The following is a 57671-nucleotide window of genomic DNA, read 5'->3' as shown; positions in this document are numbered from 1 at the left end:
TGCAGCTTCGCTTTTAATTCGCTTTCGATGGCGTAGCCCCACCACGTGTTGGCCTCGACTCCCGTGTCATTTTGCAAAGGTAAAATCAATAAGGTTGGTTTTTGCTGAAATTGCTCATTGGAGGGTAGTGGCCAGATAGCGTGCATTTTGTCCACCGCAAATAACAAGACAGCAACCAGGCTCAGTGCCACGCCTATTTGGTTGGCACGTTTTTTTGCACATTTTGCGGCGTGCACCTCACAGATCCACTGGTAACCTTGTTGTGGTAGCGTTCGAATATAGATAGGACTTTGCGCATTATCGCCCAATGCTTGGCGTAATTCATTGATACTTTGTGTCAGTGCGGCTTCTCGATATTCACCGTGCTGCCACAGTGCGCTCAATAATGTTTCACGCTTAATAACTTGGTTGGGATGCGCTAGAAAGTAAGCCAGTAACTGTAAGACTTTAGGACGAAGAAGCTGCTGCGATTGCCCAGTGTATAAAACCAAGCGCTCAGCATCAAAACGAAATGGACCAAATAACAACACGGGTTAGAGTTTCCTTATCTCTACATCTTGCGTAATTGACTCTATTGATTAACTTCCACTATACCTGAGAAATGCCATTTGCTGTACAATTAAGCTCAGAATACACTCATTTAGCAAGAGCCATCATGATTGCACAAGATACAATAGCAGCTCAGGCAACCGCCCCAGGTCGTGGTGGTGTCGGCATCATCCGAATTTCAGGCACAGGTGCCAAACAGGTTGCTGAGAAAATATTAGGAAAATGTCCAAAAACGCGATATGCCGAGTACTTGCCATTTAATACCTTAGCTGGTGAGCAACTCGATCAAGGTATTGCGCTATTTTTCCAAGGCCCAAACTCTTTTACCGGCGAAGATGTGTTAGAACTACAAGGCCATGGCGGGCCAGTTGTCATTGACATGCTGCTTAAAGAGATCAGCCAAATTGACGGAGTAAGATTGGCCAAACCAGGCGAGTTTTCAGAGCGTGCATTTATGAATGATAAGCTCGATCTCACCCAAGCCGAAGCCATTGCAGATCTCATCAATGCAACCAGTGAGCAAGCAGCGAAAAGCGCCCTGCACTCTTTACAAGGTGATTTCTCTAAACACATCAATGTGCTGGTGGAACAAGTGATCCATTTACGTATGTATGTTGAAGCTGCCATTGATTTCCCAGACGAAGAAATTGACTTTCTATCTGATGGCAAAGTTTCAGGTGACTTACAAGCGATCATAGATCAGCTTGCAGAAGTCAGGCAACAAGCCAAGCAAGGCAGCATTATGCGCGAAGGTATGCGTGTCGTTATAGCCGGTCGTCCAAACGCAGGTAAATCCTCACTGCTGAATGCTTTAGCAGGTCGAGAAGCCGCGATTGTCACTGATATTGCAGGCACTACACGCGATGTTCTGCGAGAACATATTCATATCGATGGCATGCCACTGCATATTATAGATACAGCCGGCCTGCGTGAAAGCCCTGATAAAGTCGAGCAAATCGGTATTGAGCGCGCATGGGAAGAGATCAGCGGAGCCGATCATGTCTTATTTATGGTGGATGGCACGGAGACGCTAGAGACTGATCCGATCAAGATCTGGCCTGAGTTTATGGAAAAACTGCCAAAAGGCATAGATATCACCGTCATTCGCAACAAAATAGATCTATGCGGAGAGCAACAAGGGCTATGCCAGCAAGACAACTACCCTGTTTTAAGACTCAGTGCACAAGCCAATGCTGGCGTTGATATACTCAGGGAGCATTTAAAAGCGTGTATCGGATTTACTGGTGCAAACGAAGGCGGCTTTATGGCTCGCCGCCGCCATTTAGATGCATTAGAGCGTGCAGCTGAACATTTAGAAATCGGTCAGACACAACTTGAAATGCATATCGCCGGTGAAATTTTGGCTGAAGAGCTGCGTTTAACTCAGCAATACCTCAATGAAATAACCGGTGAATTTACTTCCGATGATTTACTGGGCAAAATATTTAGTTCATTTTGTATTGGTAAGTAATTCAACAACCCGATGCGCCAAGCATCGGGTTTTCAGCATACATAGTACGCATACCAACCCGCTAGAATCCCCGTTTATATGTTCAATCTTGGACGCATTAGAATCGAGTCATGTCAAAACCTGCTTACTGTGATGGCCACACAGTATTTCTCATGATATGTCCTTTAAACAATAAACGCACTCAATCGCATCATGATCACAGTACGTTCAATATACGCAGTCAGTGCAGCTGAAATAACTGATGGTCAACGACCATATTGTCACCAACCGCATCACGTCAAGTTAACCCGACTCACACTTTTATCGGGCTAAACTTGTGTGTTTAAACTGCATTAAAATGTCTAATGTGAGCTATTTTTCAGCATATGATTAGTCAACACGACCTCTAACACGCTTAATCAAACATTTAAGTATCGGACATAATGAAGATAATCATAAACTCAACACCGATCCACCTGGATGATAAAGCAGCCAATATATTCATTTAACATGATGGCCCCCCTCGAAAACCCGCACTTGAAGCGATCAAAACAAGTTTTTTTAGAATATTTTTTTATATAGATCTTACTTTATAGATCTAAAAACCACTGATCACATTTCATCAAAGGATCTTTATCCAAAGAGTAATTATCCACATAAAGCAAAAACTCTGAATATAAGCACAAAAACCCGAACACCGTTCGATCATAAACCCATCTTGATGCATATTTCCCCCCTGCTTATCCACAATTAGTATAGAGCATACCATCTGGGAATATTTTATTACTAACATTAAAAACAATAACTTACAAAGTTAATTCACAGAAGGTTGAAAAAGAAGCTAATTAATTTTATCCCAAGGATTAAGTAACACTTTACTTCTGCTCAATCCAGATTAATATGACTCGCATATAACGTTAGGTAACGAGCACAAATGAGTAATATTGAGATCATTATAGGTAGTCAAATGGGTTCCGCTGAATATGTTGCAGAACAATTGGCTGACGATCTAAATACAAGATCTTTGCCATGCAATGTACATGAACAACCTGATATATCCGATTGCCAAAGCAATATTTGGCTATTAGTTACTTCTACCTATGGTGCAGGTGACTACCCTGAAAATCTATTGCCTTTTATCTCGCAGCTTAATGAACAAAACGATCTAAGCCATATTCGCTTTGCTGTAATTGGGATCGGTGACTCAAGTTATGATACTTATAACCATGCCGCTATTAACAGTGAGCAGCTATTAATAGAGAAAGGTGCGCAAATTCTTTTGCCGACATTAAAAATTGATGTGTTAGATGAAGCGCTTCCTGAAGATACGGCATTAGAATGGCTACCTCAATTAAGTGAGGTTATAGAGAAGCATATATAAAGATCCAGTTCTACATAACTTATCCACAATTTTAGTTATTTAAAACATCATATGTGGATAACCTTTGATCTAACTGCTGATCTAGTATTACTTATCCATTGGATAAATTTAATCGGATTTGTGCCTGTGTATAAATAGCTCTTTTGATCAAAGCTTATACGCCCTTAGATCCGATCTAATTCACACTATATGATCCTACCTAAGTTCATGGATCATAATAGGAATATAACCTTATACACAGATCTGGCTCTGCTTAAATATAAGATCAATAAAGATCTTTAAAAAGATCCTTATATATTTTAAGTGATCCATTTTGAGTGTAGGTTAAAATTTAATCGTTTCACTTCTGCGTTTTTCTAGGTAGAATACGCACCCTTTCGAAATTTGCTGGTTGTTTTTAAGTAGGATCCCGTAAATGATTTATCATGAACATTTTGACGTAATCGTGGTTGGTGGCGGTCATGCTGGTACTGAAGCTGCATTAGCTGCAGCTCGTATGGGTATGAATACCTTATTGTTAACTCACAATATGGATACTTTAGGCCAAATGTCTTGTAATCCAGCGATCGGCGGGATCGGAAAAGGACATCTTGTTAAAGAGATTGATGCGTTAGGTGGTGCGATGGCTCAGGCCATTGACAAAGGCGGGATCCAATTTAGAACACTGAATTCATCTAAAGGTCCTGCAGTTAGAGCTACTAGAGCGCAGGCGGATCGCGCATTGTATAAAGCGGCGATCCAAGATACGTTACAAAATCAAGAAAATTTAAAGATTTTCCAACAAAGTTGTGATGATCTGATTGTTGAACAAGATCAAGTCAAAGGCGTAGTTACTCAAATGGGTTTACGCTTTAGTGCTGAGTCTGTGGTACTAACTGTTGGGACATTCTTAGGTGGCCAAATTCATATTGGACTTGAAAACTTCAAAGGCGGAAGAGCAGGGGATCCACCTTCAATCGCGTTAGCACATCGATTACGCGAATTACCATTTCGTGTAGACAGACTAAAAACAGGGACACCTCCCCGTATTGATGCTCGAACAGTTGATTTCTCAGTGATGCAAGAGCAACCAGGTGATACACCTACACCGGTGTTTTCATTTTTAGGCAAACAATCGGATCACCCACAACAGATCCCATGTTACATCACCTATACCAATGAAAAAACACATGATGTGATCCGTGAAAACTTACATAGATCACCGATGTATGCTGGTGTGATCGAAGGGATTGGACCAAGATACTGTCCGTCTATCGAAGATAAGATAGTGCGCTTTGCTGACAAAGAGAAACATCAGATCTTTGTTGAGCCAGAAGGGCTAACGTCATATGAGTTATACCCTAATGGTATTTCCACCAGCTTACCTTTTGATATTCAGTTAGATATTGTGAGATCAATTAAGGGATTTGAAAACGCACATATTTGCCGACCGGGTTATGCCATTGAATATGATTTCTTCGACCCAAGAGACTTAAAACAGTCTTTAGAGACCAAATTTATTAATGGTTTATTTTTCGCTGGTCAAATTAACGGCACTACTGGTTATGAAGAAGCAGGTGCACAAGGCTTGATTGCGGGTATGAATGCTGCACTGCAAGTGAAAGGTGAGGATCCTTGGACACCGCGTAGAGACGAAGCGTATACAGGTGTTTTAATTGATGATCTTGCTACTTTAGGTACGAAAGAACCGTACCGTATGTTTACTAGCCGTGCTGAATATCGTTTGTTATTACGTGAAGACAATGCTGATTTACGTTTGACTGAAAAAGGCCGCGAGCTAGGTTTGGTTAATGACGAACGTTGGGCTGCTTACAATGATAAATTGGAAGTCATGGAGCAAGAGTCACAGCGTTTGCGTGCAACTTGGATCCACAAGGATCATGAAGCATTAGATCAAGTAAACGCGTTGCTTAAATCGCCACTAACCAGAGAGGCGAGTCTTGAGGATCTGATCCGCCGCCCTGAAGTCAGTTATCGAGAATTAATGACAATTGATGGATTGGCCAGTGAGCATGAAAATTGGCAGGCTCTGGAGCAGGTTGAGATTCAAACAAAATACGCAGGTTATATTGCGCGTCAGCAAGACGAGATTAATAAGCAGTTGCGCCATGAGGAAACTTTACTGCCAGTCGAGTTTGACTATAGCCAAGTAAGTGGCTTATCAAATGAGGTCGTTGCGAAGCTCACGGACACTCGTCCACAAACGATTGGCCAAGCTTCACGTATTTCTGGTATCACCCCAGCCGCTATTTCGCTATTATTAGTATATCTGAAAAAGCAAGGGCTGTTGCGCAAGTCAGCGTAACAGCGATGGAAAACTGTGTTACTAGAACAACTCAATGCTTTGTTAGCGGAAACAGGTATTTCGCTGACTGAAAATCAAAAACAGCAGCTGGTCGATTATGTCCAGCTGCTCGACAAATGGAATAAAGCTTACAACCTCACATCGGTGCGAGACCCGAAAGAGATGATGGTAAAACATATTCTTGACTCTTTGGTGGTTGCACCACATCTTAGTGGTAAACATTACATTGATGTTGGCACAGGCCCTAGGCTACCTGGTATCGTCTTAGCGATAGCTTTGCCGGATACTGAATTTGTATTACTTGATAGCCTAGGAAAAAGAGTTCGTTTTTTAACCCAAGTAAAACATGCGCTTGGATTAAAAAATGTGACGCCAGTTCAGTCTCGTGTTGAAGAATATCAGCCAAGTGTTAAATTAGACGGTGTGTTGAGTCGTGCATTTGCATCGCTAGAGGACATGGTCCAATGGTGCACACATTTAATTGACTCATCAGGGCGATTCGTTGCACTAAAAGGAATGTATCCGCAAGAGGAATTGGACAGTCTGCCTGAAGGCATTTCTTTGGAGCAAAAGATCACCTTGCAGGTACCAAACCTTGAAGGTGAGCGCCATTTAATTATTCTTACTAAAGACTAAATTCGAGGATACTGTGGCTAAAGTCATTGCAATTGCAAACCAAAAGGGTGGTGTTGGTAAAACAACCACTGCGGTTAACCTTGCTGCCTCGATGGCGGCGACCAAAAGAAAAGTACTGCTGATAGATTTAGATCCACAAGGCAATGCGACGATGGGCAGTGGCGTTGACAAATATAGTGATGTGGCCACCATCTATGATCTACTCATTGAAGAGACCCCCATCAAAGAAGTGATCTGCACAGATACATCTGGTGAATATGATTTAATCGCTGCGAACGGTGATGTAACTGCTGCTGAAGTTAAATTGATGGAATTGTTTGCTCGTGAAGTGCGATTGCGCAATGCCATTGAGTCTGTGCAGGATGACTATGAGTTTATCTTTATTGATTGTCCGCCGTCATTAAACATGTTGACTGTAAACGCCATGGCGGCTGCAGACTCTGTCATGGTACCAATGCAATGCGAGTATTATGCACTTGAAGGCTTAACGGCACTAATGGATACGATTACACAGCTTTCTAAATTGGTTAACCCCGAACTGCAAATTGAAGGGATCTTGCGTACTATGTACGATCCTCGTAACCGATTGGCAAACGATGTTTCTGAGCAGCTCAAACAGCACTTTGGCGACAAGGTATACCGAACGGTGATACCACGTAATGTGCGTTTAGCCGAAGCGCCAAGTTTTGGCGCACCTGCAATGTATTATGATCGTGCATCCAGTGGTGCAAAAGCTTATCTTGCATTAGCTGGAGAAATGTTGCGTCGTCAAGAAAAACAAGCCGCTGCCGTAGCATAAGAGGACAATAACAACATGTCGGTGAAAAAAAGAGGATTAGGGCGTGGTTTAGATGCATTATTAAGTTCTGCTAAACCACCGTCGGGCAATACGCAGCCTGCAGAGCCCAAAGCACCAGCTGAAAAAGCCGTATCTGCACCTGTTAGTCAGACATCTGAAACATCTGAACAAGAACTACAGCGACTACCGATTGAATTTTTACAACGAGGAAAATATCAACCTCGTAAAGATATGTCTGAGCAAGCATTGGAAGAATTAGCCAATTCGATTCGTGCTCAAGGCGTACTTCAACCAATTGTGGTAAGACAGTTAGCAAGCGAACAATATGAAATTATCGCTGGTGAGCGTCGTTGGCGGGCATCACAACTTGCTGGTTTAGATGTCGTACCGTGTATCATTAAAGACGTGGAAGATGATGCTGCGGTTGCCATTGCGCTCATTGAAAATATTCAACGTGAAGATCTTAATGCCATGGAAGAAGCGGTTGCCCTAGATCGCTTACTCAATGAGTTTGATTTAACTCACCAGCAAGTAGCTGACGCTGTAGGCAAATCAAGAACAACTGTGACTAACTTGTTACGTTTAATCAATCTCAATGATGATGTGAAAATCTTGTTAGAACATGGTGATATCGAAATGGGCCATGCTCGATGCTTACTTTCATTGCAAGGCGAAGCTCAATCTGAAGCTGCCCGCACTGCGGTTGCTAAAGGGTTGACGGTGCGTGAAACTGAAAAGTTAGTACGTGCTATGCAAGAGCCAGTGGTTAAAAAAGAAACAAAAGAAAAAGACCCAGATGTCAAACTGTTAGAACAACAGCTGGCAGAAAACCTGGGTGCAAAAGTCGAGATCAACTACAATCAAAAAGGCAAAGGAAAATTGGTTATTTCTTATGCTGATCTTGATGAATTAGACGGTATTCTTGGGCGGATCCACCCAGATTTACAACAACCCTCCTAAAGGTCAAAATTGCGACGGAATACGTGCTTAAATTATGCTGCATTTCGTCGCGTCAAGTTGCAAATTGAGCAGAAATCAGTATAATTTCGCCAGTTTTTATACCCTGATAAATTTTAGCGTCATTAAGGTTAATATAAAGTGACTCATTCGTTAGCTGGCCCGTATAGACGCGCCGCATTAAAAGGTGTCTTGCTTCAGGGTATCGTAGCATTAGTAGCTGCAGTAATAGTTTTAGTAGGTTGGGGAGCACATGCAGGCATGTCAGCATTGGTTGGCGGCGTTGCAATTGTGTTTCCGAACCTTGTATTTGCCTTGTACTCATTTCGATTTGTCGGAGCGAGCAAAGCAAATCAAGTGTATGACTCGTTAAAACGAGGCAAAGGATTAAAATTTTTGCTAACCATTTGCATATTTGCACTGGCGTTTAAACATTTGAGTGTCATGGCGTTGCCATTTTTCTGCTGTTACATACTAGTGATGTTCTCGCAGTGGCTAGCACCGATTTTTTTTAATCATTAACTTTTGGGATAAAACATGGCTGCAGAAGAAGTTACTCTATCAAGCCATATTCAGCACCACTTGACCAATGCCAAGATGTGCTCGACCGATGCCGGTCTTGCCTTCAATAAAGCATGTGCGGATAGTGGATTCTGGACATGGCACGTAGATACCCTCGCATGGTCAATCGGTTTAGGTCTGATTTTTTTATGGATCTTCCGAAGCGCCGCTAAAAAATCCACTACTGGTGTACCTGGCAAATTTCAGTGCTTTATTGAGATGATTGTTGAGTTCGTTGGCGACAACGTACGCGATACTTATCACGGTAACAGCAAGTTAATTGCTCCACTGGCCCTAACAATCTTTGTTTGGGTGTTCTTAATGAACTTAATGGACTTGATTCCTGTTGATTTCCTACCTGCATTTGCTGGCTTTGTTGGCGAAACTGCATTTGGTATGGACTCACACGATGTATACATGAAAATTGTACCGACAACTGATTTAAATATGACGGCTGCATTAGCAATCGGTGTATTCCTTCTGATGATCGGTTATTCAATTAAGATCAAAGGTATCGGTGGTTTTATTGCTGAGCTAACGCTTCACCCGTTCAGCACTAAAAACAAGCTTGGTATGGTTTTCCTTATCCCTTGTAACTTGTTACTTGAAACTATCGCGTTGTTTGCTAAGCCTTTCTCGCTAGCACTTCGTTTGTTCGGTAACTTGTACGCGGGTGAGATGATCTTCATCTTGATCGGTGCAATCGGCTTGATGCAGTTACCACTGCACTTTATCTGGGCGGCTTTCCACATCTTAGTTATCGTTCTACAGGCATTCGTATTTATGATGCTTACGATCGTATACCTGAGCATGGCAAGTGCTAAAGATAGCCACTAAGAATATAATTTTTAAAAGATTTTTTAACTTTAACTTTAATTTACAAATGAAACTTTGGAGAAAAAAATGGAACTAGTATTAGGTCTTAAGCTTATCGCTGTTGCTTTACTTATCGGCTTCGGTGCAATCGGTACTGCTATCGGCTTCGGTAACATGGGTGGTAAATTCCTAGAAGCATGTGCTCGTCAGCCTGAGCTTGCGCCTTCACTACAAGTTAAAATGTTCATCCTAGCTGGTCTAATCGATGCGGTAGCGATGATCGGTGTTGGTATCGCTATGTACATGTTGTTCGCGCTTTAATTTTTAAGACAATAGCTGAATCGAACAACTGTCAAGTAAGGAGGAGCGGTCGTGAACTTAAACGCCACTCTAATAGGTGAATTAATTGCATTTACGGTGTTCGTACTTTTCTGTATGAAGTACGTATGGCCACCGCTAAATGGTGCAATTGAAGCTCGCCAGAAGAAAATTGAAGATGGTTTAGCTGCCTCTGATAAAGCTGAAAAAGATCTTGAGCAAGCGCGTGAACAAGCTGCTGAGCAGCTTAAAGAAGCGAAGACTCAAGCGGCTGAAATCATTGAGCAAGCTAAAAAGCGTGCTGCGCTTATCGTTGACGAAGAGACAACTCGTGGTCAACAAGAGCGTGAGAAGATTATTGCTCAAGGACACTCTGATATCGAAACAGAGCGTAACCGCGTAAAAGAAGAGCTACGTACTCAAGTAGCAACACTTGCCGTGGTTGGCGCTGAAAAGATTTTAGAGCGTGAAATCAATCAAGACGCACACAGCGATATCGTTGATAAGCTAGTTGCTGAGCTTTAATTAGGAGGGTATGAGCATGTCTGAATTGACTACTATCGCTCGCCCATACGCTAAAGCGGCTTTTGAACTTGCTGTTGAAAAAGGCACAGTTGAAGCTTGGAATGAAATGCTGTTCTTCGCCGGTCAAGTGACCAGCGATGAACAGGTTCAGACACTACTAAGTAGCCTTGCTACTCAAGCAGAGCAGTCTGAAATCATCATCAAGCTATGTGCTGAGCAACTCGACGAGCAAGGTCAAAATCTTATCAAGCTGATGGCCGAAAATGAGCGTTTATCTGCAGTCCCTGCAGTTGCTGATTTATTCGCTGAATTTAAAGCGGAGTATGACAAAGAGATCGACGTAAATGTGGTTTCTGCAACTGAACTTGCTCAAGAGCAGCAAGATAAATTGGGCGCTGCGTTAGAAAAACGTTTCGCACGCAAAGTTAAGCTGAATTGTAGCATCGATGAAACCGTAGTAAGCGGTTTGGTTATTAAGGCTGGCGATACCGTAATTGACGGTAGCGTACGCGGTAAATTAGACCGCTTAGCAGTGTCGCTACAATCGTAATTGGGAAAAAGAGCATGCAACTTAATTCCACAGAAATTTCTGCACTGATCAAGCAGCGTATTGAGCAGTTTGAAGTTGTAAGTGAAGCACGTAACGAAGGTACTATCGTATCTGTTACTGACGGTATCATCCGCATCCACGGTCTAGCTGACTGTATGCAAGGTGAGATGATCGAGCTTCCTGGCAACCGTTATGCTATCGCACTAAACCTTGAGCGTGACTCAGTAGGTGCAGTAGTAATGGGTCCTTACGCAGACCTTAAAGAAGGCGTAAAAGTACAATCTACAGGTCGTATCCTTGAAGTACCAGTAGGCCGTGGTCTACTAGGTCGTGTTGTTAACACACTAGGTGCACCTATCGATGGTAAAGGTGCACTAGACAACGATGGTTTCGAGCCAGTTGAAAAAATTGCACCAGGTGTAATCGAGCGTCAATCAGTAGACGAGCCAGTACAAACTGGTTATAAGTCTATCGATGCGATGATCCCAGTTGGTCGTGGTCAGCGTGAGCTAGTAATCGGTGACCGTCAGACTGGTAAAACTGCACTTGCAATCGATGCTATCATCAACCAAAAAGACACAGGCGTTAAGTGTGTGTACGTAGCGGTTGGTCAAAAAGCATCTACTATCGCAAACGTAGTACGTAAATTAGAAGAGCACGGTGCACTTGAAAACACAATCGTTGTTGTTGCATCTGCTTCTGAATCAGCAGCGCTACAATACCTAGCGCCATTTGCTGGTTGTACTATGGGTGAATACTTCCGTGACCGCGGTGAAGACGCACTAATCGTATATGATGATCTTTCTAAGCAAGCTGTTGCTTACCGTCAGATCTCACTACTACTTAAGCGTCCACCAGGTCGTGAAGCATACCCAGGTGACGTATTCTACCTTCACTCACGTCTTCTAGAGCGTGCATCACGTGTAAACGCTGATTACGTTGAGAAGTTCACTAACGGTGAAGTGAAAGGTAAAACAGGTTCATTGACGGCATTGCCAATCATTGAAACTCAAGGTGGTGACGTTTCTGCATTCGTACCTACTAACGTTATCTCAATCACCGATGGTCAGATCTTCCTAGAAACTGACTTATTCAACGCAGGTATCCGTCCAGCTGTTAACGCTGGTATCTCGGTATCTCGTGTAGGTGGTGCAGCGCAAACTAAAATCGTTAAGAAACTAGGTGGTGGTATCCGTCTAGCGCTAGCTCAGTACCGTGAACTAGCGGCGTTCTCTCAGTTCGCTTCTGACCTTGACGATGCAACGCGTGCACAGCTTGAGCACGGTGAGCGTGTAACAGAGCTAATGAAGCAGAAGCAATATGCACCTATGTCTGTTGCTGAAATGTCTCTGTCTCTATTTGCTGCTGAGAAAGGCTTCCTACAAGACATCGAAATCCCGAAGATTATGGATTTTGAAGAAGGTCTTATTGGTTTCGCTAACAGCACATACGCAGAGCTAATGACTCAAATCAACGAAACTGGTAACTATAACGCTGAGATTGAAGCGCAACTTAAAGAGCTTCTAGAGAAGTTCAAGTCGACGCAAACTTGGTAATTTAGTTATTCATGGTGACTTCGGTCACCACTGATTCGGAGAGAGAGTCATGGCCAGCGGAAAAGAGATAAAAAGCAAGATCGGGAGTATTAAGAATACTCAGAAGATCACCAGCGCGATGGAAATGGTTGCCGCTTCTAAAATGAAGAAGGCGCAAGACCGTGTGGCATCAAGCCGTCCATACGCTGAGAACTTACGCAAAGTGATCGGTCGTATTGCTCAAGCAAATCTTGACTTCAATCACCCGTTCCTAGAGGAACGTGATGTGAAGCGAGTTGGTTACATTGTTATCTCAACTGACCGTGGTCTGTGTGGTGGTTTGAACTCAAATGAGTTTAAGAAAATCACATTAGACGTTAAGGCGTGGAAAGAAAAAGGCGTTGATGCCGAATTTGCTACTTTAGGTAGCAAGGCTGCTGGTTTCTTCCAACGTTTTGGCGGTGAGTTACTCGCTAAAAAAGCGGGTCTTGGAGATGCTCCTTCAGTACAGGACGTAGTAGGTCCAGTAAAAGTAATGTTAGATGCATTTACTGAAGGCAAAATTGACCGCTTGTTCGTTGTGTACAACAAATTCGTGAACACAATGAAGCAAGAGCCAACGATCGAACAGTTATTACCTTTGCCAAAAGCTGAAGAAGAAGTATCAGCCCACGCTTGGGATTACTTATATGAGCCGAGCCCAGAAGCGATCTTAGAGACGCTACTGGTACGTTTCATTGAGTCACAGGTGTACCAAGGTGTAGTAGAAAATGCTGCATCTGAACAGGCCGCCCGTATGGTTGCGATGAAAGCCGCAACTGATAACGCAGGCGACCTAATGGATGAGCTGCAACTTGTTTACAACAAAGCACGTCAGGCTGCAATCACACAAGAAATCAGTGAGATTGTTGGCGGTTCGGCTGCTGTATAACGCTTCGGCAAAGTTTAACGAGAGGAATAGACATGAGTTTAGGTAAGGTCGTCCAAATTATCGGCGCCGTTGTGGACATCGAGTTCCCACAAGACAACGTGCCAGCCGTATATGACGCACTAAAAGTTACAGAAGGCGACCTAGCTGGTTTGACACTAGAAGTGCAACAGCAGTTAGGTGGCGGTGTGGTACGTGGTATCGCACTTGGTACTACAGACGGTCTACGTCGTGGTATCTCAGTAGAAGGCACAGGCGAGCCAATCAAAGTTCCAGTTGGTACAAAGACCCTAGGTCGTATCATGGACGTATTAGGTCAGCCTATTGATGAAGCAGGTCCAATTGGTGAAGAAGAGCGTATGTCAATTCACCGCGCTGCGCCTTCATACGAAGATCAATCAAGTTCAGTTGAGCTACTAGAAACAGGTATCAAGGTAATCGACCTTGTATGTCCGTTCGCTAAAGGTGGTAAAGTTGGTCTATTCGGTGGTGCCGGTGTTGGTAAAACCGTAAACATGATGGAACTTATCCGTAACATCGCAATCGAGCACAGCGGTTACTCAGTATTCGCTGGTGTTGGTGAGCGTACGCGTGAGGGTAATGACTTCTACCATGAGATGAACGATTCAAACGTACTAGACAAAGTATCGCTAGTATATGGTCAGATGAACGAGCCACCGGGTAACCGTCTACGTGTTGCACTAACGGGTCTAACTATGGCTGAGAAGTTCCGTGACGAAGGTCGTGACGTACTTTTCTTCGTAGATAACATCTACCGTTACACGCTTGCAGGTACTGAGGTATCAGCACTACTAGGTCGAATGCCGTCAGCGGTAGGTTACCAGCCAACTCTTGCAGAAGAGATGGGTGTACTACAGGAGCGTATCGCATCGACTAAGACTGGTTCAATCACTTCAATCCAAGCGGTATACGTACCTGCGGATGACTTGACTGACCCGTCACCAGCTACAACGTTCGCGCACTTAGATGCAACAGTTGTACTTTCACGTGATATCGCGTCTCTAGGTATTTACCCTGCGGTAGACCCACTAGATTCAACTTCACGTCAGCTTGACCCTCAAGTAATCGGTAACGAGCACTATGAGACAGCACGTGGCGTTCAGACTGTACTTCAGCGTTATAAAGAGCTGAAAGACATCATCGCGATCCTAGGTATGGACGAGCTATCTGACGAAGATAAGCAAGTTGTATCTCGTGCACGTAAAATCCAGCGTTTCCTATCTCAGCCGTTCTTCGTTGCTGAGGTATTCACAGGTGCACCTGGTAAATACGTATCTCTTAAAGACACAATCTCTGGCTTTAAGGGCATCCTAAACGGTGATTACGATGATATGCCTGAGCAGGCATTCTACATGGTTGGCTCAATCGACGAAGCAGTTGATAAAGCTAAAAACATGTAATTTAGGAGGTTGTTATGGCAATGACAGTACACCTTGATGTAGTAAGTGCAGAGCAGAATTTATTCTCTGGTGCTGTGGCTACAATTCAAGTGACAGGTAGTGAAGGTGAACTTGGTATTCACCCTGGCCACGCGCCACTCCTGACTGGCCTAAAGCCTGGTATGGTACGTTTGGTTAAAGAAGATGGTGCTGAAGAGTTCATCTACGTTGCAGGCGGTACGCTTGAAGTTCAACCTAAGACAGTAACTGTTCTAGCGGACGTTGCTATTCGTGGTGAAGAACTTGACGAGCAGGCTGCTGAAGAAGCTAAACGTGAAGCTGAAGCACAGCTTGCTTCAGGTACTGCAAGCGAGCTGGATTACCAGCGTGCCGCTATGCAGCTTGAAGAAGCACTTGCCCAGCTACGACTACTTCGCCAGCTGCGTAAATAAGCAGCCACCTATCTGGTTTGAAACCCACATGCTGACAAGCATGTGGGTTTTTTTTATGTCTGTAAATTACAAATTAACGTTTGGTTACTTTTTTGTACGTGGTTTTGGGCGTGTTATTACTGTTTTTTTCCCGCTCTTCTTGTTATGTTATTAGTATAGATAAGCCCTTGATTAACGCTCGACTAACACGTGTTTGGTTAAGTCGTAATTATGTGTGATTACTCGTCATTACGCATACTGCACGTCTACAAACTGGTTTGCATCAATGCGAGTGAAGCGTTACAACGGTTAACATATTTACTTGAGTAAAAAATTGCTTAAAGTAGAATAGTCATTCTTTGGGACCCTGTTCGTGTAATATTCGTCATGAATGAAGTGAGATTTTCTAGGCAAGTAAAGGAAGTTAAATTTGGCGCATGGGTACTTGATCCTAAACGCCAGAGCATTTGCGACGGTGAAATAACACGAGAGTTAGAGCCGTTATTATTTCGCTTATTGTGCTATCTAATTATTAATAATGAGCAAATTATCACGCGACAAGATTTGGTTGATGATGTTTGGAACCAGAACTATGTAGACGATAATGCGATTAACCGTGCCATGTCTGAGCTGAGGAAAATTCTGAAATCGGACAAGCAGCGTGGTATTGTGATTAAAACCCATTATCGAAAGGGATATAGTTTTTTTCTTGAACCCGACATAATTTATCATGCTAACGAGGATCCTCGCTCGCCATCAGAACCAAATCCAGATAAAAATGTTAAGCCATCGGTTCAGCCAGAAAATAATCAACCCAGTGTCAGTCAAGCAACCCCTAATAGCAAATATCGGTTCAAATGGTTTTTGGCAGGGGCGTTTGTGCTCAGTACTTCTCTACTGGGTGGTTTAAGCTTTAAGCATTATTATGTATCTGATCTAGAAAGTGATATATCTAATATAGTAGCGCAAGAACAGTCGATTAAAGAAAGTGTTTTATCTTGGGTACAAGGCCGTTATACGCTGCTTAACTTATCCCCCAATGACGCGATGGTTGCCTACTCATTCATACAAGAGGGGGCCAAACATTACTCTTTGGTCGTCAAAAACTTACAAAGCGGTCATGAACGTAGGCTGGGTGAGCCGGGTGTGAACTACTATCCTGTTGGATGGTCTGCTGACTCAAGTACAATTTATTATAGTATTAATGATGGTAATAAGTGCCAAGTGTGGGAATTGAGTGCTGACTTTAATTCAGGCAATCAGTTCCTTTTTGAGTGTAAAGGCAATAGTAGTTTGACGGGCGGCGGCGTAAATCAAAACCGCTTGGTTTATGCTAAACAAGGTTATCGAAGTCGTGATGAATTATCAGCACTTACCAATCGTGATCTGACAACCGGTGATGAGTTTCAAATTACTTCGCCAAACTTAAACTCTTATGGAGACCGGTTTTTAGCCTATATTCCAGAGAAAGAAATCATTCTGTTTGAGCGACGTCAGTATAATACCAATGAGTTATATATGACAGATCCAGACGGGGGAGATCAGATCAAATTATATGAATCCCGTTCTCGTATTTGGGCGCTCAACTATGATGATGAGTCAGACTCTGTCACTTGGTTTGATAATAGTAAGAACGTCCTTTATCGCTTTTCGCTACTTGAAAATAGGTTGATTAATTTACAAAAACTGAAGACTGAGCAGTCATATGCTGAATATGAAACACTTAGCTCGGGTGAATTATTGATGACCAGTTACCCGTTTAATTTGGATGTGTATACATTAGATTTAAACAGTAATGAATTTCAGCCGCTTATACAAAGCAACCGAGAAGATAGAAATGCCATTAAAGTGCCTAATGGGTTTTTATTTTTAACAAGGTTGAGCACTTTACAGAGACTTAACTGGATGACCAGTGATGGTAAAGTGCAGCCATTAGGCTTACCCGATTCAGATTTCAAGTCTATTAGGTACAACTCTAAAGACGATGAACTGCTTGTACATTACACCAACAAAATAGAAATCTACAAACTGAGTGATCTCACATTGAAATATGCTCGCTCAATTAGCGGTACAATCGTTTCAGTCGAGTATTTAAATGATGATGAAATAAGTTATACGGTTGTCGATGAAACAAAAATTAGCAGCAAAGCGTATGTCCTTTCAAGCTCAGATAAAAAGGTAAGAGAGTTACCCACCCAAAGTATATTGTGGTTAGATAGACTCAGTGACGACAAGTTAGTCACTCTATCATCCAATGATACTTTATCTGTGTTTGATTTAAAGACAGGTGATGTTACGTACCAATTAGATCTTCCTCCTGCTAAATATCGACACTCTGTCGCTGTATCGAATGGGTATATTTATCATTCAGATGGAGAAAGTATTTATAAAATAGACTTATCATCAACGGGAGACTTTGAATCTATTTATACAGTCAATGAATCTCAATTTTTTATTGATGATATTCGAAGGTCAGATTCTGAACATTTGATATTGGATGTCATTGAGGTGGTTGAGAATCAGCTGTTGAAAGTATCATTAGTTGATGAACCCGCTGAAAAGCAGTAATCGTTAATCTTTATTGCTCCTTAAACTACTTTCGCCCCCTTTATGGGGGCTTCACCTAGTCACTCAGACCAATTCATTACTTATTTCAATCCCTTTATCGCCAACATATTTTCATCGCTTTAAACTTCATCGTTGTTAAAGAGCAACAAAGTCGAATTTGCTCGTCATATCCCTATGCATTGACTAGTACTAGAGCATTACGCTTGCATTTACTCTCCACTGTTGATTATGGAATTTGAAGTTATTGACCAAAGAATCCATGCTTCTTTTATATCTCATACACTGTTTGAAATATTACGATTCCGAAGAATTCAGCTTTTATTTTTTATATCTATATAAAACAATAGGTTAAATCTATTTTTGTGGAGGTTATATAAGATTTGATAACTACCATAACTCCATGGGCTTGTTTATCGTAGAAACATCAACGGCACATACTTGATGTGCTGAAAAATGTATAAACCATGAAAGACCATAGGAGCTTAACCATGTTAATAACTTTAAAAACAAAAAAGCTTAAGCAGTTATCAAACTCTGTAGTTTTAGATTCATCACGCACAAAACAAATAGGTGGTGCTCACTATTATAGTGAAGCGCAAAAGATCACAAATACGATTACAGGTACGAGACCTCCTGGTACTTCAGGTGATTAAGAGCTGACTAAGGGAGCTGATAAGTATGATTACTTTAAAAACAAAAAAATTAAAACAACTATCAAATTCAGAAGTATTAAGCCAGCTACAGACAAAGCAAATTGGAGGCGCACAATCCAATTTAGCACTACCTAGTACTAATACGATTATCGGTACTAGACCTCCAGGCACTTCAGGTGGTTAAGGTTTGACTAAGGGAGCTGATAAATATGATGACTTTAAAAACAAAAAAACTAAAACAATTGTCAAATTTAGAAGTGTTAAGCCAGCTACATACAAAGCAAATTGGCGGTGCACAATACAATCTAGCACCACTTGGTACTAATACGATTAGAGGTACTAGACCTCCAGGCACTACTGATGGTTAAGGGTTGACTAAGAGAGCTGATAAATATGCTGACTTTAAAAACAAAAAAATTAAAACAATTGTCAAATTCAGAAGTATTAGACCGACTACAAACAAAGCAAATTGGCGGAGCGCAATTTAATATGCCGCTCCCTAGTACAAATACGATTGTTGGTACAAGGCCTTCAGACAATACTAATGGTTGAACGTTTAGCCATCATTCCAATAACGAAGAGAGTAAATAGATATGCTGGTATTAAAAGCAAAAAAATTAAAGCAACTGTCGAACTCAGAAGTATTGAATTCGCTGCAAACAAAGCAAATTGGTGGAGCATACTGCAAGATGGACTTTCCTAGTACAAATACGCTTACTAGTTCGAGACCTTTATACAGTGGCGGTGGCTAAGGGTTTAATACAGCGTGTAAAACGGGAAGAGAAAATAGTCGCGTCGTCATTTAAAGCAAAATTGACTATCGCATTATAAGATATTGAATTTATTTAAAACCAGTTGAAGAAGCCCTCTCGATTTATGAATGCGGTTATTGGTTGGAGGCTTTAGCTAGACACAACTGACTGCTAGGTATAGCAAAAACCATAATAATTAAAGGTGCAGACAGAAATGATGATATTAAAAACAAAAAAATTAAAGCAACTGTCGAGCTCAGATGTATTGAATCCTCTGCAAACAAAACAAGTAGGCGGAGGAACAAATACGGTAACTGGGAACAGCGACAGGGTCAAATAGCGGTACGAGACGCTAAGGTGAATGTGTCTTGGAAATAAATCATGCTCTGAAGGAAAGGATTTGTTTAGCTTAATTCAAATAGTATTCACGTGGTACAGAGCTTTTTCAAAACACTTAACGAACTAGATTGTCAGTAACGCAGGTTGGGCTGAGTATGGATTGGCTGAAGGTGGAGGGTATTTGAATGAGGCTGTTGCTTTTTGGCATGATTGTTCAATTAGAGTAAGAGACCTCGGGGAAGATGAAATTAAGTATAAATTTAAGGCAGTATTTTTTTAGAAATGAATTTAACTTAAGTTGTTAAATTATAGGAAATATTTTTACGGAACGATATGAATAGCTTATTTACTTTGTCATTGTTACTAACAACCATTCAAACTCCTTTGGTTGGCCAATTATTTTTGCAGGAACCTGCCGTCGAATATTATTTTACTCGGGAGTCTGGGACCGTCACAGCCGTTAAGGATTTTGAGATAGGTAACCTAGTAAAAAAAGGAGATGCATTACTGAACATTGAGCCTGCTGCCAATGATGCCTCTGATAAAGTGATCATGGCTAATACCAATGGATATATCGAGTATATCAATGAGAGAGTGAATACAAAGTCACCGGTTGTTGCTGGGGATCTATTGCTTAAACTCTCTTCGAATTATGTATTGGGTAATTACTATTTAGATAAAAGTTATGAATTAAGTGGCTTGCCTAGATACCTTTGGCTATGCCTAAAGACCAAGCCGATTAAATTTAAAGTAGATAGCGTGTTGAAGGATAGACTATTAATCTCTATTGAGCTTGGTCAAATTCTTTATAGTGAGCTTGTGAAGTTACCTGAGCTTAATCAAATGCAATTATTTACCGAAAAAAATATATGTGTCTCGAAGTAAGTCTTACATCGCAGTAAATCAGAGAGGCCACTTATCATCACTGTTCGTGTTGTGATATTCAGTTGGCTTCGTGTTCCTTTTGTTATTGACCCCACTTTTTATGCATACGCCCATGTAAAAGTGTTTGGATGTTTAAGGCACATAACTCACTCAACTCACTCAACTCACATAACTCACATAACTCACTTAGTTCACTTAACTCACATAACTTACATAACTCACTCAACTCACTCAACTCACTCAACTCACTCAACTCACTCAACTCACTCAACTCACTCAACTCACTCAACTCACTCAACTCACTCAACTCACTCAACTCACTCAACTCACTCAACTCACTCAACTCACATAACTCACTCAACTCACATAACTCACTCAAACCACTCAAACCACTCAAACCACTCAAACCACTCAAACCACTCAAACCACTCAAACCACTCAAACCACTCAAACCACTCAAACCACTCAAACCACTCAAACCACTCAAACCACTCAAACCACTCAAACCACTCAAAGCTACTAGGGGCTGGTTAAGTTTACATATTAGTCGTCAGTTTGAACTTTAATTTGGCCAACCAACACCTATCTGAAAACGAATCTTAAAAGAGAATAATCGCGCGACCTCAAGTTATGACTGCACACGGGGTATTTTGATTCTTACTTTCTAATCAAGCGCGAAGCTGTTTTCATCTTGATTTCAAAAGAAAGGTGCGTCTAATGGGGCTATGTTCGCGCTGTAATGAAAGTATCGAATAACGAATTTGAGTATATCTAAGAGGGTGTGTCTTACCACATTATGATAAGTGCATTTTTGAGCTAATAGAGTTTAAATAAGCCGATTGTTAGATTTGGTATTTTATATACAGTAATGGTTAAAAAATGACACAAATACAGCGCGGGTGATTTGGGGAAAAACACATTCTATAAATATATGATAGCTTATTATCAAACAATACATAGTTAATTTTAAAGCGAATAAATAGGGTCAAGCTGTTGTTATTTATGCTTTTATGTTTTGTTTTGTGGTTTTGACTAAAGTGGCTGTCAAAGATAAATTAGGACTCATAATTACAAAGTGGCATCCGATGCCTTGAATGTGAGGGAAAAAATGAAGCCTACCGATCAAGATAGCTACAATCCGTTTAGTGATGGTGAATCCATCAGAAAATCAATAGATTTATTTGATACTGTTAAGCAACCTGAGCAACTAAAGGATGCGCTAAAAAAAATCGCTCAAAATGCCGGATACGAATGTTTGTCATTTGTCGATTATGGGCCTACACCAAATAAGGCTCAGCAAAATCAGGTTTATGGTCAGTATAGTGATGAATTGTCACATCACTTTGATTGTGAAAAAGTAATGTCGCATGCAAAATCAGGCATTAGAGTTTGCGCACTGGCTAAATTGACAGGTGTGACAAACTTGAATGCCCATTTATATGTCTTACCACTTCGTGGCATTAAAGGCATTGTGGGAGCATTGGTTTTCAGTATGCCAAGCGTTAAGTCCGCGCATGTAAGTGCGGAGCTGATCGACTGGAATTGGACGATATTGTCGCCGTATTTATTGAGCGCAGCTTTGAGATGTAGAAAGGAAAAGCTCAGTATTACAAAAAGAGAGCGAGATTGTATGTTTTGGGTTTCAGAAGGCAAAACATCGTGGGAGATAAGTCAAATTTTGGGGATCAGTGAACGAACCGTTAATTTTCATCTGACTAACTGTATTACTAAAACACAAAGTTCGAATCGACAGCAAGCAATTGCAAGGTGCATCAGGAATAACCTGATTTAATGAGAGGCCATTTGAATTTGCAAGCTTATGAAAAATATGAAGGGTGATACTAATCAGCTGAATTGTTGCCCTTGATATTTTCTAAAACTCATATTGTTCTGCGTTTTATCACGACAAGATTAATATTACTTTAAATCATATTTTATTGTATTTTTTATTTTATAAGTTTATTTAAATTTATTATTTCATCTCGTATCTCTTTTTATGACTAATTCTTAAAAAATCCTAATAAATCAGTGGTGTAGATTGTTTTTCACTTATAGCTCTCGGAGTTGATAGAGTGGTTATTGATTAACTTCGAATAAAGCAGAGAATTTACTTATAACTAAATTAGTTGTCTTGGTATTTTTATTAGATAAAATATATATAAGTGGAACTTATCACTAACGAAATGAAAGAAGTTAGCTTTTCAAGAACGGTTAAAGAAGTACGATTTGGTGCTTGGGTATTAGACCCTAAGCTACAGACAATCTATGATGGTGAAGTTAAAAGAGAACTTGAGCCACTTCTTTTCAAAATACTCTGTTATTTGATCATTAATAATCAGCAAATTATCACGAGGCATGACCTCATTGAGGATGTCTGGTGTCAAAATTATGTAGATGATAATGCGATTAACAGAGCTATGTCTGAATTACGAAAAGTATTGAAGTCAAATCAGCAAAGAGGTTTGGTGGTCAAAACGCATTATAGAAAAGGCTACAGCTTTTTTCTTTCTGCCGAGGTTATTTATTTTGATAATCAAACTGAGGTTATAAATACGCTTACCCCCTCTAAAGAAGAGCCAGATAATACGCAATCATTCTCGACATCTAATCGCATTAAATTACCTTTGATTGGCAGTGTGTGCCTGGCGGCCCTAGTATCTATATTCTTGATTTATAAGCCGGTATTACCAACAGAGCCAGACACAGAGGCAGTGTCATCTTTTGAATCAAATTACGAAGAGCATGTTTTATCTTGGGTGGATGGAGAGTACGCAAATGTGTTTTCTTCCCCAGATGCAAAAAAAGTCGCGTTTTCATTCACGCCAAATGGGTTGAGCAATAGTAATCTAGTAATAAAAGACTTAGATTCGGGTATAGAAAGAAAGCTTGCTGTAAGTGAAAAGTCAATCTCTCCTATTGGTTGGGATGAGGACTCTTCAAGATTATTCTATCGGGTAGATGGCGCTGATGAGGTCTGTGAAATATGGTCAGCCGATGCCGATCTTGAATCTGGAGGGGACAAATTGTTCGACTGCAAAGATCGGATTTATCGTGGCTCTGGAGTGGGTGAGGGGCACTTTATTTATTCGAAATATAATTACAGGCAACGTGATCAACTTTCAGTCGTTACTTATCGAACGTTAGATACAGGGAATGAATTTCAATTAACATCTCCAAACTTAAACTCATATGGAGATCGGTTTCTACTATACGAGCCATCTATTAGGCGCGTTTTTTTTGAACGGCGCCAGCATGACATCAAAGAACTATATATGACTGACTTAGATGGCAGTGACAAAACCAAAATCTTTTCGGCTAGTAGCTCATTCTGGGAGCTAAAATATGTGAAAAGTACGAACTCTCTTGTTTGGTTCGATAATAGAACAAACCTTATTTACACGTATTCGATAGACGGAAATAAGCTATCGAGTATAGCTCAGTTGCCGTTAGACACTGTGACGTATTTGGGGCATTCATTTATTTCAGAGTCAAAGATGGTAGCCACAACCTTTCCACATGAGCAAAGCATTTATACCGTGTCTTTGGATGATAAAAGTTTGACTCCTCTGATCAATGAAAAGTACATAGATATTAAGGCCGTTAGAGCTGGTGATGATGTGTATTTCTTTCGTGTGCAAGGTGAAGAAGTGGTCGTGATGTATGCTGAAAAATCTCAAGGTGGTTATCGGTATTCAGAATTAGCTGGTGGAATTAATCAAGATATCTTATATGACTACAACAATAAGTTGCTGATTTTAAAAGCTGATAGATCAATCAAAGTATTTAATGAAGCAAATGAGCTCATTGACGAAATCATTGAGCAAGGCGTCATTTCGGACGTGAATGTACTGAAAAATGGGGATATAGGGTATATCGTGGTAGGTGAAGGGGGAGTAGGAAGCCACTCTTATGTTTACTCTGTGCGTTCACGGAAAAAGTCACTATTACCAATAAAAAATAATGTTTGGTTTGATACAGGTGATGGTAATCGTTTGTTTTACCTGACGTCAGATGACAGGCTTAAGCTCATTGATATTGAAACAAGAGAAGAGTATCTAGATATAGACTTTCCAAGTCGGGTGTCAAAGCACTTGATTGTGAAATCTGAAGCGCATATTTATTATGCGAATGGCAATATCATTTACCGCCTAGTTGATGGAGAGTGGACCGTTTTCATGCAGCTAGAAGGTGGGATCAAAGTCATTAATATGTCTTATTCACCACAGCATAAGCAGCTTGTGTTAGGTACCTTGAAGCGTAAAAATAACCAACTTGTTTTGCTGGATATAAACGCTGAACCGTAAAGCACCAGTTTATAATTTATCTGTGCACAAAGGGGTTACACGCCTTTGTGCAGGCTTCTTTCTCTTGGCGTGATATCACTCTTTATGTTTGCTTTTCACACTGATATAGAGCGTGACCTCACGTTGCTTAAAAACTAACAGTCAGTACTCTCTCACAGTTGTCTGAAAATAAACCAATACAATCGAATTTATTTATTTTCTTTTCATAAGGTATATTTAAAAGCATAATAAACAGATGGTTACATTGTTTCTGGTGCCGTTGTACATAGTATTTTTTTCTTTCCAGTTAGTGCGTTCAAACGGTATGGTATGTATGTCGATGCGAGATAAATGAATAAGTGATATGCGCGTTTATTAAGTATCAATAAGAACTTCACAGAGGGAAAAAGAAATGAAACTAAACAAAAAAACACTCAAGAAATTATCTTTTGAACTAAAGAACAAAGATCTATTAAAAGCAGTTGCCGGAGGGGAGCTCCAAATACAGTCAATAACCATCATGGAAACGAAAACGACTGCTGGTGGCTCATGTGGTTATTGATCGTTAAGTGTATTGGTCATGTGTAGATATCTGAAGTCGGCAAAATATGAGAGCCATAGAGTTTAGGTAACCAATGTGGCTTCAGATACCTCTTGATTGGGTTTATATAACCTAGGGGCGATTGATTGTTGATATGTGATGTAATTGCCCCTTCGCGCTAGCTAGCGTTGTTATTTATATGATCACATGCGTTGATTAGAATTGAGCTAGAGAATCGCCTCGCTCAATGTGCAGGGATGTATAACATGGCTAGGTGCATCCCCTTTTCAATCCGAATACCCTTAGACATATGGTTTACCTAGGCTTGATATAAATACGCGACATGCCTTGCTATGGAAATTAGCAATGACACCTTTCATTATCTTCAAAGCATCACCATATGTGGCTCAATCTGGGTTTCTGATACCGACAGTCCGTCAGATACACTCAATTTCATCAATTGCCATGTTATAAAAAGCTGGTCGTCTACAGAGCACTGAGTCGAGGATAAAATAAGAAGTTGCCCAAAGCATGGCGGTGCTTTGGGCTTACATGTGCGAGAATTGCAGATGTAATAAGGACCTTTAAGATACCTCAATAATTTACATTCAACAAGTCTACCTGTGCTTGAATGTCACTTTTACCTTAAATGCCTCGAGTTATTTCAATACAGTTTTAAATTCAATAAGAGACCTGTTCAGGAAGCAACCAGAGTAGTGTATTACTGTATGAATGGGGAGAATCTATTGACGTACATCGAGTGACATCTGAACCTCTGGCTGTATTTGCTTATTTATCTTTTCCACATAGCTAATGTGCGCTCTATTTTGATCAGCAAGGTGCTTAAGGTGCTTTTCAGGGCCGGTCAAGAATCGTTTTTATTGCATTTTACCCAGTAATAATTGTGTTTTTTGAAGCGGACAACAGGCTATTTATCAACCTTTTTACTCGTATTGATTATATCGGTATGAAGAATATACGTTATTTTTACGTACCCACCTCAACACCCCTTTATTTTAAGTAATAGAAAGCAATTTAGAGCCTATATAAACCTTATTTCGTCATCTTTTTTTGTTTTATATTGTTGATTTTTATACTTATTGTGTTCTTTGGTCAAGTTTGATCTCGTTTTTTCTTCGTCGCACTATGAGTTGGAAAGGAAATACATTTAAAAACAACGACGAGTTATACAAAAGAGGTTTATATGACTATCAATGATTATTTCACTAATTATTATTCACTGATCAGTAGTGGTGATTTAAATGATATCGAAGAGATTTATTCATCTCAGTCCCAGTTTAAAGGGGCGGTAAAACAGCAGTTTGAGATGATGCGACAAAAGTGCCAAATTAACATCCAATTAGATAATGCGAACGTACTGGCCAAAACTGATGAGCTGCTTATTGTACAAGATAAAATTACATTAAATGCCGATATGGATGGCCAGCAAATTGTGAAGGAAAATAGGAACCTACATACGCTTGTAAAAGAAGCGGATGAGTGGAAAATCCACTGTAGCGTCGTCCTACCTAAAGAGCAGGCTGCGTAAATATGGCTGGCCTATTTCGAACAGAAGCGATTGCACATCAAGGACAAAAGTTGGATGGTGATGTGACAATTGCTACCCATTTTTCATTCAATTGGATTTTGGTGTTGATCATGAGCATTGTCGTAATTGGCCTTATTTACCTTTTTGTTGGTGAGTACCATCGAAAAGAGGTTGTTACAGGCTATTTACGACCAACAGCAGGTGTCAGCAAGGTATATCCAGTGAGTGGAGGGATCGTAGATCAGGTATTTGTTGATGAAGGAGAAATCATAAAAAAAGGCGACTTACTCGTTCGTATTAGAATGGATCGATTGCTTGCATCTGGTGTGGACGTCAACGATACGATTTTAAATGAGTTAAACGCACAAAAGCGACTCCTTGAAGAAAATCTTGCAAACCAAAAAATGTTGGCTGAAGTCAATATCGAAAAACTAGACGCTCAGATCACCAGTACGGCAGGCCAAGTTCGACAAGCTAAAAATCAACAAGTATTGCTTGAAGAACGTATCGCCTTAAATCAAAGTCGCTTATCGAGCACTGAAGCACTTGTAAATAAGGGGGTCGCAACTAAAGTTGATTTGCAGCAGGTAACGGAATCATTATTAGCCGTTCAGCAGCAGGCTGAAGATATCCACAGTCGTTTATTAAGCCAGCAAGACCAACTTAGTCAGCTTAAATTCCAGCGTCAGCAAATGCCTATTTCATTACGTGAAACTCAAGTGAAGTTAAGGTCGCAACTGGCTGGGATTAATCAAAAAATCTCTCAAGCATCTTCTCAGCGTAGTTATGATGTTCGGAGTCTGCGCGATGGCAAGGTGAGTGGTTTACTGATTAAAGAAGGGATGATGGCACAAGTAAATATGCCATTGATGAGTATATTGCCAGAAAACGCCACATTGGAAGCTGTGTTATTTGTCCCCACACGTGCTTATGGTTTTATTGAACCAAAACAACAAACTCGAATTCGTTATCAAGCATTCCCTTATCAAAGGTTTGGCTTATATTCGGGACAAATTGAAAGCGTATCAAAAACGATAGTATTACCGAATGAAACGATTTTACCCATCTCGATAAAAGAGCCTATTTATCAGGTCATTGTAAATTTAGAGTCGCAAAATGCCAACGCTTATGGTGCCGAGGTACCGCTTCAAGCTGGCATGTTGCTAGAAGCAGACATCATGGTGGATAGTCGCTCTTTGTTTGAGTGGTTATTTGAACCAATTTATAGCATCAAAGGAGCAATGTAATGGAAAACCCGATGCATTTGCTGAGATTTAGTGGCAAAAAAAGGCTGCCCGTTATTTTGCAAACAGAAGCTGCAGAGTGTGGGTTAGCGAGTTTGGCGATGGTGGCTGCATATCATGGCTATAAAACAGACCTAACCACACTTCGTCAAAGTCACGATATCTCTTTAAAAGGCGCGAAGCTGGAAGAGCTCATGCAAATTGCAGACAAGCTCAATTTGAGTACTCGGGCTTTGCGACTTGAGCTTGAACATCTACCTAAACTGAAGACTCCTTGCATATTGCATTGGGATATGAACCATTTTGTTGTGTTGAAAGCGGTCAATAGAGACAGTGTGGTTATTCATGATCCTGCGCTTGGAGAACGTAAATACACCAAAGGTGAGCTATCTAAACACTTTACTGGTGTGGCTTTGGAGCTGTCGCCAACAGAAGAGTTTAAATCGGAAGATACCCGAGTTAATTTAAAGCTATCTGATTTTTGGCGTAAAGTAACAGGCCTCAAGTCCACTTTGGGTAAAGTATTCTTACTCTCTTTATTGCTGCAAGCGTTTGCTATCACTAGTCCATATTATATGCAGCTGGTTGTCGATGAAGTCATCTTGAGTTACGACCATAATCTACTCACTATCCTGGCGGTCGGCTTTGGCTTACTTATGCTCATTGAAATGGTAACCGGTGCTGTAAGAAGTATATTGTTGCTGCATTTTGGTAACCTCATGAGTGTGCAGCTTGGTGCCAATTTATTTCATCATTTAATTAGACTGCCATTGCAGTATTTTGAAAAACGGCATATTGGGGACGTTGTATCTCGATTTGGTTCACTTCAGCAGGTCAAGGAGTTGCTAACCAAAGGCGTTATCGAGGCGCTGATTGACGGCATTATGGCCATTGCTACTTTGGTTATGATTTTTATTTATAGCCCGCAGCTTAGTTTTATCGTTATTACGGCAGCAGCGATATACGCCATAGTTCGTATAGCGATGTACAAGCCTTTGCGCAGAATGTCGGAAGAGGTCATTGTCACGCAAGCAAAAGAGCAATCCAATTTCATGGAAACTGTTCGCGGTATTCAGACCATTAAATTGTTTGGGCGGGAAGTACAAAGGCAAAGTACTTGGCACAACAAATACGCGGATAACCTCAATGCAGGGATCAAAGTAGGTCACCTTAATATCGGCTACGAAGCCATTAATAGAGTCATTTTTGGTTTAGAAAATGTGTTGGTAATTTACTTTGCAGCACTGTTGGTGATGGAAGGTAACCTGTCAGTCGGAATGCTTTTCGCGTTTATGGCATATAAGCGCCAGTTCGTAGAAAAGATGGCCAGCCTAATAGAAAAGGTGATTGAATTTAAAATGCTGAGCTTACATTTCAATCGACTTGCTGACATCTCCTTGACGAATAAAGAAAGTGATATTCAAAGTAAAACGACGGCAAAAGAGCTAAGCGGGCGGATCGAAGTGAAAGACTTAAAGTTTCGCTATAGCAAAAAAGAAGCACCCGTATTTAGTGCGCTCGATCTCTCTATTCAAGCTGGTGAGTCAGTCGCAATTGTAGGTGCATCTGGCAGCGGAAAAACCACGTTAGCCAAGGTGATGTTAGGCTTATTTGAACCTGAAGCTGGCAAAGTAGAAGTGGATGGAGTGGATATTCGCCAACTTGGATTGTCTCAATATCGCAGCCAAATTGCTGCAGTGATGCAAGATGATCAACTGCTCTCGGGCTCGATTGCTGACAATATTTCCTTCTTTGATCCAGATCTTGATATGAAAAAGGTTGAATGGGCCGCACAGGTTGCTGCAATTGATACGGACATTGTCTCTATGAATATGGGATACAACACATTGGTGGGGGATATGGGCGCTGCGCTTTCTGGTGGTCAAATTCAGAGATTACTCCTTGCGCGAGCCTTATACCGTAAACCTAAAATTTTATTTATGGACGAAGCGACCAGTAACTTAGATACAAGGTTAGAAGCCTCAGTAAACAATGCAGTCAAAGATCTTGATATTACAAGAATAATTATTGCTCATCGACCTGAGACTATTGCAAGTGCTGATCGGGTACTTGCGCTGAGGTATGGAAAAGTGGTGGAAGAGGAAGTTCCAAATATCGAAGATCGGTTATCGAAGAAGCCGGCGTTTGATAAGACCATTAAGGATAGTGAGTATTCAGACACCAGCGCGAGTGGTGACTTTGTATTAACTTAAAACTACACCATGAATTTGTGCTTAGCGCTTTGCCTAAGGCGCTAAGCACATAATAGGGTAAAGGAAATTACATACGATATTAACGTGGGATATTAACGTGTGATATTAACGTGGGATATTAATGTGGGTTATTAACGTGGGATATTAATTTGGGTTATTAATGTGGGATATTAATTTGGGTTATTAATGTGGGTTATTAATGTGGGTTGTTAATGTGATAAATAAAAATTCGGCGTTAGTGGTTGATGTTATTTTTTACTTTATTTTGTTTTTTATTTTATTTTTTTTGTTTTTTTGTGTTGATAATGTTTTTTTGTTTGGTAGATTGGGTTTCAAGGTTTTATTTGTTATTTTAATTATTATTATTAAGTGTTGTTTATTTGGTTTGAGGTTTTGCTTCCTCTTGGCGGAGAGAGAATACTTCAAGGTTTAAATTGTTATATTCTTCGGTGGTGAAGTTTAAATAAAATTGTAATAAGGGTGCGAGAAGGTAATCTTCAAATTTATCTTCGTATACAGCTTAACGGGCTTTTATAGTGTGACTTACTCTTGGCGGAGAGAGTGCATTATTACTGTATTTTAAAGTAAGTTCATACTCTTTTTTTTGTGGTTGGGTCAGGGCAAGATCATGAACTTTACCTTGACATAAATTTATGATCTTATACTGCTTTTCAGATTAAGCAGCTCAATTATGTCAGCCAATACGTTGTTCTAATACTTTTCTTCCATTGATGATCCACGCCAGCAAGGCAAAGTGCAACATCCACTTTTCGATATTCTGTTTCTAACAATCAGTGCCGTAATCGCAGGTTGCCAAGGTTGGGAAGAAATTGAAGATTTTGCCCATGACAAGCTATCTTGGTTACGTAAATTTATCGCACTATCGAACGGTGTGCCTCGCCACGACACGATTGCACGGGTTATAAGCCGTATCGATATGACTCAGTTTCAAGCCAGTTTCTCTCAATGGATGCAAAGCTGTAGTGAGCTAACAGACGGCAGTGTGGTTGCCATTGATCGAAAAAGGCTAAAAGGTTCTTTTAAACAACCAGATAGAAAAGATGCTATCCACATTGTCAGTGCGTTTGCCTGTGAAAATGGCGTGACGTTAGGTCAATGTAAGACCGACTCGAAATCAAATGAAATCACCGCCATCCCAGAGTTGCTCCAGTTATTAGAGCTAAAAGGTTGCTTAATGACGATTGATGCAATGGGTTGCCAAAAGGAGATTGCTCAGCAAATCATAGACAAAGAAGCGGATTATTTGCTTGCACTCAAAGCTAATCAGGGCAGCTTATTTGAACAAGTGAAGCAGCGCTTACAACCAGAAATATCACGCCAGATAGCCTCAAACAGCTTATTAAATGAGGTAGATTACCAACGAGGTCGTGAAGAATTCAGAGCGGCTGTAGTATGCCATGATATGGCTCAAATTCCCGCAAGTGCTAGCTGGCCCAATTTACAAAGTGTAGGCGTGATAGTGTCTTACCGTAAATCGGATAACCAACAGCAAGGTGAATTAACATATCGATATTACATCAGCTCAGCGAACTTGAGTGCGCAAAGACTAGCTGAAGCCACACGAGCACACTGGCGTATCGAGAACAGTCTTCATTGGTGTTTAGATGTTGCAATGAATGAAGATGACTGCCGTATACGCCGCGACGGTGCAGCAGAAGTGTTTGCTGGGGTAAGACACATTGCGTTGAATTTACTGAAGAAAGAAACATCCTTTAACAAAGGCGTGCGCGCAAAACAGCTAAAAGCAGCAAGAAACGAGAACTACCTAGAAAAGGTATTGAATTGCAAGTGATTTTTCATGCTCTTGCCCTGGTAAAACACATTATTATTTGGTTTGGCCTTGTTGATCAAATAGGCCTTTACTGACGGCCTTGTCATTTTACCTATATTCAGGCATACCTAGCCTGTTCATCGTGTTGATCACCTTGGCTTTAATCATTACTTCTGTGTGTTGGCTGTTGAAGGTGCGGCTTGTTAATTTGTCACCCGTAAGCTGTTTAAAACGATAAACGCCCGTTTCAGCCAGCGAACGCTCATGATAACCAGACTTTTCCTTCCAGTGTTTTAAACCAAATTGATGCATTAATATTATGGCGCTGTTTCTCGGATGACCTTTCTCCCAATATTGGGCATTTTCCCTTGGCGGGATCCGTGCCACGGCACCTTTAGCCGCAATTTCATCATAGCAATCACGCGTATCATAAGCTCCATCGCCTGTAACTCGGTCAACATTTCGCCGTAAAGACCGCAGTAAATCACCTAACACTTCACCATCCGATACATTCACCATTGATAGCTCTGCACTGACAATGTCATGACTGGCTGCATCTATCGCTAAATGCGACTTACGCCAAGTTCGACGCTTGCTGGCTCGGTGTTTTCGAGTATGCCATTCGCCATGACCATAAACTTTAAGCCAGTGCTATCGACAACAATATCAATAACCCCCTGCGTGGTTAGCTTGGTTCGGTATTGAACATCTAATGTCTTTCCTCGCTTGCACAAACAGCTGTAACCTGGGGAATGAATAGGTGCATCCATTAAATTGAGGAGTGAGTTAACGAACCCCTCAAGTGCTCGAAGTGGCAAATTAAAAACAGACCGAAGTGTCAGGCAGGTTTCAATTGCAAAGTCAGTCAGTATATTTATTTGAACGACCACGCCCACCATGTTTTTCTGCGGTTTGCCATTGTTGAATAGCGTCGTCGCTGAGCCAAATAGCAATATTGCCACGCTGTATCAACGCTCGGTTATAGGCAGACCAGTTTTTAATTTTTTTTGTCATGTTGGCTTAAGTTGCGTTATGTTTTTTGATCTGATCACGCAAAAGGTTAGAAGTTCAATTATTTAGGAAACAAGGCCATTTGGTTTATAAAGTTAGTGTTTTTACCGGTTTTATAGAAATAAAAGCTATTTTTTAGTTTTATTGATTTCCATAATATTATGAACATGTTATTTTGCTATAACTCTTATTAAGTTGTTGATTTAAATGCTTTTATTTTTTTATTTTAATTTGATTTTTAGTCATGTTCTTGGTTTTATAGATTGCAGAGGCGAGATGAACTCCCTCGATAACTAGTCATCTTCTTTGGCGGAAGTAATGACAATTAATATTTAATTTTAAATGTGAGAAATAATGATGAAAGAATTAAGCTATAATCAAGTTCAAGAAGTGGATGGCGGTGTTGTTTGGTTTGTTGCTGCTGTTGCAAGTTTTGATGTGATTCTTATTGGTGCAATGGTTAATCAATATAGCGATCATGCGTATCGTTAATTTTTATTATATTAGAAAGTGCCCTTTATAGGGCATTTTTGTTTTTATTTTATGGTGATTTTATGAAGGTTTTATATCGCATATTATTCTTGTTGTTATCATTTGGTGTGATTACATATGTAGGTATAGATTATAAGTTAAATAATAGTATTTTTCAGACTATATCTATAATTTGTATTATTGTTTTAAGTGCTTCAATAGGCTTTTATGTTGGTCGATATGAAAGAGGGGTCCTGATTTCAGACAATAAATGCGACACTCATAGAAAAGTGTAGAAGAGGAAGTTTGTAAAGAAAAGAGGTACGTTCTTCTTGCCAAAGAAACAAGCAATACTACTATGAGTTATCAGCAGCTGACCGAAGAAAGAAGATACCAGATTTCTACTCTTTTGGAGTTGGGAATTTCAATCTCTGAAATTGCCTAAAAAGTAAAATGCCATCGTGCAACGGTGTATCGTGAGTTAAAAAATCAAACCCATGGGGTTATTTTCCTCAGAATGCTCACATTCATTCTGTTAGTAGGCTAAAAGCAGCTCGCAAATATTGTCTTCCGGCTGAGCACATTGAATTTGTACGTTTGCTGCTTAGTTTCGACTGAAGTCCTGAACAAACTTCCTGTGTGCTTATAAGAGTAGGTGCAATAGCTATGAGTGGATTTATCGTTATACTGCTCTAGATAAACGACAAGGTGATACGCTTTATCGTCAAGTGAGATAAGGGCATTTGCGGTATCGAAAAGGTCTGAAAGATAAATCGCCAACGATAAAAGTGCGGCATCTATTGATAAACGCCCATTAATTGTGGATAGCTGAGAACGATTTGGTGATTGGCAAATCGACACTGTATTAGGTAAGCATGGTAAAGGCGCTATCGTGACTATTTTAGAGCGCAGAAGTTGGTTCTATTTAGCTAAGAAAGTGTCGTCAAAAGAAGTTGGTGCAGTAACCAAGGCGGCAATAGAAATGCTTATGCCATTTAAAGACTGTGAACACACAATCTCGGCAGGCAACAGTAGAGAATTCGCGGGCCGTGGGCAGATTGGTGCAGTATTTATGGTGGCATATATTTTGCCCACCTATATAGCTCTTGGGAACGAGGTACAAAAGAAAACACGAATGCTCTTCTGAAGCAATATTTGAAAAAAGGGTCAGATTTAAGACAGGTAACAGGTGAGTGTATTCAGTTTGCTCAATCAAGGCTAAATACTTGCCCAAGAAAATGTTTAAGGTTCAAGCAGCCGGTAGTTATTTTTAAAAATTAGCCATGGCCGCTTGATGTTACAGTATGCGCACTTCGAAGTTGAATTCGGGAATTAACCTTTTAAATCCGTCTAAATATTATACCAATCATAACATTTTTAGTGTCTTAAGGCTCTCAGTTATAAGACTGGGCAAGATCATGAACTTTACCTTGACATAAATTTATGATCTTATACTGCTTTTCAGATTAAGCAGCTCAATTATGTCAGCCAATACGTTGTTCTAATACTTTTCTTCCATTGATGATCCACGCCAGCAAGGCAAAGTGCAACATCCACTTTTCGATATTCTGTTTCTAACAATCAGTGCCGTAATCGCAGGTTGCCAAGGTTGGGAAGAAATTGAAGATTTTGCCCATGACAAGCTATCTTGGTTACGTAAATTTATCGCACTATCGAACGGTGTGCCTCGCCACGACACGATTGCACGGGTTATAAGCCGTATCGATATGACTCAGTTTCAAGCCAGTTTCTCTCAATGGATGCAAAGCTGTAGTGAGCTAACAGACGGCAGTGTGGTTGCCATTGATCGAAAAAGGCTAAAAGGTTCTTTTAAACAACCAGATAGAAAAGATGCTATCCACATTGTCAGTGCGTTTGCCTGTGAAAATGGCGTGACGTTAGGTCAATGTAAGACCGACTCGAAATCAAATGAAATCACCGCCATCCCAGAGTTGCTCCAGTTATTAGAGCTAAAAGGTTGCTTAATGACGATTGATGCAATGGGTTGCCAAAAGGAGATTGCTCAGCAAATCATAGACAAAGAAGCGGATTATTTGCTTGCACTCAAAGCTAATCAGGGCAGCTTATTTGAACAAGTGAAGCAGCGCTTACAACCAGAAATATCACGCCAGATAGCCTCAAACAGCTTATTAAATGAGGTAGATTACCAACGAGGTCGTGAAGAATTCAGAGCGGCTGTAGTATGCCATGATATGGCTCAAATTCCCGCAAGTGCTAGCTGGCCCAATTTACAAAGTGTAGGCGTGATAGTGTCTTACCGTAAATCGGATAACCAACAGCAAGGTGAATTAACATATCGATATTACATCAGCTCAGCGAACTTGAGTGCGCAAAGACTAGCTGAAGCCACACGAGCACACTGGCGTATCGAGAACAGTCTTCATTGGTGTTTAGATGTTGCAATGAATGAAGATGACTGCCGTATACGCCGCGACGGTGCAGCAGAAGTGTTTGCTGGGGTAAGACACATTGCGTTGAATTTACTGAAGAAAGAAACATCCTTTAACAAAGGCGTGCGCGCAAAACAGCTAAAAGCAGCAAGAAACGAGAACTACCTAGAAAAGGTATTGAATTGCAAGTGATTTTTCATGCTCTTGCCCTGGCTTAAAGTCTGTCTTTTTTTATTTTATATCTTCTCTGTTTTTTTCATATCAAAGCCATAAAAGAGAGTTACCTACGCCTCATTTTTATATCTATGCTGTTGTTTTGTATGCTTATTGTTGTTTTTTATTTGAGTTTGATTTTTAGCAGGTTAAACATCATGATGGGCTCATGTTAATTGCTTGGTTTATACAGGTTGTTAACTAAATAGATATATTTAACTTGTTTAAATTGTTTTTCTCATTGTGGTTTAAATTGGGTTGTTTGTTGCCAATTAATGATTGGTAAGAGTGGCGGAGTTATATAATTAATTAAACGTTATGTATATCCGTGTTTTGTGAAGAGCCGATAGAACATGGATGTTCTATTTTCAAATTTTATAACAATAAGAGTTTGCTATGAAACTAATGCTTAAGAAAAAAAGCATCAAAACACTCTCTAGTTCGACGGTGAGAGTGATGAATGATGTGAAGACCGTGGCCGTTGCTGGAGGGGGACAAACGAGTGAAAACATAGCGCCGATTTTTACATCTCCGCATAAGCATTGCCAGATAGACAGTCTAGAGTGCATCAAGCCAAGTGTGATGGCACAGCACTGTATCGTACCAACCTTAAAGTAAGCGCTGGCGGCTCCATGTTTTGGTGTGGCGTGGTATGTGAATGAGTAAGTGAACACGCTGAGAAGTGCTCACTCAAATACACAAAGTAATGAACGTTAAGTTCAATAAACAAAGCGAGAATAATATGAAATTAAATCTAAAGAAAAAAAATGTAAAGATGTTATCTAAAAATGCCAACGCCATTGGGCATGCGCAGACCGCAGCGATTGCGGGAGGGGCCTTTGCTTTGCCTGGTAAGGGTCACGCGAATACGGTGCCGGAAATATATTGCGTCGCGCCAAGTAGTGATGTGTGTAACCAGTATTTTTCACTGCCATGTCACCATGAAAGTGATGTCACACATTGCCGACCTTCAGCCTTAGCCTGTATCTAGTCTAGTAGTTAGCGCTTGTGGGCTGTTTGTAGAAAACAAATTTTGAATAGGTGTAATAAGGATCTAATTTTGTTTTTTATGGACCTGCTTTTGAGAGCATATTAGCGCAATCTAAGCCGTGTTGAATGTAATTTGTTACCAAGTATGGGGTTGAATACATTCTTATCTGTTAGGTTGGAAAAAATAGATATCGGTATTACACATGCTCAGAGGTGTATGCGTTGGCGGACAATACACCTCTGAATCGCGTTTAAAGCGTGTCACTATTTGCGTTGATGAATTAAATCAATAACCACGGATTTACGTGGCTGAAAGGGTATTTAAATTCCATTTTATTTTGAGTCAGTAAAGAAACACGGATGTTCTTTTTTATTACTAAAGAAGCGCTGCGCGCCTTTAGATATCAATAGGTAACGCCACTGAGTGTGAAATAGGCTCTGCTTCCTTGCAAAGCCTGTTAGGACACGCGGGTCTTTTGCCTACCAAAGCGCTGGCAGCAAATTAATAAGTGCGCAATGACTTGCCAAGCGACCGTATAAATTATGCTTTTAGTACGCTTATGAAGGCATGCTATATTTTTTAACAAAAACAGCAGATTGAATCTGTTTTGTTGAGGTGGCGTCATCATAGCTGGTTTATATTTCGAAAAAAGCCGTTAGATGTTACAGGTTTACAATGATAAAAATACAAAACTGTGGCAGAGAATATTGTATCGAAAGGTAACTACCTAATCGTATATTTGTGTCTCATTCGAGCGCAAACCACTGAGTGTCTTTACATCGTATTTAGTATGATTTGTGAGAGCTCAGATGACTTTATGACTATCAATTTGGATAAATCGAGTTAAAATATCGTCAATTATTTCTGCGCAATATTGCGAACTGCGATTGAGTTTGGTTGGGCACACGGAGTGACAACCTTAAAGTAAGTGATAGGGCGAAGAAATCGTAAGTTTAAAAAAGGATCCATCACTGATGTCATTAAATACAGTCATTCTTGCTGCGGGTAAAGGTACTCGTATGCGTTCTAAATTACCCAAAGTATTACACCCTATCGCTGGAAAACCTATGGTACAGCACGTGATAGATAACTCAAAAGCGTTAGGAGCTAAGTCGACCAATTTAGTCTATGGCCACGGTGGCGAGCAATTAAAAGCATGTTTGTCTCATAATGAGGTGAACTGGGTTTTGCAAGAAGAGCAGTTGGGCACTGGTCATGCAGTTGCCGTTGCAAAGCAACATATAGGTGATGATGATACTGTTTTGATTTTGTATGGCGACGTGCCTTTGACCAAACAATCCACATTGGAAAAATTGTTGGCTGTGACGCCAGCCAAAGGTCTCGCTGTACTGACGGTAACGCTTGATAATCCGACTGGTTACGGTCGTATGGTCCGAGAAAATGGAAAATTAGTTGGTATTGTAGAGCAAAAAGATGCATCAGCTGAGCAACTAAAAATTCAAGAGATCAATACAGGTATCATGGCTGCCAATGGTGAGCTTTTGAAAAAGTGGTTGGGTCAGCTTTCTAATAATAATGCACAAGGTGAATATTACTTAACGGATATTGTCGCCATGGCCCACCAAGAAGGGGTAGACATTACTTCTGCTCAGCCTGAAGATGAAATGGAAGTAGAAGGTGCCAATAATCGCGTCCAGCTGGCTGCATTAGAGCGTGCTTATCAGGAGCGCCAAGCTATTGATTTAATGCTTAACGGAGCAAGCCTCGCAGATCCTGCAAGAATTGACGTACGTGGTGCAGTGACAACAGGGCAAGATGTTGAAATTGATGTAAATGTTATTTTTGAAGGTAAAGTAATCATTGGCAATGATGTCCGTATTGGCCCTAATTGTGTTTTAAAAGATTGTACCATTGGTGATGGTGTGGTCATTAAATCAAATACCGTTATTGAAGAAGCTGAAGTAAAAGCACATTGTACATTGGGTCCTTTTGCACGACTTCGTCCAGGAGCCGTAATGGAGGAAAATGCGCATGTTGGTAACTTTGTTGAGATGAAAAAGTCACGACTTGGCTCGGGCTCAAAAGCAAACCACTTTACTTATCTTGGGGATACACAGGTAGGTGAAAAGGTGAATATTGGTGCTGGTACAATTACGTGTAACTACGATGGGGTTAATAAATCGCAAACTATTATTGGAGATGGTGCATTTATCGGATCTAACTCTTCGTTAGTAGCGCCTGTGCAAATTGGCGCTCAAGCAACGATAGCCGCAGGGTCGGTCATCACCAGCACAGTTCAAGATGAGCAACTGGCTGTAGCGAGAGGCAAGCAGCGTAATATTGCAGGTTGGCAGCGACCAGTGAAAAAGTCTTAATCATTAATCTAAAAAAGGGAAATTTATTTCCCTTTTTTGTACCTGATTCCTTTCTCGATGCTAAAGTGATACATTAACTTTGAGGTTAATTAAAATTTAACAATAAAAACAATTCATTCGGGTGTACAAGTTATTATGGAAAATCTCTTTCGCAAAGAAGTACTTGAGAATAAGCGACACCGATTAGAAGGAGCTGTAAGTTTAGTTCAGCCGCCAGTGTTTAAAACACTTACCTTTCTGATCTTATTTGTAGTGATCATCAGCCTCATTTACCTTACTTTAGGCAGTTATGCGCGAAAAGAACGTGTTACAGGTGTCTTAGAGCCCAATACCGGGGTTTTAAGTATGGTTGCTTCACAAGAAGGTGTCATTGCAGAAGTTTTAGTTGAAGAAGGGCAGCTTGTTGAAGCAAACCAGCCGATTTTACGTATTGCGTCAGCTAAACACAGCACACAAGCTCTTGAATTAAATCAGGCATTACTCAATCAATATTCATTTCAATTACAAAACCTTGAGCGTTTAATTGCACAGCAAGAGCAGCAAAATCAACTAGATCTAACTGAGTTACAACAACAAAAAGCAGCTGTACAAAAACGATTAATTGAATTGAATAATCAATCGGAAACGTTCACAAAGCGATTAACGCTGAATGAGCAAATGGTCACTCAGATCAGCACTTTGAAAGGCACTGGATATATTTCAGAATTAGAGCTGCAACGGCAAAAAGACACATTACTGTCTCTGCAACAGCAGTCTTCATCCATGCGCTCTGAAAAACTCAGTTTGCAATCGCAAATTGCCCAATATGATACTCAGCTAGAAAAACTGCCTTTACAGCACGCTGAACGAATCAATCAGCTGAATTCGCAACGCGCCGATATGGAAATTCAATTGTCTTCGGTAGAGCAGCAGCGGCTAGGTGAACTAAGAGCGCCAAAGGCCGGTGTGGTGACAGGGTTACTGGCCAAAGTCGGTAAAAATGTGGTGACTGGAGAGCGATTATTAAGTGTGATCCCAGAAAACAGTCAAATGCAGGCTGTTATATACGTTCCAACATCGGCATTTGGTTTTATTGAATCTGGGCAAGAAACCAAATTGCGCTATCACGCTTTTCCATATGAAAAGTTTGGTATTTATGGTGGTGAAATAAAGCAGATCAGCAGTTCTTTGATCCTACCAGAAGAGACCATTATTCCCGGCATGATCACTGAGCCAGCTTATCGCGTCATTGTGTCTTTGTCTAAACAGCACATTCAGGCGTATGGTAAATCGACGCCGCTGCGTGCCGGCATGATGTTAGATGCAGATATCATTATCGAGGAGCGATCATTACTGCGTTGGTTGTTTGATCCAGTATTTAGTATTAAAGGACAGCTATAGCTGCAATAACGATAATAAAAAAGGCTTTATATGCACCAGGAAGATAACTCACCGGTACAAAAATTACAGTTTTGGTCAAGGAATTCACTACCGGTTATTTTGCAATCAGAGGCCGCTGAATGTGGCTTGGCCAGTTTGGCGATGGTCGCTGCATACCACGGCTACCATAGTGATCTGACAACACTTAGACAAAAATTCAGCATATCTATTGAAGGCGCGACACTGCTTGATATTATGCACTTCGCTGAGCAGTTAGAGCTAAGCTCTAGACCGCTTAGAATTGAATTAGAAGATCTCGATGCGCTGCAGACACCGTGTATCCTGCATTGGGATATGAATCACTTTGTGGTACTCAAAAAAGCCAATGAAAAGCGTATTGTGATCCATGACCCTGCATACGGCGAAAAGACATTTACACTAGAGGAAGCATCTAAGCATTTTACTGGTGTAGCCCTTGAACTCATACCAACAAAAAGCTTTGAAAAGAAAGAGAAAAAGCCCACTTTAAGGTTCGCTGATTTTTGGAGTCGGATCACGGGTCTGAAACGCTCTTTACTATTGATATTTATTTTATCGATAATTTTACAGGTGTTCACTCTCGCGGCGCCTTATTATATTCAGTTGGTCATAGATGATGTGGTGTTGACAGGCGATACCAATCTATTAACGGTGCTAGCTACGGGGTTTTTCCTCGTCTTAGTATTTGAAATTGCGACTAATGCACTGCGTGGGTTCACGTTATTACACTTTGGCAACCAAATGAATATTCAGTTGGGGGCAAACTTATTTCATCATTTAGTTCGTCTGCCAATTTCTTATTTTGAAAAGCGTCATATGGGAGATGTTGTATCCCGATTTGGCTCATTGCAACAGGTCAAACAGATTTTAACCACTGGGGTTATCGAGGCCATTATCGATGGGTTGATGGCTATTATTACTTTGGCGATGATCTTCTTTTACAGCCCGACTCTATCTGTGGTCGTGCTTACAGCGGTTATCGCATATGCTTTGGTTCGTATCGCGATGTACAAACCGTTTAGAAACATCAGTGAGCAAGAGATCATGGCGCGTGCAGAAGAAAATTCCAATTTTATGGAGACTGTACGCGGTATTCAGACGATTAAATTGTTTGGCTCAGAAGTTAAACGTGAAGGGCAGTGGCAAAATAGATATGCCAATGCCATAAACCAGAGCATTCGTCTTGGTAATTTCCAAATAGGCTATGATGCGATCAACCGTGCTTTGTTTGGTATTGAGAATATACTCGTTGTTTATTTAGCAGCGCATTTAGTGTTGGAGGGCGGGTTTAGTACCGGAATGCTTTTTGCCTTTATGTCATACAAGCGTCAGTTTATGGATAAGACCGCTAACTTAATTGAAAAGTTAATTGAGTTCAAAATGGTTGGTTTGCATTTCGACCGTATCGCAGATATCGCACTAACCGAAAAAGAAACATTGCAACCTGAGCAACTAAAAAATCATTCCGTTGAGGGTAAAGTTGAACTGAAAAATATCTGTTTCTCCTACTCTGATGCGACTCCTGATGTCTTGCATAATTTGAATTTGGCCATTGCGCCGGGTGAATCAGTTGCGATCACAGGACCATCCGGTTGTGGTAAATCAACATTACTTAAAATCATGTTGGGGTTAAACCAAGCCAAAAGTGGTGAGGTGTTGATTGATGATGTGCCGATTGAGCAGATCGGTGCTCGCCAATATCGTCAACAAATTGCTGCGGTGATGCAAGATGACGAACTACTATCGGGATCGGTTGCAGACAACATCGCCTTTTTTGATACTCCAATAGATATGGAACGAGTTGTATATTGTGCACAACTCGCTGCCATTCACGACGATATTAGCCAAATGCCAATGGGCTATGACAGTTTGATTGGTGATATGGGGTCATCGTTATCTGGCGGCCAAAAACAGCGTATTATTCTTGCTCGAGCGCTTTATAAACAGCCTAAAATCCTGTTTATGGATGAAGCAACGAGTCACCTTGATACTTCTTTAGAGTCTGATATTAACGAAGCGGTTAGTCGTTTAGATATGACGCGAGTGATCATTGCACATCGCAAGGAAACGATTGCTTCAGCTGACAGAGAAATTCGCTTACAAAAGGTACACGCCGAAGAGTTTGCTCAAGAGAGTGAGTAGCAGAAGAAATATGCAATCACCGCTGCACGCTATTTGTGAGTTGGTGATTGCGATGAAATTTTGGAAACACATACAGATACAATATAAGCGGTAATTTGGTTGTTAGTGGGGACTCGTCCTATTGAGCTAACACATGAATTGAGTTAGCTTTTATTGCTACAACAAAAAAAATAAAGCTTTATTTATTAAGGAAGACAATGTCAGAGCAACTATTGATCACAGATAATCAACGCCAAGAGATTAGTGGCATCATCTCCGTGCTTGCACAAGAAGTAAGCAGCCATTTGCAAACAAATAATGAAATAAAAAATGGGTTACTGAGCGGGCTTGCAGGACAGCTCTTATTTTTATTTAAAGCCCATCATATGGATGCCAATACAATTGATGAAGCGCTTTTTTCAGAGAAGCTGGAAGTGCTGCAAGAACAGTTGGTAGAACAAAGTTTTGAATTAAGTTCAGGCTTAGCTGGCCAAGCTTGGGTTCTGGAGTTTTTCAATCAAGCAGACAAAGAAGAGTATGACGCTGAGCTGCTTGAAGATGTCGATGAGTTATTTATACAAGCGTTAGATTATCACCCATGGCCGGGTGAAATCGAAATGGTGCTGGGGTTATCTGGGTATGCGCCCTACGCGGCAAGGCGCAGTCAGTTTTCGGATCAATCTAAGCTCTATTCTATTATTGTCAGTGGGTTAGAAAGCACTGCGACGTATTTTGATAATGGTCATATCGCTTGGTCTCAACCAAAAGAGTCGATCTATCGCTTTGATACGGATGACAGGGAGAAACCTGAATACAACCTTGGCCTCGCACATGGTGTACCGGGCATGATCGCCGCATTATTACCCGCACTCAATATCCCTTCTTTAAAAGCGCGCGCAGCTAAGCTGATTTCTGGGGCATGTGATTGGTTGCTTGAGCATCAAACTGGGCATGATCACGCCTATTCTTGCTATGGCTCTTGTGCCGGAGAGAGTGATCCGAAATCTCGATTAGGTTGGTGTTATGGCGACCTTACTATCGCACTTATTTTAGCTCGGGCAGGCTATGGGTTGGATCGCCCTAGTTATATAGAGCGCGCGCGTGAGATAGCAGTACATGCTGCCAAGCGTGACGATAAAAGTGCTTATATCAATGATGCTGGTTTATGCCACGGTTTCGTGGGGTTAGCTTTGATATTCCAAATCGTGAATAAAATTATGCCTGATCCTAAGTTGGCCGAAGCCACACAATACTGGGTTGATTATAGTTTAACGGCCTACCGAGAACGCGGTTTGTCTGCACTGCACTCATATAACGGCGTGAGTAAATCACACGAAGTAGATTTTGGTTTCTTGATGGGTTATGCAGGGATCGGGTGTGGACTGATCAGTTTACTGGATGATGATGTTAGCTGGACTGACTGTTTGTTGATGGTTTAGGAGTACTAGGAATGTCGAATAAACAAATAAAAAGTGATAATTTTTTTGTCATTCGTACACCACGCTTGGCGCTTGAGCAATTGGTCGCTTTTGGTGATGATAATCAAAACACGAATACGTTGCTCAGTGCGTGGCTGGCAACGCCGGGAGTTGAAGAAGCAATTTACCTTGCCAGTCCTTCACTATTAGAGCGCATTGAACAATGGCGGACTAAACCTGAATCTAAGCAGGGGAAAAAGGTTGCACATGCATTGATTAAATATATGGTGCGAATGTGCTCGCGTCCGACGCCATTTGGTTTGTTTTCTGGTATTCACCAAGGCCAAATTGATGCACAAACCATATTAACGCCGGCAGAGCATGTTCAAGACACACGCAAAACCCGCCTAGATATGTTTTATTTATCGGCGCTAAAAGAGCACTTTGTTAAACATGCCTCACGATCTGAGCATCTGACTTATAAACCTAACTCATCGCATTATTTTGTTGCTGAGCAATGTCGCTATATTGAGACTTACTTATCAGACGATACCATGCAGTATCGATTGAGTGCAGTTGAAAGTGATGAGTACTTTAAGTTTGCGTTGGCGCTTGCCAAACCAGGCTTAAGTTTTAATGAGTTAGTAGCGAGATTTTGCGCGCATTATGAGGAAGCAGATCAAGTAGAAGTTGAGAGTTATATTCAAGACCTTATTGACGAGGGGGTCTTGTTAGCAGATATCCCCTTACCGTTGACTGGTGACTCTCCAGATTTAGCGTTGCTCAAATCTATTGAAGGGATCAAAGAACTTGATGCGGCTGATAAGTTAGCAACTGCGTTGGCACAGATAGAGCAACTTGATACTGCACGCAGTGGTGAAATCACCCCTTACAAACAGCTATTGTCTCATCTTGAAAGCCTGCCTGTAAAAGCGCAAGAAAACAAACTGTTCCAAAGTGATATCTATCGCGCGTTTGAGCAGTGCCAAATTTCTGAAATGGAAATCAAGCGTGTGCAGAAGCAACTTGAGGTTATTGCAGGGCTGACCATTTCGAACCCAGGCTCGGGTTTAAGCCAATTTATGACTCAATTTAACAGTCGCTTTGAAGGTCAGTTTGTGCCATTAGATGTCATCTTGGATGATGAGTCCGGTATCGGTATCTCGACGGAAACTGGGTATGAAGCGCCTTTAGTTGCGGGCTTAAATCTGGCTCGAAATGGCACTAACCAAGGCACCGTGCCAGAAGTCAGCATGATTGATAGTTTGGTTGAGCGGGCTTTAAGTTTGCCTGAAAACCGTGATAAAGCCTGTGTTGTCTTAAAGAGTAAAGAGCTCAAAGGAAAAATCAATAACAAAGATGCCGTCAATAAATTTCCTTACTCTTTCGCGACGATGCTGAGCTTATATCAGGATGACCGAGGCAATCCAGTGTATAAGTTCAATGGGTGTTATGGCCCCTCAGCAGCGAATTTATTAGGCCGTTTTTGTCACCTCGACACAGAGCTAAAAACATCTGTGATTCAGCATCTAAAACAAGAGCAAGCGCACAACGAAGATGTCATCTTTGCTGAAGTTGTACATATGCCTGAAGGGCGTCCGGGTAATGTCATTGCGCGTCCGCATTTAAGGCAGTACGAGATCGTATTTATGGCTGATAGTGCGCTGGAGGATGAGTATCAAATCCCGCTCAGTGACTTACATGTCTGGGTCGAAGGCCAGAAAGTAAAGTTGTGGAGCAAGCGTTTGAACAAGCAGGTAGTGCCTCGTTTGTCGAGTGCACACAACTACTCAGCGCGCAGTCTCAGTGCATATAAATTTTTATGTATGTTACAACACCAAGAAGGTAGAGCGCCGCATTTCAACATGCCCGCCAGTACTGAACGCGCTGCATTTGTGCCGCGGGTGATGTTAGATAATCTAATTTTAAGCGAAAAAACGTGGCGTATCGAACGCAGTGAACTGGAAGCAATCAATAAAAAAGGGCAGTTCAATCGTGAGCAATTGGATGCATTAATGCAGAAATACCAGTTGGATGCACAAGTGAGCTTTGCGATGGCTGATAACGTACTGCAACTTGATATTCGTAACCCGGATATGTTTGCTATTTTGCTGAGTGAGACGAAAGGGCAAACGAGTGTTGAGTTAAAAGAGGTATTGAGCAGTCATTACCGCTCTCGGGTGGTAGACAGTGAAGGGCGTCATTACAGCAATGAAGTGATTGTGCCATTTTTTAATGAGCATGCATCTGTCCATAGCCACTTCTCTGACGATCCGTACGCCAACATCACAGCTGCGCCGATTAAGCGACGCTTTAGTGCCGGATCTGAATGGTTAAGCTTAAAAATTTACTCAGGTAATTCACTGGTTGAACAATTACTAACAGAAGAGTTGTTGCCATTGGTTGAGCAAACGAGTGAGCTGTACGATAAATGGTTCTTTATTCGCTATGGCGATCCAGATTGGCATATTCGCTTGCGCTTCCACGGTGATCCGCAACTATTATGTGGTCAACTGCTGCCACGTTTGAATGCATTGTTAGATCCGAAGATTGAGTCTGGTGAGCTGCACAAAGTTGAGTTAATGACCTATGAGCGTGAAGTCGAGCGCTATGGCGGACCTGAATCGATGAGTTTGGTCGAGTCGCTATTTATGTTCGACAGTCGATTAATTGCGCAAACATGTGGATTGATAGACGAATACGGTGAAGACGTGCGTTGGCGTGTTGCACTGGCGTGTACACATAGACTACTTAATCTCTTTGAATATACTGATGAAGCACGCTTTGCGCTGGTGAGTCAACTTAGAGAAGGATTTGGACGCGAGTTTAATGAGACCAGTGTGCTGCGTAAACAGCTTGGTAATCGTTATCGTGATTACCAAGAAAAGCTGGATGATGACTTTGTTAAATTGGTGCCTGATCAAGTACAGCATTGTGATGAGGTACAAACGGCTATGTTGAGTATATTAGAGCAATGGCAACAAAGCGCTGCACCTGTGGTGCAGGTATTGAATCAACAGATCGCAGATCAACAGCTCAATTGTACTAAAGATTCATTGTTGAGCTCACTATTACATATGCACAATAATCGAATGTTTAAAGCGTATGGTCGTGAACAAGAGTTGGTGGTCCATGATTTAATGCGACGTAAGTACTTTTCGGCTGACAAAAAAGCGTAAATACGTCCTGATAAAGCGCTCATAAGAGCGCTTTTTTTGTGCTTTGCGTACTCGCACACTACAGTTAAAGCAGATTCGTTTTTACTCAAAAACAAGGGGAAAGACAATGAACGCGCTGCGGTGGGGATTATGTTTAATATGTATATACAACCCATTAGCCTGGTCTGCGGATTTGGCAAAGGAGTTGAAGGCGTTTGCGCCTTATTTGGGCACTTGGGAAGCCAGTTTTCGTGTGTCCGCGGATGCACCGGCAGTACAGGATGTAAGCCGTTGGGAGCGTGCACTCAATGGCACCGCCATTCGGACATTACACTCTATCAATAATGGTGACTATGGTGGCGAGTCGCTGATTTTTTGGGATAAACAAAAGCAGTCATTGGTATTTTATTACTTTACCACTGCTGGGTTTTATACCTCGGGAAGGATTGAGGTGATCAATGACTCTGAATTTGCAGCCTATGAACAAGTGGTGGGTAATCAAGATGGGATCACGCAAGTGAAGTCGACCAGCCGCTTTAAAGCAGGTCAATTTAGTGTGGCGACTGAGTATTTCAAGCAAGGTAAGTGGACCTCCCCGCAAACGAGAGTATATAAGCCCAGTCATCAAACCGTGGTATTCAAATAGTGGCAGCAAAGCGGCTGTTTTTTGGTATTGGGCTGGCGCCGCAACAGACAACACATATTCAAAGCTGGCTTAGTCAGCATGTGAAAGCAAAAAAAGCACCGACGTTGTCTCGCAATTGGCATTTGACGCTGGCCTTTCTTGCGCAGGTAGATAAGGCGCAAGAAGATGATGTCATTGCATTCGCTAATCGCTTAATGTTGCCGTTTTTTCAGTTGCACTTTGCGAGCACTGGGTATTGGTCTCATAATGGGATATTTTATTTGCAGCCCGATCACATAAATGCCGCATTGCGCAGCCTTGCAGAGCCTCTGCGTGAATATGGGGAGAAGTTAGGACTGTACCGAAACCCTTATCCGTTTTCACCCCATATAACTTTGTTTCGCGGTGTTAAGCCTATGCCTCTAGTGGATGTACCTATCGAACCTTTTTCACTGGATGTGACGCACTTCCATTTATATCAGTCACACTCCCTTGATGACGGGCTTCATTACACGCCAGTCGAGACGTTTGCGCTTAACGCTTAAACTGAGAGAGTGCTTTGGCAAGGATAAAGTGGCCGAATCTTTGTAATATGCTGGTGGAACCACTTTGCTTAAATAAGCGCTCTGTGGCGTTATTTCGCGCTTTACTGACGTGTTTTCGGTGACATTCTTTGGCTGCTTGCGGCCAGTTTTCAGTGCGAATAGCGTGTAATAGGTTAGGCCAAGCGCGGCTTAAATTAGGTGTGCCTAAATTATATGCCATATCGAGCAGAGCAAGCTGCACATTTGGCGGCATACGGTGAAAGGGGATATAGCCGTTTTTGGGACTAAAAAGGCGGCAGAGTTCACCTTCAAACTCGGCAACTTTCTTTTCTAATAATTTTACACATTCTTGCTGTGGTAAATACAATTTGCAATGTGACTCATACCAACTCGCTAGCTGTCCTGCTGGTAGGCGTGCAATGGTCTCGAATTCTTGTATTTTCACTGCACGACTCGCCGCTTTGTGGGTTGCTTTCTCGCGTAGAGCCAACTTGCTTAGTGCCTTGGCGTCGGTAATATGAAAGCCTGCACCTAAAGTCACATTGCCTCTTGTGTCGACATACAAGTGTGCAATGACCCCTTCATATAAACAGATATGTTTAGCCGCTTTTCGACGGTTTATTGTGTTGAATTGGAACAATTCGCAACCTTTTTTACTTCTGATGCTTTATTGACTGTGTAGCATTGCTTTAGCAAAGAGCAATAGCAAGTATTTACTTCAATATCATGGGCTATTTCACCGATTTTTTCCCACAAATTGTTGTTAAATTTACTTCTCACCATAGAAAATAAGACTAAATCATTGCCATCAGCTAACAGAGAGTTATTGGGGTTGCTTGTGACATACCAACCGAATTGCTTCAGGTAGTTAATATCGCCATTGTCTGCTTGTATCTCTTTGAGTGCAGCTCGGTAGGCATTAAGGCTGCAACAATCATTCAGTAGCTCGACCAAAGTATCGTATTGAGTCCCCTGATATTCAAATTGCATAGATTTGATAAGTGCAGGCCCAGTGCCGGAGTTTTTAACTTTGACGGTCATATGTGCTCGTTCAGCCTCAATATCATAGTCACTGTAACTGACTTGCAGCCATGGCCAGGTTTCTGCGTATAACTGTCTCTCTGCTGCGGTTACCTGCTCTTGGGCGGCTTTTGCTTGCATATAAGTCGCGTAAAACGACGCTGCAGAAATTAAGATGGCACACAGTGCCAAAATGCTGTTCATTTTAGAACGTGACAGACGTAATTTTAATTTCGGCCCTGTGTTGAGCTGTGGTTCAGTGGGCTTATGCTGTTCCATTGTGTGGTCTGGTTGTGAAGACATCATCACCTCCTATGGATAAGTCTAAGGCGTCGCTAAAAAGATCGTCAGTTGCTTACCAATTTGCAATGTTGAGCTGGAGAGTTCATTCCATTGCTTCAATTTATTTACAGATACATTAAATTGTTTAGCAATGCGCCATAAACTGTCGCCAGACTTGACGGTATAGGTGTAATGTTGATCTGCCAATACGGGTAATATCAAGCGCTGTCCAATGCGTATTGTGTTAGATCGCAACTGGTTAAAAGATTTGAGTTGGCTAACGCTGAGTTCATAATTGGCGGCAATGACACTTAGGCTGTCACCCTTGCGCACGGTGTAAGTTTGCCATTGGTTGCTGGGCATTGTGGGGAGGTTTTTGGCATAGGCCTGCCATTGCTGTGCCTTATCGATAGGCATAATGAGTCGATTTGGACCACCAAGTAAAGCCGGAAAGCGTGCGTATCCTGTATTGAGTTCAGCGAGCATAGACCAATTGGGATCTCTGTCCAAAATGGTGGCCGCAGGTAAGGAAACCGTGGTGATTGCAGGTGTATTGGCAATGGCTGGAAAAGGCATTAATTGCTGCTTGAGTAATTGGGTCGCTGCGATCAGTTTAGGCACGTAGTGACGTGTTTGGCGCGGCAGCTGCAAAGCAAAGAAATCGGTTGAACGACCTGCTTTGCGATTAGTTTCAATCGCCCTTAATACCCTGCCTTCGCCAGTATTATAAGCTGCGACGGCGTGATACCAGTTACCATCGAATCGCTTGTGTAAGTAAGTCAAAAAATCAAGTGCAACGCGTGTTGAATCAATGAGATCTTGACGACCGTCGTACCAAGGGTTTATTTCGATACCGTAGTGTTTGGCGATCAGTGGTGTCAATTGCCAGAGGCCTGAAGCATGTTTATGAGAATACGCCTGCATATCGAAATCTGTTTCGATTAACGGCATTAATGCCAATTCGATCGGTAGTCCGCGTTTTTCAATCTCAGTAACAATGTAATACAGCAAAGGTCCAGCCCTTTGGCTGATAGTGTCCATGTAATTAGGGTGCTGTAAATACCAATTGACGCGCTTGAGCACTCTTGGGTGGCTTGAAGGTGCAAAGCTTATCTGTTGGCGGATCCGCTCCCAGACATCTTCAGCATGGATCGGGGCAACAGGAAAAGATTGCACATGCTCTACACCATGGTGTGGCTGTATTTGACTTGGTACTGTGTGTGATTCGATGACTTGTTGAGTTTGCTCATTGGCTTGTGAGTCTTCTTTCGTGGACTGACAGGCGGTAAGAGTCAATGTACAAGCAATGAGAAAAGCGCGTTTGAGCATAGTGGTACCGAGTTATTATTTTTCTTGTTGCGCTATTTTATAAGTTAGTGAAATCAATACACAAGTTAAAATAATTGGTACAGAGATAATGCTTGAGATAGAGTCTGTTTATTTTTTGAACTAAACTGGGTTTGAGTGCGTTTATATATGTAGTTCCATTGAGAGAGGTGTTGTTTATGGACCGCACAGAACTGAAAGAGCAATTTGAACACAGTTATATGGATCCGGTGATTTTAAGCTATGCAGATTCAAACCATTATTTAGCTGGTGGCTTGGATGTATTAGGTAATTATCATTTGATCACCGATAAGCACGGCAAAATTGTGACCTACAATTCATTGCGAGAAGCCGAAGTCGAATTGGCTGATTTGGGCGCGAAGGAGGCGACGCTTGATATGGAGACCGCCTATGATGAAATGGTGGGGAGCGTCAGTGATGGTCATTGCCGATTTAAATTACCATTAGTGCACTAGCTGAAAGCGGGGCGAGTGCCCCCTGTTTAAAGCTGCCCTAAGATAGACAATGTCACAACGGGGTCGATGCGCTCATCAAAGCGTCGCGTGCCAGTGTACATGCCCCTTCTATCTTCGTCATAGAAGTGTTGTATGTAGCTATATTTGGCTGTATTGATGGTTGCGACAGATGTGTGAAAGCGCAGCTTGTTTGAATATTGATACTCCATGAAGGCGCTGAGCTCGATGTGGTCTTCTTTTATGTAGAGTTCGTCAACATAGTAATTGGTTTCAGTGAGCGGTAGATAGACATCAATCCCCCAACTATACCGTTGACTATCTTGGCGAAATTCAACAGTGGCATCATGTGGGGTAAGGCCATCTGTGGGCCGCTGTCCCGTCAGCAGATCTCGGTATCGGGCACTGGCAAAGTCATAGTTGAGTGTTAACTTGCTATCTGAAAGCCACTGCGATGTGTCCCATGTTGCACTCAGTGATCCTCCTAATTTTTGGGCGTTACCGGCATTGCCTATCATCGCATCGCCACTCGGTAGCGGTATAAACTCGTGCACATCCTTTTGCCATTGATGATAGAGATTGACGTTTAAATACAAGGCCTCAAATAAGCGCAGATTAAATTCAGTCGCTAACTCACTGTATTGGCTAGGCTTGAGTGATAAATTGCCAGATTGGGTGCGGTTGAACTCGGCATCTTGGCTTTGGACAAAATCATCAAAATCCAGCTGATCAACTTGGTGCTGTGCGGTTATCGTCATGTCCCAATTAGACTGTGGATCATAGCTGAGCCTGATGAGTGGTTTAATGAACCCCAGTTGGGTTTTATTGTTGTGTCGAGCATGGCTTTTGAGCACGGTGCGTTCTGCATTTAAGCGGGTATAAAGTTGCCACTGTGAAGTGAGCACAGTGGTGATGGCAGCATAAGGTTGGTATCTGATTTCGTTGACGTGGGCTTGTTCAAAATCTCCGTCACTGCCCGTTGTCGCATCTAGCTGGTTGCGGCTGATCTCAATCCCTAACTCCGGTGAATAAGCACGACTTGGTAGTGAGGCATTAAACTGTATGACCTGCTCTTGTTGTGTTTTATGCTGTTGATAGGGCGCTGCGATAAGTGTGTGCTCAAAGTGCTCACTGTTGAGATCCGTTAATTTTCGATTGTGCAGCACAACCAATTGCATCAAGTTATCGTTGTTGCTGGTTTTTTGCCAATCTATACTCATTTCATATTCAGCGCGAGACTCGGACTCATTTAATTGCCATGATAACGGTGAGCCGTTTTCTCTGGTTTGCGTGAGCTGAAAGTCATCCAGTATGGCTTTGGCAGAGAAAGTCAGGCGGCTGTCAATCAGTGCAGGTTGGCTGGTGATAGATAACAGTCGACCATTGCGTTTTTCAAAAAATGCTTCATCGCCTTGCTCTACCAGCGCCCCAACAGCGTCTATTTCTTGAAATGTTGAAGTCGACTGGCTGCGATCATCTTGATAATGCATATTAAGTTGGTGTTGCCAGTACTCACCCGGTAAGGAGAGCTGTGTTGCTACTTCACTCGGACGATAGTCATGATAAGCTGAGGTCAGTTTGCTTCTCGCTTGCCAGTGCGCACCGAGTTTAGGCGAGTGAGTAATGACATTGACCAATTGGTTAAATTGGCTTGCTGTACTAAATGGGTGGCCAGCGCTATAGAGATGAATGGCGGCGATTTGGTCACTGGGTAACTGTCTTAAAATATCAGTGAGTGATTCAGACTTGGATACCGCACTGGTGCCATTAATCAGCACATTGCCGCCTGCTGCACTTAGCCCTCGTTGAGTATTGCTTTGCGTGAGTGTGAATCCAGGGAGTTGGTTTATTTTGTCCAGTGCATTTTGTCCATACAATGCCTCAAGTGCTTCATTTTTATAGTGTGTTGCAGCAAATTGTTGATTGAGTGTTGCGTATGTATTGGTTGCTGCAACGAGGGCACAACTGAAGGTGTTGGCGCATAAACCAAGCAAGGTTATCACTGAATAATAGTGTGCTTTCATTGTGAGTGGGTTTCCATTTTTAACTTACTTGCTGAGCCTATTGAAATAAATCAATCTATTACAATCAATAACCTAGGGATAATTGGTGGGTTTTTGGGACGAATGGCATGGTGTTGTTCACTCGTCCCAACAGGCTTGGGACGAGTATCGTGGGGTCAGTTAAGCAACGCGCTGGAGTTTGGCTTTGACTGCGGGCTTGAAGGCTTTGCTCAGCGCCACCATTTTGCCATTTTTGAGCAGTACTAAGCCGCTGCCAGACGGCTTGATTTGGATGCGCTCAACAAAATTCAAATTAACTAAATGTGAGCGGTGTGTTCGTGTGAATAAGGTATCAGGGAGTTGCTGCTCTATTTGCTTTAAGGTGATCCGCTTTAGGTATTGGTGTTGCTCTGTGTGGAGCTCAACATAATTACTGGCTGAGTTGATATGGGTAATATCACTAAAGCGCAATCGTGTTGTGGTGTTACCTGATTCTACTTCAAGTGTATTGTGATGAACGGGTTGGTCAGGTCGCAAAAAAGTATGCCAAAGATAGCTCAATACAAACAGCACCAAAGGGTGGGAGGGTGCGAAATACAACATGGTGTAGGGGATGGGATCACACAAGATCCAAAAATCAAAAATGGCTTGATAGGTCATCGAAATGCATAACATCAAAGCAAGGATTTGAAGGAACTTGTGCTTAGTCAGCTGATTTGCCAGATGGTACTGTGTGAGTAAGCGAAATACTACGGGGGTGAATAGATACCAAAGCCCCCATTCTTGCAGAGCCCACCAGGGCCGATTATTGATCTCTTCTGCCGCTGGCACAGACCAATCATAGAGTACATAAGTGGCAGACATGAAGAAAATAAAGGCACTCCACCCTGCGCAAGAGATCAACCATTCCTTTTTAAGTTGTGCTGTCATCATGTAACCCTAAATCAGAAACGCAGTGATAGTTTACGCGAATAAATAAATTTGCCTATATAAATTGGTGCTATTTTGACCTGAAAGTTAGCCAAATACACAGCGAAAACAAGCGCCTTGTGATCTGTGTAGATAGATAAGCTCGCCACCATGTTGCAACATAATCTGCTTTGATAGGCTCAAGCCAATCCCGGAACCTTGCTGCTTAGTGCTAAAGAATGGCACAAACATCATTTTGCTGGCTTGTTCAGTGATCCCAGGGCCATTGTCACAAATATCAACACACAATTGCGCATGTTCATTATACCGTGCGATCAGGTCGATTTGGGGTTGGGTGTTTTGAGTTGTGGCTATGGCCTCAATGGCATTTTTGCACAAATTAATGAGGACTTGCTCTATTTGTTTTATGTCTAGCGTGCACATGACCTGTGTGATGCCACTGATCCTAAACATCACATTTGGATGTTGGCTGTCAAATAATTGCTTAACGGAGCTGAGCAGTTCATACAGCTGAACAGCTTGTAACTGTGGTGCCGGCAAGTTACTTAAGTGCCTAAACTCGCGGATAAACTCGCTCAAATGTGTACTTCTTGAAGCTAAAGTTGATAAAGCCAGAGTTAAATCTTGTTTGTCTTCTTGGTCATCAAATTGGAGGCCATCGGGCATCAGCGCTAGACAAGTTTGTGCCATAGAAGCCAGAGGTGTAATTGAGTTGGCGACTTCATGGGTAAGGACTTTAGTGAGTTGCTTGTATGCTTGCTGTTCTTTGGCATTGAGCTGCTCTGTGATGGATTGCAAAGTCACGATTTTATATTGCAGGTATTGAATTTGCAGCGTGCTCACTTGTACATACAAGGTTTCCGGTTGTTCATTTCGATGCCAAGTAAAGCTGCTTTGCTGATTGGTAGTGGCGCTGCTGACAAAGGTGAAAATGTCTGGACTGCCTTGTTTTAGAGACTCTAAATTATTGATTTTAATATTTAATATCTTTTTCGCCGCAGAGCTTTGTTCAATGATCTGGCCCTGTTCATCACAGATCAGCAAAGGCAAGTTGATATGGTTAAATACTGCATTGATAAACTGTACTTGGCGCTGGGCATCTAATCGAGTTTCTTGCATCTGGTTGCGTGCTTTTTCGTAATCTTGGCGCAGCGGGTGTGTCACCGGCAAGCCTAATGTATGATCGCCATTAGACAGGGCGCGAAATAACTGTTCAGGAAATCGCTGAGCGCGATGGTATAGCGCGGTGAGCCAAATAATTTGTGCGAGTGAAAAAAGCACCACTAAAGCGGTGATGGCACTCAATTGATAGTGCATCACTGTGATATAAAGCAACATACCGCTAAATAATAAACTCATGCCACATAATGCGGACTTAAATCTAATATTCATGGCTTTATAGCCCGTACTTTTCTAAGCGACGATACATAGCACCTCGGGTGAGCCCCAGCGCTTTGGCTGCATGGCTGACATTACCTTGATGGTGTTTCAACGCAGCACGAATAGTGCGCTGCTCAATCAACTCTAAATCAAAGGTATCAGTTGTTTGTTCTTGGATAGAGGCGGTGGGGTGCTGAGCAGATGCTTGAGTAGGTGCAACCAGTACAGAGTGAATAGCCAACTCATTACCTTCTGATAAAATTACAGCTCTTTCAATGGTGTGGGCTAATTCACGTACATTACCTGGCCAATGGTATTCGCATAAAATGCGCATGGCACTGGCTGGCAATGTGAGCTCGCGGCGGTACTTTTGTTGATATATCTCTAAATAGTGTTGTACGAGCAGTGGGATATCTGTTTGTCGTTCTCTTAGTGGTGGCAGGCGGATTTCAATGGTATTAATACGATATAAAAGGTCTTGGCGGAATTGCCCTTGTGCGACTGCATCGGGTAGTGCTTCATTGGTAGCACAGATCAGGCGTATATCAGTATCAATGATTTGGTTGCTGCCGATAGGGGTGATCTGGCGGTTTTGAATGGCTGCGAGCAGTTTTACCTGCTGTGCAAGTGGCATATTACCAACTTCATCTAAAAACAAGCTGCCGCCATGCGCCAATTCAAAGCGTCCAACGCGGTCTGATTTTGCATCGGTGAACGCCCCTTTTTTATGTCCGAATAACTCACTTTCAAATAAACTTCCAGACACAGCCCCCATATCTAAGCTGATAAATGGCTTATGGGCGCGGGGGCTATGGGCATGAATCGCGTGGGCAGTCAGTTCTTTACCTGTACCACTTTCACCTGTAATGAGGATATTGGCATCCGTTTTCGCTGTTTTTTGTAGTGTATCAAAGACGTGCAACATGGCCTCACTTTGCCCTAAAAATTCACTTTGCGGTGAACTGAGCGCTTGGCTTAACCCCTGTGTTTGTCGTGATAGTTTGTTGAGTGCTTTTTTATCTTCAGCATGGGCTAAAGCGGTAGCAATGACTGTAAGTAGCTGATCGTTTTGCCAAGGTTTGGCGATAAAGTCTGTCGCGCCATTTTTTATGGCCTCCACGGCAAGTTGCACATCACTGTACGCGGTCATCAAGATGACAGCGATACTCGGGTCTTGGGTGTGGATCTTTTTGAGCCAATAGAGCCCTTCTTGACCACTGATGGCATCCCTATCAAAGTTCATATCGAGCAGAATGACGTCCACGGGGTGTGTATTGATGAGTGATTCAACATCAAACGGGTTGTCAGTGGTGACTATTTTTTTATGGTGCTTTTTCAAGAGCAGTTTTGCTGCGAGTAATACGTCGGTGTTGTCATCGACGATGAGAATGGTGCCTTGCTTTTCCATGCGCTGAGCTCATTGTTATTATTTTTGACCACGGGAGCTTAACGCATAACCTCATAAACTGTCCACATTTGGACACCCTCCTGTACTGTTATCGGACACTATTTTTAACGTTGATTTTCATTGTTTTTTAAGGTGTTGAAAATAAAGGGTTTTATTTTTGGCATCAATCTTGAACTAATAACGGTATCTAA

The 57671-nt window shown here is 41.6% G+C and carries 48 protein-coding genes and 2 pseudogenes (1 of these 50 running past the window's edge); 41 read left to right on the top strand and 9 right to left on the bottom strand.

Annotated features, from left to right (window positions below):
• Positions 1-530, bottom strand: the start of a protein-coding gene (locus S4054249_RS20800; RefSeq protein ID WP_046357206.1) for a winged helix-turn-helix domain-containing protein. Its footprint begins 1642 nt before the window's first position; 530 of the gene's 2172 nt are visible here — the first part of the coding sequence; the start codon lies at positions 528-530; its stop codon lies off the left edge, out of view.
• Positions 531-655: 125 nt separating this feature from the next.
• On the opposite strand from S4054249_RS20800, the gene mnmE reads away from it, so the two are divergent.
• From mnmE to S4054249_RS20675, 28 genes are all read left to right on the top strand, one after another.
• Complete coding sequence (mnmE, locus tag S4054249_RS20795; protein WP_046357237.1) at positions 656-2020, top strand: tRNA uridine-5-carboxymethylaminomethyl(34) synthesis GTPase MnmE; 1365 nt, start codon at positions 656-658, stop codon at positions 2018-2020.
• Between the two features lie 913 nt (positions 2021-2933).
• Positions 2934-3380: an FMN-binding protein MioC gene (gene mioC, locus S4054249_RS20790; protein WP_046357205.1), complete on the top strand. Its 447-nt coding sequence runs from the start codon at positions 2934-2936 to the stop codon at positions 3378-3380.
• A gap of 415 nt (positions 3381-3795) precedes the next feature.
• A complete protein-coding gene (mnmG, locus tag S4054249_RS20785) occupies positions 3796-5685 on the top strand; it encodes a tRNA uridine-5-carboxymethylaminomethyl(34) synthesis enzyme MnmG (RefSeq protein WP_046357204.1) in 1890 nt (629 codons plus the stop codon).
• Between the two features lie 15 nt (positions 5686-5700).
• Positions 5701-6321, top strand: a complete 621-nt coding sequence (gene rsmG, locus S4054249_RS20780; protein ID WP_069949151.1) for a 16S rRNA (guanine(527)-N(7))-methyltransferase RsmG — start codon at positions 5701-5703, stop codon at positions 6319-6321.
• 13 nt (positions 6322-6334) lie between these two features.
• On the top strand, positions 6335-7120 hold the full coding sequence (locus S4054249_RS20775) for a ParA family protein (RefSeq protein WP_039611151.1): 786 nt from the start codon (positions 6335-6337) through the stop codon (positions 7118-7120).
• Positions 7121-7135: 15 nt separating this feature from the next.
• Positions 7136-8080 (top strand): ParB/RepB/Spo0J family partition protein, encoded by a 945-nt coding sequence (locus S4054249_RS20770; protein WP_046357202.1) that lies wholly within the window; start codon positions 7136-7138, stop codon positions 8078-8080.
• A gap of 138 nt (positions 8081-8218) precedes the next feature.
• Entirely contained in the window at positions 8219-8599 is a 381-nt protein-coding gene (locus S4054249_RS20765; protein WP_039611153.1) for an ATP synthase subunit I, read from the top strand.
• A gap of 15 nt (positions 8600-8614) precedes the next feature.
• Complete coding sequence (gene atpB, locus S4054249_RS20760; protein ID WP_046357201.1) at positions 8615-9475, top strand: F0F1 ATP synthase subunit A; 861 nt, start codon at positions 8615-8617, stop codon at positions 9473-9475.
• A 66-nt stretch (positions 9476-9541) separates the two neighbouring features.
• On the top strand, positions 9542-9775 hold the full coding sequence (atpE, locus tag S4054249_RS20755; RefSeq protein WP_023400939.1) for a F0F1 ATP synthase subunit C: 234 nt from the start codon (positions 9542-9544) through the stop codon (positions 9773-9775).
• A 51-nt stretch (positions 9776-9826) separates the two neighbouring features.
• Positions 9827-10297 (top strand): F0F1 ATP synthase subunit B, encoded by a 471-nt coding sequence (atpF, locus tag S4054249_RS20750; protein WP_046357200.1) that lies wholly within the window; start codon positions 9827-9829, stop codon positions 10295-10297.
• Positions 10298-10313: 16 nt separating this feature from the next.
• A complete protein-coding gene (gene atpH / locus S4054249_RS20745) occupies positions 10314-10847 on the top strand; it encodes a F0F1 ATP synthase subunit delta (RefSeq protein ID WP_046357199.1) in 534 nt (177 codons plus the stop codon).
• A 14-nt stretch (positions 10848-10861) separates the two neighbouring features.
• Entirely contained in the window at positions 10862-12403 is a 1542-nt protein-coding gene (atpA, locus tag S4054249_RS20740; protein WP_046357198.1) for a F0F1 ATP synthase subunit alpha, read from the top strand.
• Positions 12404-12452: 49 nt separating this feature from the next.
• A complete protein-coding gene (gene atpG / locus S4054249_RS20735) occupies positions 12453-13313 on the top strand; it encodes a F0F1 ATP synthase subunit gamma (protein ID WP_039611157.1) in 861 nt (286 codons plus the stop codon).
• 32 nt (positions 13314-13345) lie between these two features.
• Positions 13346-14731, top strand: coding sequence for a F0F1 ATP synthase subunit beta (gene atpD / locus S4054249_RS20730; protein ID WP_023400934.1), 1386 nt, complete (start codon positions 13346-13348; stop codon positions 14729-14731).
• Positions 14732-14745: 14 nt separating this feature from the next.
• A complete protein-coding gene (locus tag S4054249_RS20725; RefSeq protein WP_039611158.1) occupies positions 14746-15162 on the top strand; it encodes a F0F1 ATP synthase subunit epsilon in 417 nt (138 codons plus the stop codon).
• Between the two features lie 366 nt (positions 15163-15528).
• The gene (locus S4054249_RS20720; protein WP_046357197.1) at positions 15529-17709 is read left to right on the top strand and encodes a winged helix-turn-helix domain-containing protein; all 2181 of its coding nucleotides are present in this window, start codon (positions 15529-15531) and stop codon (positions 17707-17709) included.
• A gap of 488 nt (positions 17710-18197) precedes the next feature.
• Entirely contained in the window at positions 18198-18362 is a 165-nt protein-coding gene (locus S4054249_RS26700; RefSeq protein WP_155401398.1) for a hypothetical protein, read from the top strand.
• A gap of 25 nt (positions 18363-18387) precedes the next feature.
• Positions 18388-18546: a hypothetical protein gene (locus S4054249_RS26695; RefSeq protein WP_155401397.1), complete on the top strand. Its 159-nt coding sequence runs from the start codon at positions 18388-18390 to the stop codon at positions 18544-18546.
• A gap of 25 nt (positions 18547-18571) precedes the next feature.
• Complete coding sequence (locus S4054249_RS26690; RefSeq protein WP_155401396.1) at positions 18572-18730, top strand: hypothetical protein; 159 nt, start codon at positions 18572-18574, stop codon at positions 18728-18730.
• A gap of 1056 nt (positions 18731-19786) precedes the next feature.
• Positions 19787-20338 (top strand): hypothetical protein, encoded by a 552-nt coding sequence (locus tag S4054249_RS20715; protein ID WP_046357196.1) that lies wholly within the window; start codon positions 19787-19789, stop codon positions 20336-20338.
• A 128-nt stretch (positions 20339-20466) separates the two neighbouring features.
• Positions 20467-20904: a hypothetical protein gene (locus S4054249_RS27330; RefSeq protein WP_081333493.1), complete on the top strand. Its 438-nt coding sequence runs from the start codon at positions 20467-20469 to the stop codon at positions 20902-20904.
• Between the two features lie 542 nt (positions 20905-21446).
• Positions 21447-22130, top strand: coding sequence for a helix-turn-helix transcriptional regulator (locus S4054249_RS20705; protein WP_052960841.1), 684 nt, complete (start codon positions 21447-21449; stop codon positions 22128-22130).
• A 370-nt stretch (positions 22131-22500) separates the two neighbouring features.
• Positions 22501-24642, top strand: a complete 2142-nt coding sequence (locus tag S4054249_RS20700) for a winged helix-turn-helix domain-containing protein (RefSeq protein WP_145925060.1) — start codon at positions 22501-22503, stop codon at positions 24640-24642.
• A gap of 391 nt (positions 24643-25033) precedes the next feature.
• The gene (locus S4054249_RS26685) at positions 25034-25183 is read left to right on the top strand and encodes a hypothetical protein (protein WP_155401340.1); all 150 of its coding nucleotides are present in this window, start codon (positions 25034-25036) and stop codon (positions 25181-25183) included.
• Between the two features lie 1183 nt (positions 25184-26366).
• Positions 26367-26711: a hypothetical protein gene (locus tag S4054249_RS20695; protein ID WP_046354346.1), complete on the top strand. Its 345-nt coding sequence runs from the start codon at positions 26367-26369 to the stop codon at positions 26709-26711.
• A gap of 2 nt (positions 26712-26713) precedes the next feature.
• Positions 26714-27958 carry an HlyD family secretion protein gene (locus S4054249_RS20690; RefSeq protein WP_046354347.1) on the top strand — a complete coding sequence of 415 codons (1245 nt, stop codon included), beginning with the start codon at positions 26714-26716 and terminating at the stop codon, positions 27956-27958.
• Positions 27958-30168 (top strand): peptidase domain-containing ABC transporter, encoded by a 2211-nt coding sequence (locus S4054249_RS20685; protein WP_046354348.1) that lies wholly within the window; start codon positions 27958-27960, stop codon positions 30166-30168. Before S4054249_RS20690 ends, S4054249_RS20685 begins: the two co-directional genes overlap by 1 nt.
• Before the next feature lie 727 nt (positions 30169-30895).
• Positions 30896-31981, top strand: coding sequence for an ISAs1 family transposase (locus S4054249_RS20675; RefSeq protein WP_046354972.1), 1086 nt, complete (start codon positions 30896-30898; stop codon positions 31979-31981).
• A gap of 87 nt (positions 31982-32068) precedes the next feature.
• On the opposite strand, the pseudogene S4054249_RS20670 reads toward S4054249_RS20675, so the two are convergent.
• Positions 32069-32974, bottom strand: a pseudogene (locus tag S4054249_RS20670) (IS5 family transposase).
• Between the two features lie 351 nt (positions 32975-33325).
• Here S4054249_RS20670 and S4054249_RS26680 point away from each other — a divergent pair.
• The 12 genes and pseudogenes from S4054249_RS26680 to thpR all read left to right on the top strand — a co-directional run bounded on the left by S4054249_RS26680 (position 33326) and on the right by thpR (position 48658).
• A complete protein-coding gene (locus S4054249_RS26680) occupies positions 33326-33463 on the top strand; it encodes a hypothetical protein (RefSeq protein WP_155401349.1) in 138 nt (45 codons plus the stop codon).
• Positions 33464-33800: 337 nt separating this feature from the next.
• Positions 33801-34723, top strand: a pseudogene (locus tag S4054249_RS20665) (IS30 family transposase).
• Positions 34724-34959: 236 nt separating this feature from the next.
• On the top strand, positions 34960-36045 hold the full coding sequence (locus S4054249_RS20660) for an ISAs1 family transposase (RefSeq protein ID WP_046354972.1): 1086 nt from the start codon (positions 34960-34962) through the stop codon (positions 36043-36045).
• 417 nt (positions 36046-36462) lie between these two features.
• The gene (locus tag S4054249_RS20655; protein WP_046354849.1) at positions 36463-36684 is read left to right on the top strand and encodes a hypothetical protein; all 222 of its coding nucleotides are present in this window, start codon (positions 36463-36465) and stop codon (positions 36682-36684) included.
• 124 nt (positions 36685-36808) lie between these two features.
• Positions 36809-37057, top strand: a complete 249-nt coding sequence (locus S4054249_RS20650; protein ID WP_046354850.1) for a hypothetical protein — start codon at positions 36809-36811, stop codon at positions 37055-37057.
• Positions 37058-38031: 974 nt separating this feature from the next.
• Complete coding sequence (gene glmU / locus S4054249_RS20645; protein WP_046354851.1) at positions 38032-39393, top strand: bifunctional UDP-N-acetylglucosamine diphosphorylase/glucosamine-1-phosphate N-acetyltransferase GlmU; 1362 nt, start codon at positions 38032-38034, stop codon at positions 39391-39393.
• A 135-nt stretch (positions 39394-39528) separates the two neighbouring features.
• Positions 39529-40773, top strand: a complete 1245-nt coding sequence (locus S4054249_RS20640) for an HlyD family efflux transporter periplasmic adaptor subunit (protein ID WP_046354852.1) — start codon at positions 39529-39531, stop codon at positions 40771-40773.
• 30 nt (positions 40774-40803) lie between these two features.
• Positions 40804-42933: a peptidase domain-containing ABC transporter gene (locus S4054249_RS20635; RefSeq protein ID WP_046354853.1), complete on the top strand. Its 2130-nt coding sequence runs from the start codon at positions 40804-40806 to the stop codon at positions 42931-42933.
• A gap of 197 nt (positions 42934-43130) precedes the next feature.
• Positions 43131-44351, top strand: a complete 1221-nt coding sequence (locus S4054249_RS20630; RefSeq protein WP_046354854.1) for a lanthionine synthetase C family protein — start codon at positions 43131-43133, stop codon at positions 44349-44351.
• Positions 44352-44362: 11 nt separating this feature from the next.
• Complete coding sequence (locus S4054249_RS20625) at positions 44363-47509, top strand: lantibiotic dehydratase (protein ID WP_046354855.1); 3147 nt, start codon at positions 44363-44365, stop codon at positions 47507-47509.
• Positions 47510-47615: 106 nt separating this feature from the next.
• Positions 47616-48134 (top strand): hypothetical protein, encoded by a 519-nt coding sequence (locus S4054249_RS20620; protein ID WP_046354856.1) that lies wholly within the window; start codon positions 47616-47618, stop codon positions 48132-48134.
• Complete coding sequence (thpR, locus tag S4054249_RS20615) at positions 48134-48658, top strand: RNA 2',3'-cyclic phosphodiesterase (RefSeq protein ID WP_046354857.1); 525 nt, start codon at positions 48134-48136, stop codon at positions 48656-48658. Before S4054249_RS20620 ends, thpR begins: the two co-directional genes overlap by 1 nt.
• On the opposite strand, the gene S4054249_RS20610 is transcribed toward thpR, so the two are convergent.
• From S4054249_RS20610 to S4054249_RS20600, 3 genes are read right to left on the bottom strand one after another with little or no spacing between them, the layout of a single operon-like run.
• Positions 48648-49298: a pesticin C-terminus-like muramidase gene (locus S4054249_RS20610; RefSeq protein ID WP_052960870.1), complete on the bottom strand. Its 651-nt coding sequence runs from the start codon at positions 49296-49298 to the stop codon at positions 48648-48650. The two genes, thpR and S4054249_RS20610, sit on opposite strands and share 11 nt — an antisense overlap.
• Complete coding sequence (locus S4054249_RS20605; protein WP_046354858.1) at positions 49277-49981, bottom strand: hypothetical protein; 705 nt, start codon at positions 49979-49981, stop codon at positions 49277-49279. Before S4054249_RS20605 ends, S4054249_RS20610 begins: the two co-directional genes overlap by 22 nt.
• A gap of 21 nt (positions 49982-50002) precedes the next feature.
• Positions 50003-51289, bottom strand: coding sequence for a LysM peptidoglycan-binding domain-containing protein (locus tag S4054249_RS20600; RefSeq protein ID WP_046354859.1), 1287 nt, complete (start codon positions 51287-51289; stop codon positions 50003-50005).
• 176 nt (positions 51290-51465) lie between these two features.
• Here S4054249_RS20600 and S4054249_RS20595 point away from each other — a divergent pair, with 176 nt between their 5' ends.
• A complete protein-coding gene (locus tag S4054249_RS20595) occupies positions 51466-51762 on the top strand; it encodes a DUF6482 family protein (RefSeq protein ID WP_039611170.1) in 297 nt (98 codons plus the stop codon).
• Between the two features lie 26 nt (positions 51763-51788).
• Here S4054249_RS20595 and S4054249_RS20590 read toward each other — a convergent pair whose 3' ends face one another.
• The 4 genes from S4054249_RS20590 to S4054249_RS20575 form a co-directional block, all read right to left on the bottom strand.
• A complete protein-coding gene (locus S4054249_RS20590) occupies positions 51789-53783 on the bottom strand; it encodes a hypothetical protein (RefSeq protein WP_046354860.1) in 1995 nt (664 codons plus the stop codon).
• A 159-nt stretch (positions 53784-53942) separates the two neighbouring features.
• Entirely contained in the window at positions 53943-54695 is a 753-nt protein-coding gene (locus S4054249_RS20585; protein ID WP_080928285.1) for a LytR/AlgR family response regulator transcription factor, read from the bottom strand.
• 84 nt (positions 54696-54779) lie between these two features.
• Positions 54780-56084 carry a sensor histidine kinase gene (locus tag S4054249_RS20580; RefSeq protein WP_063881446.1) on the bottom strand — a complete coding sequence of 435 codons (1305 nt, stop codon included), beginning with the start codon at positions 56082-56084 and terminating at the stop codon, positions 54780-54782.
• A gap of 4 nt (positions 56085-56088) precedes the next feature.
• Positions 56089-57480 carry a sigma-54-dependent transcriptional regulator gene (locus tag S4054249_RS20575; protein ID WP_046354863.1) on the bottom strand — a complete coding sequence of 464 codons (1392 nt, stop codon included), beginning with the start codon at positions 57478-57480 and terminating at the stop codon, positions 56089-56091.
• Between the last annotated feature and the right edge of the window lie 191 nt (positions 57481-57671).

Origin of the sequence: Pseudoalteromonas luteoviolacea (genome assembly GCF_001750165.1) — a bacterium.
In the GTDB taxonomy this organism is placed as follows: domain Bacteria; phylum Pseudomonadota; class Gammaproteobacteria; order Enterobacterales; family Alteromonadaceae; genus Pseudoalteromonas; species Pseudoalteromonas luteoviolacea_G.
Note: the sequence above shows the minus strand (reverse complement) of the source record. Positions and strands in the feature narration are given on the sequence as shown.

Bases quoted from the DNA above. Each gene is read 5' to 3' on its own strand.
- mnmE (WP_046357237.1), top strand. From the start codon at position 656: ATGATTGCACAAGATACAATAGCAGCTCAGGCAACCGCCCCAGGTCGT.
- mioC (WP_046357205.1), top strand. From the start codon at position 2,934: ATGAGTAATATTGAGATCATTATAGGTAGTCAAATGGGTTCCGCTGAA.
- mnmG (WP_046357204.1), top strand. From the start codon at position 3,796: ATGATTTATCATGAACATTTTGACGTAATCGTGGTTGGTGGCGGTCAT.
- S4054249_RS20770 (WP_046357202.1), top strand. From the start codon at position 7,136: ATGTCGGTGAAAAAAAGAGGATTAGGGCGTGGTTTAGATGCATTATTA.
- atpB (WP_046357201.1), top strand. From the start codon at position 8,615: ATGGCTGCAGAAGAAGTTACTCTATCAAGCCATATTCAGCACCACTTG.
- atpE (WP_023400939.1), top strand. From the start codon at position 9,542: ATGGAACTAGTATTAGGTCTTAAGCTTATCGCTGTTGCTTTACTTATC.
- atpH (WP_046357199.1), top strand. From the start codon at position 10,314: ATGTCTGAATTGACTACTATCGCTCGCCCATACGCTAAAGCGGCTTTT.
- atpA (WP_046357198.1), top strand. From the start codon at position 10,862: ATGCAACTTAATTCCACAGAAATTTCTGCACTGATCAAGCAGCGTATT.
- atpG (WP_039611157.1), top strand. From the start codon at position 12,453: ATGGCCAGCGGAAAAGAGATAAAAAGCAAGATCGGGAGTATTAAGAAT.
- atpD (WP_023400934.1), top strand. From the start codon at position 13,346: ATGAGTTTAGGTAAGGTCGTCCAAATTATCGGCGCCGTTGTGGACATC.
- S4054249_RS20725 (WP_039611158.1), top strand. From the start codon at position 14,746: ATGGCAATGACAGTACACCTTGATGTAGTAAGTGCAGAGCAGAATTTA.
- S4054249_RS20720 (WP_046357197.1), top strand. From the start codon at position 15,529: ATGAATGAAGTGAGATTTTCTAGGCAAGTAAAGGAAGTTAAATTTGGC.
- S4054249_RS26700 (WP_155401398.1), top strand. From the start codon at position 18,198: ATGTTAATAACTTTAAAAACAAAAAAGCTTAAGCAGTTATCAAACTCT.
- S4054249_RS26695 (WP_155401397.1), top strand. From the start codon at position 18,388: ATGATTACTTTAAAAACAAAAAAATTAAAACAACTATCAAATTCAGAA.
- S4054249_RS26690 (WP_155401396.1), top strand. From the start codon at position 18,572: ATGATGACTTTAAAAACAAAAAAACTAAAACAATTGTCAAATTTAGAA.
- S4054249_RS20715 (WP_046357196.1), top strand. From the start codon at position 19,787: ATGAATAGCTTATTTACTTTGTCATTGTTACTAACAACCATTCAAACT.
- S4054249_RS27330 (WP_081333493.1), top strand. From the start codon at position 20,467: ATGTTTAAGGCACATAACTCACTCAACTCACTCAACTCACATAACTCA.
- S4054249_RS20705 (WP_052960841.1), top strand. From the start codon at position 21,447: ATGAAGCCTACCGATCAAGATAGCTACAATCCGTTTAGTGATGGTGAA.
- S4054249_RS26685 (WP_155401340.1), top strand. From the start codon at position 25,034: ATGAAACTAAACAAAAAAACACTCAAGAAATTATCTTTTGAACTAAAG.
- S4054249_RS20695 (WP_046354346.1), top strand. From the start codon at position 26,367: ATGACTATCAATGATTATTTCACTAATTATTATTCACTGATCAGTAGT.
- S4054249_RS20690 (WP_046354347.1), top strand. From the start codon at position 26,714: ATGGCTGGCCTATTTCGAACAGAAGCGATTGCACATCAAGGACAAAAG.
- S4054249_RS20685 (WP_046354348.1), top strand. From the start codon at position 27,958: ATGGAAAACCCGATGCATTTGCTGAGATTTAGTGGCAAAAAAAGGCTG.
- S4054249_RS26680 (WP_155401349.1), top strand. From the start codon at position 33,326: ATGATGAAAGAATTAAGCTATAATCAAGTTCAAGAAGTGGATGGCGGT.
- S4054249_RS20655 (WP_046354849.1), top strand. From the start codon at position 36,463: ATGAAACTAATGCTTAAGAAAAAAAGCATCAAAACACTCTCTAGTTCG.
- S4054249_RS20650 (WP_046354850.1), top strand. From the start codon at position 36,809: ATGAAATTAAATCTAAAGAAAAAAAATGTAAAGATGTTATCTAAAAAT.
- glmU (WP_046354851.1), top strand. From the start codon at position 38,032: ATGTCATTAAATACAGTCATTCTTGCTGCGGGTAAAGGTACTCGTATG.
- S4054249_RS20640 (WP_046354852.1), top strand. From the start codon at position 39,529: ATGGAAAATCTCTTTCGCAAAGAAGTACTTGAGAATAAGCGACACCGA.
- S4054249_RS20635 (WP_046354853.1), top strand. From the start codon at position 40,804: ATGCACCAGGAAGATAACTCACCGGTACAAAAATTACAGTTTTGGTCA.
- S4054249_RS20630 (WP_046354854.1), top strand. From the start codon at position 43,131: ATGTCAGAGCAACTATTGATCACAGATAATCAACGCCAAGAGATTAGT.
- S4054249_RS20625 (WP_046354855.1), top strand. From the start codon at position 44,363: ATGTCGAATAAACAAATAAAAAGTGATAATTTTTTTGTCATTCGTACA.
- S4054249_RS20620 (WP_046354856.1), top strand. From the start codon at position 47,616: ATGAACGCGCTGCGGTGGGGATTATGTTTAATATGTATATACAACCCA.
- S4054249_RS20605 (WP_046354858.1), bottom strand. From the start codon at position 49,981: ATGTCTTCACAACCAGACCACACAATGGAACAGCATAAGCCCACTGAA.
- S4054249_RS20600 (WP_046354859.1), bottom strand. From the start codon at position 51,289: ATGCTCAAACGCGCTTTTCTCATTGCTTGTACATTGACTCTTACCGCC.
- S4054249_RS20595 (WP_039611170.1), top strand. From the start codon at position 51,466: ATGGACCGCACAGAACTGAAAGAGCAATTTGAACACAGTTATATGGAT.
- S4054249_RS20590 (WP_046354860.1), bottom strand. From the start codon at position 53,783: ATGAAAGCACACTATTATTCAGTGATAACCTTGCTTGGTTTATGCGCC.
- S4054249_RS20585 (WP_080928285.1), bottom strand. From the start codon at position 54,695: ATGATGACAGCACAACTTAAAAAGGAATGGTTGATCTCTTGCGCAGGG.
- S4054249_RS20580 (WP_063881446.1), bottom strand. From the start codon at position 56,084: ATGAATATTAGATTTAAGTCCGCATTATGTGGCATGAGTTTATTATTT.
- S4054249_RS20575 (WP_046354863.1), bottom strand. From the start codon at position 57,480: ATGGAAAAGCAAGGCACCATTCTCATCGTCGATGACAACACCGACGTA.